56 protein-coding genes and 8 pseudogenes (1 of these 64 running past the window's edge) are annotated in these 55,939 nt (G+C 68.2%); 31 read left to right on the top strand and 33 right to left on the bottom strand.

All coding sequences use genetic code 11. The features are described from left to right. Positions 1–75, bottom strand: partial view of an IS1182 family transposase gene (locus RCR19_RS39720; protein ID WP_331269356.1) — the 5' portion only. The gene continues 1,506 nt to the left of window position 1, outside the view; the window shows 75 of its 1,581 coding nt (coding positions 1–75); the start codon lies at positions 73–75; the stop codon falls past the left edge of the window. A 117-nt stretch (positions 76–192) separates the two neighbouring features. On the opposite strand from RCR19_RS39720, the pseudogene RCR19_RS39725 reads away from it, so the two are divergent. Both RCR19_RS39725 and RCR19_RS39730 read left to right on the top strand, forming a co-directional pair. Continuing rightward, positions 193–1,022, top strand: a pseudogene (locus RCR19_RS39725) (IS5 family transposase). A gap of 765 nt (positions 1,023–1,787) precedes the next feature. Next, positions 1,788–2,720: a helix-turn-helix transcriptional regulator gene (locus RCR19_RS39730; RefSeq protein WP_331269970.1), complete on the top strand. Its 933-nt coding sequence runs from the start codon at positions 1,788–1,790 to the stop codon at positions 2,718–2,720. Between the two features lie 70 nt (positions 2,721–2,790). Here the strand turns inward: RCR19_RS39730 and RCR19_RS39735 are convergent. Beyond that, positions 2,791–3,192 (bottom strand): annotated as a pseudogene (locus RCR19_RS39735) (alpha/beta hydrolase fold domain-containing protein); the annotation flags it as partial. Between RCR19_RS39735 and RCR19_RS39740 the strand changes: the two are divergent. Then, the gene (locus tag RCR19_RS39740) at positions 3,178–3,300 is read left to right on the top strand and encodes a hypothetical protein (protein WP_331269971.1); all 123 of its coding nucleotides are present in this window, start codon (positions 3,178–3,180) and stop codon (positions 3,298–3,300) included. The pseudogene RCR19_RS39735 and the gene RCR19_RS39740 overlap by 15 nt on opposite strands. Before the next feature lie 32 nt (positions 3,301–3,332). Here RCR19_RS39740 and RCR19_RS39745 read toward each other — a convergent pair whose 3' ends face one another. Further along, positions 3,333–3,656 carry an ANTAR domain-containing protein gene (locus tag RCR19_RS39745; protein WP_331269972.1) on the bottom strand — a complete coding sequence of 108 codons (324 nt, stop codon included), beginning with the start codon at positions 3,654–3,656 and terminating at the stop codon, positions 3,333–3,335. A gap of 785 nt (positions 3,657–4,441) precedes the next feature. Between RCR19_RS39745 and RCR19_RS39750 the strand changes: the two genes are divergently transcribed. After that, on the top strand, positions 4,442–4,771 hold the full coding sequence (locus tag RCR19_RS39750; protein ID WP_331269973.1) for a hypothetical protein: 330 nt from the start codon (positions 4,442–4,444) through the stop codon (positions 4,769–4,771). Positions 4,772–4,935: 164 nt separating this feature from the next. On the opposite strand, the gene RCR19_RS39755 is transcribed toward RCR19_RS39750, so the two are convergent. Beyond that, positions 4,936–5,943, bottom strand: a complete 1,008-nt coding sequence (locus RCR19_RS39755) for an IS3 family transposase (protein ID WP_331269974.1) — start codon at positions 5,941–5,943, stop codon at positions 4,936–4,938. 17 nt (positions 5,944–5,960) lie between these two features. Then, positions 5,961–6,344 (bottom strand): hypothetical protein, encoded by a 384-nt coding sequence (locus RCR19_RS39760; RefSeq protein ID WP_331269975.1) that lies wholly within the window; start codon positions 6,342–6,344, stop codon positions 5,961–5,963. A gap of 116 nt (positions 6,345–6,460) precedes the next feature. On the opposite strand from RCR19_RS39760, the gene RCR19_RS39765 reads away from it, so the two are divergent. The 8 genes and pseudogenes from RCR19_RS39765 (at position 6,461) to RCR19_RS39800 (ending at position 11,679) form a co-directional block, all read left to right on the top strand. Further along, entirely contained in the window at positions 6,461–6,952 is a 492-nt protein-coding gene (locus RCR19_RS39765) for a hypothetical protein (RefSeq protein WP_331269976.1), read from the top strand. 348 nt (positions 6,953–7,300) lie between these two features. Continuing rightward, entirely contained in the window at positions 7,301–7,606 is a 306-nt protein-coding gene (locus tag RCR19_RS39770; RefSeq protein ID WP_331269977.1) for a transposase, read from the top strand. 5 nt (positions 7,607–7,611) lie between these two features. Then, entirely contained in the window at positions 7,612–8,514 is a 903-nt protein-coding gene (locus RCR19_RS39775) for an IS3 family transposase (protein WP_331269978.1), read from the top strand. A 22-nt stretch (positions 8,515–8,536) separates the two neighbouring features. Continuing rightward, positions 8,537–8,920 carry a hypothetical protein gene (locus RCR19_RS39780; protein WP_331269979.1) on the top strand — a complete coding sequence of 128 codons (384 nt, stop codon included), beginning with the start codon at positions 8,537–8,539 and terminating at the stop codon, positions 8,918–8,920. 945 nt (positions 8,921–9,865) lie between these two features. Further along, positions 9,866–10,223: pseudogene (locus RCR19_RS39785) on the top strand (hypothetical protein). Positions 10,224–10,448: 225 nt separating this feature from the next. Beyond that, on the top strand, positions 10,449–10,802 hold the full coding sequence (locus RCR19_RS39790) for a hypothetical protein (RefSeq protein WP_331269980.1): 354 nt from the start codon (positions 10,449–10,451) through the stop codon (positions 10,800–10,802). Beyond that, the gene (locus tag RCR19_RS39795) at positions 10,780–10,944 is read left to right on the top strand and encodes a hypothetical protein (protein WP_331269981.1); all 165 of its coding nucleotides are present in this window, start codon (positions 10,780–10,782) and stop codon (positions 10,942–10,944) included. The genes RCR19_RS39790 and RCR19_RS39795 overlap by 23 nt, the downstream gene beginning before the upstream one ends. 333 nt (positions 10,945–11,277) lie before the next feature. Beyond that, positions 11,278–11,679, top strand: coding sequence for a hypothetical protein (locus RCR19_RS39800; RefSeq protein WP_059131993.1), 402 nt, complete (start codon positions 11,278–11,280; stop codon positions 11,677–11,679). Between the two features lie 5 nt (positions 11,680–11,684). Here the strand turns inward: RCR19_RS39800 and RCR19_RS39805 are convergent. Beyond that, positions 11,685–12,493 (bottom strand): IS5 family transposase gene (locus RCR19_RS39805; protein WP_331268534.1). Its coding sequence is split into 2 segments (ribosomal slippage): positions 11,685–12,154 and positions 12,154–12,493, totalling 810 coding nucleotides; the frame shifts between segments, so codons are not numbered across the junction. 227 nt (positions 12,494–12,720) lie between these two features. On the opposite strand from RCR19_RS39805, the gene RCR19_RS39810 reads away from it, so the two are divergent. Continuing rightward, a complete protein-coding gene (locus tag RCR19_RS39810; protein ID WP_059131374.1) occupies positions 12,721–12,918 on the top strand; it encodes a hypothetical protein in 198 nt (65 codons plus the stop codon). Positions 12,919–12,971: 53 nt separating this feature from the next. Here the strand turns inward: RCR19_RS39810 and RCR19_RS39815 are convergent, their stop codons facing one another. Both RCR19_RS39815 and RCR19_RS39820 read right to left on the bottom strand, forming a co-directional pair. Beyond that, positions 12,972–13,523 (bottom strand): hypothetical protein, encoded by a 552-nt coding sequence (locus RCR19_RS39815; protein WP_331269982.1) that lies wholly within the window; start codon positions 13,521–13,523, stop codon positions 12,972–12,974. Continuing rightward, complete coding sequence (locus tag RCR19_RS39820; RefSeq protein WP_331269983.1) at positions 13,520–13,885, bottom strand: DUF6415 family natural product biosynthesis protein; 366 nt, start codon at positions 13,883–13,885, stop codon at positions 13,520–13,522. The genes RCR19_RS39815 and RCR19_RS39820 overlap by 4 nt, the downstream gene beginning before the upstream one ends. Before the next feature lie 229 nt (positions 13,886–14,114). Here RCR19_RS39820 and RCR19_RS39825 point away from each other — a divergent pair, with 229 nt between their 5' ends. From RCR19_RS39825 to RCR19_RS39835, 3 genes are read left to right on the top strand one after another with little or no spacing between them, the layout of a single operon-like run. Next, positions 14,115–14,375, top strand: a complete 261-nt coding sequence (locus tag RCR19_RS39825; protein WP_331269984.1) for a hypothetical protein — start codon at positions 14,115–14,117, stop codon at positions 14,373–14,375. Beyond that, a complete protein-coding gene (locus RCR19_RS39830) occupies positions 14,347–14,874 on the top strand; it encodes a DUF6879 family protein (RefSeq protein ID WP_331269985.1) in 528 nt (175 codons plus the stop codon). Before RCR19_RS39825 ends, RCR19_RS39830 begins: the two co-directional genes overlap by 29 nt. Positions 14,875–14,898: 24 nt before the next feature. Continuing rightward, positions 14,899–15,750 carry a helix-turn-helix transcriptional regulator gene (locus tag RCR19_RS39835; protein WP_331269986.1) on the top strand — a complete coding sequence of 284 codons (852 nt, stop codon included), beginning with the start codon at positions 14,899–14,901 and terminating at the stop codon, positions 15,748–15,750. Positions 15,751–15,975: 225 nt separating this feature from the next. Here RCR19_RS39835 and RCR19_RS39840 read toward each other — a convergent pair whose 3' ends face one another. After that, positions 15,976–17,163, bottom strand: a complete 1,188-nt coding sequence (locus tag RCR19_RS39840; RefSeq protein WP_331269987.1) for an IS4 family transposase — start codon at positions 17,161–17,163, stop codon at positions 15,976–15,978. A 185-nt stretch (positions 17,164–17,348) separates the two neighbouring features. Further along, positions 17,349–18,116, bottom strand: coding sequence for a transposase (locus tag RCR19_RS39845; RefSeq protein ID WP_331269988.1), 768 nt, complete (start codon positions 18,114–18,116; stop codon positions 17,349–17,351). A gap of 74 nt (positions 18,117–18,190) precedes the next feature. Here RCR19_RS39845 and RCR19_RS39850 point away from each other — a divergent pair, with 74 nt between their 5' ends. Then, complete coding sequence (locus tag RCR19_RS39850) at positions 18,191–18,568, top strand: hypothetical protein (RefSeq protein WP_331269989.1); 378 nt, start codon at positions 18,191–18,193, stop codon at positions 18,566–18,568. Positions 18,569–18,656: 88 nt separating this feature from the next. On the opposite strand, the pseudogene RCR19_RS39855 reads toward RCR19_RS39850, so the two are convergent. Both RCR19_RS39855 and RCR19_RS39860 read right to left on the bottom strand, forming a co-directional pair. Beyond that, positions 18,657–19,175 (bottom strand): annotated as a pseudogene (locus RCR19_RS39855) (DUF2716 domain-containing protein). 382 nt (positions 19,176–19,557) lie between these two features. After that, positions 19,558–20,358: a hypothetical protein gene (locus tag RCR19_RS39860; protein ID WP_331269990.1), complete on the bottom strand. Its 801-nt coding sequence runs from the start codon at positions 20,356–20,358 to the stop codon at positions 19,558–19,560. A 10-nt stretch (positions 20,359–20,368) separates the two neighbouring features. Between RCR19_RS39860 and RCR19_RS39865 the strand changes: the two genes are divergently transcribed. Beyond that, positions 20,369–20,692: a hypothetical protein gene (locus RCR19_RS39865; RefSeq protein ID WP_331269991.1), complete on the top strand. Its 324-nt coding sequence runs from the start codon at positions 20,369–20,371 to the stop codon at positions 20,690–20,692. A gap of 19 nt (positions 20,693–20,711) precedes the next feature. Here RCR19_RS39865 and RCR19_RS39870 read toward each other — a convergent pair whose 3' ends face one another. Both RCR19_RS39870 and RCR19_RS39875 read right to left on the bottom strand, forming a co-directional pair. Further along, entirely contained in the window at positions 20,712–21,113 is a 402-nt protein-coding gene (locus tag RCR19_RS39870) for a hypothetical protein (RefSeq protein WP_331269992.1), read from the bottom strand. A gap of 129 nt (positions 21,114–21,242) precedes the next feature. Continuing rightward, positions 21,243–21,544 (bottom strand): annotated as a pseudogene (locus RCR19_RS39875) (transposase); the annotation flags it as partial. Between the two features lie 545 nt (positions 21,545–22,089). Here RCR19_RS39875 and RCR19_RS39880 point away from each other — a divergent pair. Further along, entirely contained in the window at positions 22,090–22,788 is a 699-nt protein-coding gene (locus RCR19_RS39880) for a hypothetical protein (RefSeq protein WP_331269993.1), read from the top strand. 597 nt (positions 22,789–23,385) lie between these two features. Here the strand turns inward: RCR19_RS39880 and RCR19_RS39885 are convergent. From RCR19_RS39885 to RCR19_RS39895, 3 genes are all read right to left on the bottom strand, one after another. Next, positions 23,386–23,889 carry a hypothetical protein gene (locus RCR19_RS39885; protein ID WP_331269994.1) on the bottom strand — a complete coding sequence of 168 codons (504 nt, stop codon included), beginning with the start codon at positions 23,887–23,889 and terminating at the stop codon, positions 23,386–23,388. 971 nt (positions 23,890–24,860) lie between these two features. Then, positions 24,861–25,064, bottom strand: a complete 204-nt coding sequence (locus RCR19_RS39890; RefSeq protein ID WP_331269995.1) for a hypothetical protein — start codon at positions 25,062–25,064, stop codon at positions 24,861–24,863. A gap of 51 nt (positions 25,065–25,115) precedes the next feature. After that, complete coding sequence (locus RCR19_RS39895) at positions 25,116–25,337, bottom strand: hypothetical protein (protein ID WP_331269996.1); 222 nt, start codon at positions 25,335–25,337, stop codon at positions 25,116–25,118. 204 nt (positions 25,338–25,541) lie between these two features. Here RCR19_RS39895 and RCR19_RS39900 point away from each other — a divergent pair, with 204 nt between their 5' ends. Together RCR19_RS39900 and RCR19_RS39905 are read left to right on the top strand one after the other, a co-directional pair. Next, positions 25,542–26,558: a DNA-directed RNA polymerase subunit alpha gene (locus RCR19_RS39900; protein WP_331269997.1), complete on the top strand. Its 1,017-nt coding sequence runs from the start codon at positions 25,542–25,544 to the stop codon at positions 26,556–26,558. An 88-nt stretch (positions 26,559–26,646) separates the two neighbouring features. After that, complete coding sequence (locus RCR19_RS39905) at positions 26,647–27,081, top strand: transposase family protein (protein WP_331269998.1); 435 nt, start codon at positions 26,647–26,649, stop codon at positions 27,079–27,081. Between the two features lie 126 nt (positions 27,082–27,207). On the opposite strand, the gene RCR19_RS39910 is transcribed toward RCR19_RS39905, so the two are convergent. Genes RCR19_RS39910 through RCR19_RS39920 form a run of 3 tightly spaced genes read right to left on the bottom strand, consistent with a single transcriptional unit; the run spans position 27,208 to position 29,327 of the window. Beyond that, a complete protein-coding gene (locus tag RCR19_RS39910; RefSeq protein WP_331269999.1) occupies positions 27,208–27,501 on the bottom strand; it encodes a DUF1330 domain-containing protein in 294 nt (97 codons plus the stop codon). Positions 27,502–27,534: 33 nt separating this feature from the next. Beyond that, complete coding sequence (locus RCR19_RS39915; RefSeq protein ID WP_331270000.1) at positions 27,535–28,968, bottom strand: MFS transporter; 1,434 nt, start codon at positions 28,966–28,968, stop codon at positions 27,535–27,537. Next, the gene (locus RCR19_RS39920) at positions 28,965–29,327 is read right to left on the bottom strand and encodes a MarR family transcriptional regulator (RefSeq protein ID WP_331270330.1); all 363 of its coding nucleotides are present in this window, start codon (positions 29,325–29,327) and stop codon (positions 28,965–28,967) included. Before RCR19_RS39920 ends, RCR19_RS39915 begins: the two co-directional genes overlap by 4 nt. Before the next feature lie 118 nt (positions 29,328–29,445). Here RCR19_RS39920 and RCR19_RS39925 point away from each other — a divergent pair. From RCR19_RS39925 to RCR19_RS39945, 5 genes and pseudogenes are all read left to right on the top strand, one after another. Beyond that, positions 29,446–29,791: pseudogene (locus RCR19_RS39925) on the top strand (methyltransferase domain-containing protein); the annotation flags it as partial. A gap of 984 nt (positions 29,792–30,775) precedes the next feature. Continuing rightward, entirely contained in the window at positions 30,776–31,321 is a 546-nt protein-coding gene (locus tag RCR19_RS39930; RefSeq protein WP_331270001.1) for a GNAT family N-acetyltransferase, read from the top strand. Positions 31,322–31,520: 199 nt separating this feature from the next. After that, positions 31,521–32,117: an SMI1/KNR4 family protein gene (locus RCR19_RS39935; RefSeq protein WP_331270002.1), complete on the top strand. Its 597-nt coding sequence runs from the start codon at positions 31,521–31,523 to the stop codon at positions 32,115–32,117. A 381-nt stretch (positions 32,118–32,498) separates the two neighbouring features. Continuing rightward, the gene (locus RCR19_RS39940; protein ID WP_331270003.1) at positions 32,499–32,852 is read left to right on the top strand and encodes an STAS domain-containing protein; all 354 of its coding nucleotides are present in this window, start codon (positions 32,499–32,501) and stop codon (positions 32,850–32,852) included. Between the two features lie 84 nt (positions 32,853–32,936). Next, the gene (locus RCR19_RS39945; protein ID WP_331270004.1) at positions 32,937–34,631 is read left to right on the top strand and encodes a SpoIIE family protein phosphatase; all 1,695 of its coding nucleotides are present in this window, start codon (positions 32,937–32,939) and stop codon (positions 34,629–34,631) included. Positions 34,632–34,809: 178 nt separating this feature from the next. Here RCR19_RS39945 and RCR19_RS39950 read toward each other — a convergent pair whose 3' ends face one another. The 3 genes and pseudogenes from RCR19_RS39950 to RCR19_RS39960 all read right to left on the bottom strand — a co-directional run bounded on the left by RCR19_RS39950 (position 34,810) and on the right by RCR19_RS39960 (position 37,266). Continuing rightward, complete coding sequence (locus tag RCR19_RS39950) at positions 34,810–35,502, bottom strand: hypothetical protein (RefSeq protein WP_331270005.1); 693 nt, start codon at positions 35,500–35,502, stop codon at positions 34,810–34,812. A gap of 299 nt (positions 35,503–35,801) precedes the next feature. Continuing rightward, positions 35,802–36,311 carry a hypothetical protein gene (locus RCR19_RS39955; protein WP_331270006.1) on the bottom strand — a complete coding sequence of 170 codons (510 nt, stop codon included), beginning with the start codon at positions 36,309–36,311 and terminating at the stop codon, positions 35,802–35,804. 296 nt (positions 36,312–36,607) lie between these two features. Continuing rightward, positions 36,608–37,266 (bottom strand): annotated as a pseudogene (locus tag RCR19_RS39960) (RNA polymerase sigma factor). 714 nt (positions 37,267–37,980) lie between these two features. Here RCR19_RS39960 and RCR19_RS39965 point away from each other — a divergent pair. Next, complete coding sequence (locus tag RCR19_RS39965; protein WP_331270007.1) at positions 37,981–38,829, top strand: hypothetical protein; 849 nt, start codon at positions 37,981–37,983, stop codon at positions 38,827–38,829. 13 nt (positions 38,830–38,842) lie between these two features. Further along, on the top strand, positions 38,843–41,167 hold the full coding sequence (locus tag RCR19_RS39970; protein ID WP_331270008.1) for a glycosyltransferase: 2,325 nt from the start codon (positions 38,843–38,845) through the stop codon (positions 41,165–41,167). A gap of 138 nt (positions 41,168–41,305) precedes the next feature. On the opposite strand, the gene RCR19_RS39975 is transcribed toward RCR19_RS39970, so the two are convergent. The 6 genes from RCR19_RS39975 to RCR19_RS40000 all read right to left on the bottom strand — a co-directional run bounded on the left by RCR19_RS39975 (position 41,306) and on the right by RCR19_RS40000 (position 48,676). Then, positions 41,306–42,313: an IS3 family transposase gene (locus tag RCR19_RS39975; RefSeq protein WP_331269974.1), complete on the bottom strand. Its 1,008-nt coding sequence runs from the start codon at positions 42,311–42,313 to the stop codon at positions 41,306–41,308. Between the two features lie 17 nt (positions 42,314–42,330). Beyond that, a complete protein-coding gene (locus tag RCR19_RS39980) occupies positions 42,331–42,714 on the bottom strand; it encodes a hypothetical protein (protein WP_331269975.1) in 384 nt (127 codons plus the stop codon). Positions 42,715–43,110: 396 nt separating this feature from the next. After that, positions 43,111–44,475 carry a hypothetical protein gene (locus RCR19_RS39985; protein ID WP_331270009.1) on the bottom strand — a complete coding sequence of 455 codons (1,365 nt, stop codon included), beginning with the start codon at positions 44,473–44,475 and terminating at the stop codon, positions 43,111–43,113. 52 nt (positions 44,476–44,527) lie between these two features. Further along, the gene (locus RCR19_RS39990; protein WP_331269642.1) at positions 44,528–45,586 is read right to left on the bottom strand and encodes an IS630 family transposase; all 1,059 of its coding nucleotides are present in this window, start codon (positions 45,584–45,586) and stop codon (positions 44,528–44,530) included. Between the two features lie 97 nt (positions 45,587–45,683). Beyond that, positions 45,684–48,353, bottom strand: coding sequence for a trypsin-like peptidase domain-containing protein (locus RCR19_RS39995; RefSeq protein ID WP_331270010.1), 2,670 nt, complete (start codon positions 48,351–48,353; stop codon positions 45,684–45,686). Positions 48,354–48,364: 11 nt separating this feature from the next. After that, positions 48,365–48,676 (bottom strand): trypco2 family protein, encoded by a 312-nt coding sequence (locus RCR19_RS40000; protein ID WP_331270011.1) that lies wholly within the window; start codon positions 48,674–48,676, stop codon positions 48,365–48,367. 588 nt (positions 48,677–49,264) lie between these two features. Here RCR19_RS40000 and RCR19_RS40005 point away from each other — a divergent pair. Then, complete coding sequence (locus tag RCR19_RS40005; protein ID WP_331270012.1) at positions 49,265–49,882, top strand: DUF4240 domain-containing protein; 618 nt, start codon at positions 49,265–49,267, stop codon at positions 49,880–49,882. Positions 49,883–50,129: 247 nt separating this feature from the next. Here RCR19_RS40005 and RCR19_RS40010 read toward each other — a convergent pair whose 3' ends face one another. Then, the gene (locus RCR19_RS40010) at positions 50,130–51,095 is read right to left on the bottom strand and encodes a DUF5937 family protein (protein WP_331270331.1); all 966 of its coding nucleotides are present in this window, start codon (positions 51,093–51,095) and stop codon (positions 50,130–50,132) included. Positions 51,096–51,254: 159 nt separating this feature from the next. Between RCR19_RS40010 and RCR19_RS40015 the strand changes: the two genes are divergently transcribed. Then, a complete protein-coding gene (locus tag RCR19_RS40015) occupies positions 51,255–52,496 on the top strand; it encodes an MFS transporter (protein ID WP_331270013.1) in 1,242 nt (413 codons plus the stop codon). A 343-nt stretch (positions 52,497–52,839) separates the two neighbouring features. Here the strand turns inward: RCR19_RS40015 and RCR19_RS40020 are convergent. The 3 genes and pseudogenes from RCR19_RS40020 to RCR19_RS40030 all read right to left on the bottom strand — a co-directional run. Then, positions 52,840–52,974, bottom strand: a pseudogene (locus RCR19_RS40020) (carboxylate--amine ligase); the annotation flags it as partial. A gap of 278 nt (positions 52,975–53,252) precedes the next feature. Then, complete coding sequence (locus tag RCR19_RS40025; protein WP_331270014.1) at positions 53,253–53,999, bottom strand: DUF899 domain-containing protein; 747 nt, start codon at positions 53,997–53,999, stop codon at positions 53,253–53,255. Between the two features lie 46 nt (positions 54,000–54,045). After that, positions 54,046–54,774 carry an SDR family NAD(P)-dependent oxidoreductase gene (locus RCR19_RS40030; RefSeq protein ID WP_331270015.1) on the bottom strand — a complete coding sequence of 243 codons (729 nt, stop codon included), beginning with the start codon at positions 54,772–54,774 and terminating at the stop codon, positions 54,046–54,048. A gap of 151 nt (positions 54,775–54,925) precedes the next feature. On the opposite strand from RCR19_RS40030, the gene RCR19_RS40035 reads away from it, so the two are divergent. Beyond that, the gene (locus RCR19_RS40035; RefSeq protein ID WP_331270016.1) at positions 54,926–55,927 is read left to right on the top strand and encodes a sigma-70 family RNA polymerase sigma factor; all 1,002 of its coding nucleotides are present in this window, start codon (positions 54,926–54,928) and stop codon (positions 55,925–55,927) included. Positions 55,928–55,939 lie beyond the last annotated feature (12 nt).

The following is a 55,939-nucleotide window of genomic DNA, read 5'->3' on the forward strand; positions in this document are numbered from 1 at the left end:
ACTCCCTACCGGGATCAACTCCCGGCAGGTCTCCCACACATCCGGCCCGACCGTCTCCCCGACCCATTCCCCCATCACCACACAACGAGTCTGGCCCCACCGCTCACACGGTGGGGCCAGAACCCCAAGATCTTCATGAGTCTTCTAGGGCGTGTCGTCAAACGATCTTGCCTGGTGGATCATGGTTGGGTGATACGTCGCCATGAACTGTCGGATGCCGAGTGGGAGTTCGTGCGGCCGCTGCTGCCCCATGCTGAGTCGGGGCGGAAGCGGCTGGACGACCGGATGGTCCTGAACGGGATCGTGTGGAAGTTCCGGACTGGGTCCGCTTGGCGGGACGTGCCCGAGCGGTATGGATCCTGGGCCACCTTGCACACCCGGTTCCGCCGCTGGGCGGCGGACGGCACCTTCGAGCGGATGCTGCGGGCGGCTCAGGCGAAGGCGGATGCGGCCGGTGCTGTCGACTGGATGGTGTCGGTCGACTCCACCATCGTGCGGGCCCATCAGCATGCCGCCGGGGCTCGAAAAGGGGGCTCCGCAGCCCGGAACTCGGACGGTCGAGGGGCGGCCTGACCAGCAAAATCCACCTCGCTTGCGATGGCCTAGGCCGGCCCCTCGGCTTCACGATCACCGGCGGCAACACCAACGACTGCACCCAGTTCACCGCCGTCATGCAGGCCATCCGCGTGCCGCGGATCGGACCAGGTCGGCCCCGGATCCTGCCCTCGCACGTCATCGGCGACAAGGGCTATAGCTCCCGGGCCATCCGCACCTGGCTGCGTGAGCGGGGCATCGCGCACACCATTCCGGAGCGGGCCGATCAGATCCGCAACCGGCTCCGCCGCGGCAGGCGCGGCGGACGGCCCCCGGTCTTCGACAAGGCGGTCTACAAGCGGCGCAACGTCGTGGAACGCTGCTTCAACCGCCTCAAGCAATGGCGCGGCATCGCCACCCGCTATGACAAGACCGCCCAGTCCTTCCAGGCCGCCGTCACACTCGCAACCCTGCTGATGTGGGCCTGACGTTTGACGACAGGCTCTAGGGCGGCGGGTTCCGGCGTGCACGCACTGCTGACCGGCAAACAGCGCTGGGAGTCCTCGAATGCAGGGCCCGCCGCGACGCCCCCCGTGTGAGTGCTGGCACGGGGGGCGCTGCGTTGCGCTGGCCCAAGTCGCATCCAGCTGGGAAGGACACCCGCAGCCAGCGGGCTACGTCGGCGCAACGCGTATTTACGGCTCGGCACTTTGGCCCGCGGAGGCGCCCCAGGTGGGAGGGCTGGCCGGGCGGAGCCTCGGCCGTCCTGGGGCGCCTTCCGCTAGATCAAGCGTGTCGCGGTCGGCCCACTGGCGCATCTTGGCCTTGCGAGCGCGCCTCCCACATGCTGCGTCTGGACAGGTGGGGGGCGCGCTCCACCTCGACTCCCAGCGTGCCTGGCTGGAAGGACCCAAGGCCGCGTGGAGTCGAGCCCATTTTGACTTGGCGGCGTGTGGGTCGCGATCCGTGGTAGCCATGCGGGTGGCCCGGTAGTGAGTGGGTGCGAATCCGGTGCACGCGGACAAGGCTGGAGCTGGTGACAGCAGTGCCCTGCCTGGCACACCGACCTGACCGCCCAAGGGGCCTCGGACCCTGCGCTCCATCTTGGTGACTTACGATGAGGCCGATGGGCAAGGGCGCCGATCATTCAGCGCTTTCCCGCACCAGACTGTGCGGAACGGCTTGGTGCTTCGCGGTGCAGGACGGAATTGGCAACGATATTCGATGGCAGTCGGCTGCCGGAGAAGGACCGTATGGAGGGATTCCGGTCGGTTTTTGTCCGGGAGACCGCGCCCCACCACACCGTCTTGCTGCGCCCGCGCACCGGTCCCGTCAACGCCAAGGTCGATCTCTGGCGGCTCAACGACGACGTCCAAGTAATGCGGCTGAACAACACCGGTGTGATGCACCGGCGATCGGAGCAAGCGCTGCACGCGACGGGCCCCGAACGTGTCGCCTTCGTGGTGCATGACGGCAGCCCCGGTCGGTACGAACACGCGGGACACGCTCGGACGCTGAGCCGAGGAACCCTATACCTGACCGATATCAACGCGGCCTTCACCTACTCCCGGTCCGGCGAAGGCGCGGCGATCATCGCACAGATCGAGCGGGATCGGCTGGGCGTCGCCATTGAGCAGGTCTACCGGGCGGACAGCCGGTTGTCTGCAAGTCCCTTCTACGATCTGGTACGCCAGCACATCGCGGGAACGCCGGGGAGCGCGGCGGCGATGGGAGAGAGGGAGCGCACGCTGCTAGCCGGGATCACCGCTCAGCTGATGCGGGCGCTCATCGTGACCTCGGCCGATCCCGAAAGCGCCGCCGGACGTGAGGCGCTGCAGGATCACTTGGTGGACCGCATCCGGTCGTATATCGCCCTGCATTTCCGCGATCCCGGGCTCACCGCCGACCGCATCGCCTACGAGCACGCGATCTCCGTCCGTCATCTCTTCCGCCTGTGGACTGGCCAGGGCGCCTCATTGGGCGAGACGATCATGGCGGCCCGGCTGGAGGCGGCCCGGCAAGAGCTCGTCGCGCACCCGGCGGTTCCGGTCGGGCACATCGCCCACCGGTGCGGCTTTGTCAGTGTGTCGCACTTCAGCCGCCGTTTCCGCGCGGCGTTCGCCTGCTCCCCCACTCAGTGGAGGGTCGAGTCCGCTGGGAGCCCGGCCTCTTCACCTGAGGCGTGACGACACCGGCGGGCCGGCGCCGTGTACACCACCTGGTGTACACGGCGCCGGCCCCTCGCCCAGGAGAGGATCAGCCCTGAGGCGGCGCGCTCAGCGCGGCACGCAGGGTGTGTCCGGCCAGATCCATGGCTGCCTTCGCGGCATGGGTGTCCCGGAGCGCGTCGAGCATCACGAAGTCGTGGATGATGCCTTGGAAGCGCACGGCGGTGACGGCCACGCCGGCCAACCGCAGCTTGTTGGCGTACGCCTCGCCCTCGTCCCGCAGTACGTCGGCTTCACCCGTGATGACCAGGGCCGGAGGCAGTCCCTTGAGCTGCTCGAGGCTAGCGCGCAGCGGCGAGGCGGTCGCCTCGGCCCGCTGGGCCTCGTCGGTGGTGTACTGGTCCCAGAACCACTGCATCCCGTCGCGGCGCAGGAAGTAGCCCTCGGCGAACTGGTGGTAGGAGCCGGTGTCGGCGTGTTTCTCTGTCATGCGGGCATCGAAGGCCTGCCTGAGGTGGACCCGGCGGCCGAAGACCCGATCAAGGGTGCCCGTGAGCTGATCGAGTGGCGCGGCGGCGGTCCTGAGGTGTGGGCGTGAGCAGCCGCACGAGACGTAGGGGCCTGAACAAGTCAGCGGCTGGTGTTCAGCCTGCGCGTCAGTTCCTCGCGAATGTCTGCCACGAGGTCCCCGGTGACACCCCCGGTGACAACCATCTCGGCCACGTGCCGCAGCTTGATGTTGGTGCCCATGGAGGTCTCACGGAGTACGTCCCACGCCCTGTCTGGCGTCATGCGCCCCTGCGTGACAACGACGCCGATCGCCTGATCGATCACGGCGTGGGAGTTCACGGCTTGCTTGAGTTGGGCGATCTCGGTCTCCAACTCTTCGATCTCGCTGAGGCCGCCTGCAGGCTCCTGCGCAGCAGAGGGGAGCGACTGCGGATCGCAGTGCACATTGCCTCCCGGGTGTAGGGGTCCTGGTGGTGCGTCTGTCCGAGCTACGGCCATGTATGCCCGGCATACTCTCACGCTCGCATGGGAGGGGGAGGGGGCAACATCGGATGCCTCCGTTTGGCCAATATCAGAAGGTGATCGTGTGGAGTTTCCCGTCGCGGTCGCCCTTGCTCAGCTCGTACCGCGGCTGCCGACCGGGCCGGGCTGGTGGTACGAGATCAAGCTCGACGGCCACCGTACGATCCTGTGACGGACAACTGAGGGCGTTCGGCTCCAGGCGCGGTCGGGCCGGGACGTCACCGCGTCATGGATGGACATCGCCCTCGCAGGGATGGACCTGCCTCCCGGGGTGATCCTCGACGGTGAGGCGGTCATCGTCGTCGACGGCGTGATCTCGTTCGAGGCCGCGCAGTCCCGCGCGGCGTCGGCGCCGGCCCGGGCGCGGAAGCTGGCCGAAAGATACCCGGCGCTGCTCATCGTCTGGGACGTCAAGCGGAATCCCGCACGAACGCTTTCATCACCACCGTTGTGGGTGCCCAGGCGATCTTCATCGTCGGGGATGGCGGCCTGGGAGCACTGGCGACCGAGGTGTGGGAGCCGTGCGGCGCCGCGGGCGCCGCGCTGTACCTCCTCGCGCGCTGGCTACGTCGGAAGCGGGGGATTGAGTTGGCGTCTTCGGAGTCTGAGCCAACCGAGGACTAGAGCCTGTCCGGCGATCATGTCCGCTGCCGGAGTGGATCTATCCTGAGCGCCCAGGGGGTGTTGTGGAGCGAGATGTTCAACTGGTGCGGGAGTTGGTAGCGGCCTCGCCGGGATTCGAGGATCTGTTTGAGTCGCACGTCTTCAACGAAGACGGCGTCCTGTCCCACCTGTTCTTCTGGGATGTGGTTCAGGAAACTGTCGCATCGTTCCTGGGAGGAGATGAGACGGACTGGCGAGTCACTTTGCGGTTCCTGGAAGAACAGCTTCGACTCGATGTCCCTGAAGTGACCGAGGTGGTTGCCACCTCGTTCCTCTTCAACCTGCCGTGGCCGGGCCAGCCCGGGTACGGCCTTGTCGACCACCTTGGTCCCGTCATGAGTGCGCGGTTCGCTCTGATCCGGCCGTCCGGTTAGAACTCGCCCGGTTGATGTGACTGCGGCGCGTTCAGGCCGTTGATGCGGGCATGGGGCGGGGTGAAATGAGCGATGCCGAGTGGGAACCGCTGCGGCCGTTCTTGCCGATCAGTAACAGACTCAGGCTGGCGGAAGATTTCAAGTCCAGTGAGACGGTCGTGACGCTATGAGGTTTGTGGTGCGGGTTCCCTGCGCTTGGCCGGGTCGTTGATCCATGCCTGCTGGGGTATCCGGGGTGGTCGGGGGCGGCGGCCGAAGCGTTCGGGATGGCGGGCGTATGCCTCGGCGAGGGTGACGGCACGCTGATCACGGACCTCCTCGGCGGTGCCGAAATGCACGCTGGCCGGTGTGTGCCAGCCGATGCCCGAATGCCGGTGCTCGTGGTTGTAGTACGCGATGAACGCCTCGAACCACTCACGGGCATGGGCCAGCGAGTCGAACCGTTCGGGGTAGTCGGACATGTACTTCGTGGTCTTGAAGTGGGCCTCGCTGTAAGGGTTGTCGTTGGAGGTCTTCGGCCGCGAGTGCGACCGTGTCACCCCGAGATCGATCAGCAGCTGGGAGACCTTCTTCGAGGTCATCGAGGTGCCGCGGTCCGCGTGCACGGTCTGGGGCACGATGCCGTTGCGGGCGATGGTCTCGCGGATCAGCTCCCCGGCCCGCACCGCTGATTCGGCCCGCTCGACGGTATGGCCGACGACGTAGCGGCTGAAGATGTCGATGATGACGTAGGCGTGATACCAGACGCCCTTGACCGGTCCGGCCGCCTTGGTGATGTCCCAGGTGAACACTTGTGACGGTGCGGTGGCGACCAGCTCGGGCACTGTCTTCGCCGGGTGGGTGGCCTGGCGGCGGCGCTCGCCGGACTGCCCCTTCTCGCGCAGGATCCGGTACATCGTGGAGACGGAACAGTGGTAGCGCCCGGCATCCAGCTCGCGGGCCCAGATCTGCGCGGGCGGCAGCTCGGCGTACTCGTCGCTGTTCATCATCTCCAGGACCGCCGCCCGCTCCTCGGGTGCGAGAGATGAGGGCTGGGCCTGCGGTTTTCTGGGTTTCCGCTCGGGCGGGGGCCGCAGTCGGCGGTAGTGGGTGGCCCGGGAGCGGCCGGTCAGCCGGCACGCGGCCGTGATGCCCAGTTCGCCCTGGACGCCGGTGAACGCGTCGTCGACCACCGGTTCGGCGGCAGCGTTCAGTCCGCGCCCTCGGAGATCATTTCCAAGAGCGCGGAAGCTTTTCCCATGACTTCCAACGCGGCCTTGTTCCGGGCCAGTTCCTTCTCCAGCCGTTCCACCTGGCGGCGCAGCTTCTCGTTCTCCGCCTCGGCAGCAGGCTTCTTCGGCCTCGCCGGACTGGTCCGCTGGTCGACCAGCTTCTCCAGGGCCCCGGCATCCCGCGCGGCCCGCCATTCCTTGACGTGCGAGTGGTACAGACGCTCGCGGCGCAGGACCGCGCCCTTCTCATTCTTCGGGGCGGCGTCGTACTCGGCCACGATCCGCAGCTTGTACTCCGGACTGAAGGTGCGGCGCTTCGGCCGGGGAGCCGGGTCGGACCCGGCGGGGGCGGTGCTGGTCATGAGGGGGTGGTTCTCCTGTCGTGCCCTCTCAGGCTAACCCGACGAAGCGGGATGTCTCACCCAAGGCTGACAGACAGGGTGGCAGCACTCCACCGAATACGCCGGGAGGCGGAGGCATGCGAAACCCGGAAGGCATGGACAGCTATGAGTGGTGGTGGGTACGCACCCGCCATCCAAGAACCCAACGGTTCTTCCTCCACTACTCAGAAGCACACCCTGGAGCACACCAGAACATTCGCGTCTATGACCGGGAGGGCCTCGACTGGGCGCGCCTCGTCTGGAAGGTCTGTCACGAGTGCCAGCGCGGTGTCATCTCGAAGATCCCTCTCACCCCTGATGTGCAGCGCCAAGGGCTGGGCACGCTGCTGATCGAGCGTGCGCTCATGGATGGACACGACTACCGCTGGACCACCAGCTCCCAGTCACCCGACGGCCAAGCGTTCTTCAAAGCGATGGCTGCACGAACGGGCGCCGAGTTCACAGCCCGGGCCAGGACGTGCAGCCATATCCGAGACTCACGCCACGGTTGGTCGAAGCCAGTGCTCGACCGGCACCTGCGGAAGGCCGCCGGCTTCACGAGGACCGTGCCACTCACCGTGGGACCGTGACGCCGAGCGGGTGACAGCGTGGACGACCCCAATGCCGCGGATCCGACCTTGCCGTTGATACGCCATGGAACCGGGAGACGAGGAACTGTCGCGGCTGCTGGACGTACCGGCGAGCTACGCGCCTTCGCTCACCTGCACTGGTTCCGCCGCCTACGGATTCGCTGGGAGATACGCGACGACATCCACGAAGCATTCCTCACCTTGGGATGCGCACTCATCTGCTGGACGCGTCTCACCCCACGACGGCAGACGGCCCCTGTACCGCATGGACCGTGAACTGAAGTTCCACCCTGGGGCTGGACAGCCTGATGCTGGGACGACAGGTCCCGGAGGAAGCAGTTCCAGGTAGTGAGCAAGAAGAGCAACACGAGCAAGCGGTACTCGGCCGAGTTCAAGAGGGACGCGGTCGCGTTGGCGTTGTCGTCGGAGAAGACGGTGACGGAGGTCGCCCGGGACCTGGGCGTGAGCCCGGAGGGCCTGCGGGGCTGGGTGAAGCAGGCGAAGATCGACCGGGGTGAGGGGCCTGCGGGTGCTCTGACCAGCGACGAGCGGGAAGAGCTGCGGCGTGTGCGCCGCGAGCTGGCCGAGGTCAAGAAGGCGAACGAGATCTTGGTAAAAGCCGCGGCCTTCTTCGCGAAGGAGATCGTGAAGTAGGCGCCGTGTGCCTGTTCATCGATGCGGAGAAGGCCACCGAGGGCAACCCCGATGGCTACAGCGTCGCGCGGCTGTGCCGCGTGCTGGGCGTCAACCGTTCCACCTACTACTCGTGGCTCGCAGGCCGGGAGACGGTCGCCGAGCGGCAGCGGGCCGAGGATGAACTCACCGAGGAGATAAGGGAGATCCACGGGAAGTCCCGCGGTGCCTACGGTGCCCCGCGTGTGACGGCGGTCCTGCGGCGCCGGGGCAGGCGGATCAACCGGAAGAAGGTCGAGCGGATCATGCGGGAACGCGACATCCGCGGTATCACCCGCCGCAGGCGCCGTAGCCTGACGAGGGCCGACACCAAGGCCGCCTCGTCACCGGACCTGGTCGGCCGTGACTTCACCGCTGCGGAGCCCGGCACGAAACTGGTCTCGGACATCACCTACCTGCCCACCCTCGCCGGCTGGTGGTACCTCGCGACGGTCCTCGATCTGGCCACGCGCGAAGTGATCGGGTACGCCATGGCGGACCACCACCGGGCTGAGCTGGTCGTCGACGCCCTTCGGATGGCCGCGGGCCGCGGCGAACTGAAGGAGAACTGCATCACGCACTCCGATCGCGGTTCTGAGTACACCTCGCGTGAATACCGCACGGTGATACGGGAGTTGAATCTGAGGCAGAGCATGGGACGAACCGGCTCATGTTACGATAGCGCCGTCGCTGAAAGCTTTTTCGGTCTGCTGAAAGCGGAGATTGGCACCACGGTCTGGGGGTCCCACGAAGCCGCCCGAGCCGATCTGTTCCGCTTCATCGAGGTCGAGTACAACCGCACCCGCCTGCGCAAGCACCCCGAGTACGGCTATGTCACCCCGCTCGAAACCAGAGCTCTGGCGACGCAAGACCTCACCCCCGCAGCGTAACCACCCGCTGTCCACGAACAGGGTGGAACTTCAAGCGCTCCAGCTCATTGAACTCGCTGAACGTGCGCTGGTCTCGGCTGTGATCTATGAGCGCGAGCGGGGCTCCTCTTGGGCGGATATCGCCCGATACCCGGGAATCGATGCTTCGGAAGCTGAGGCGCGTTTCGCCGCAGACCTCACCCTCTGGGATACGGCGTTCGAGGTCCCTTACCGACTCGATGAAACGGGCCGTAAACGCGTACCCCAGCTACCCACGGCGGCCTATGACCCTGCCTGGGCCTGCACTCAGCTCGACCGCTGGGCCTACCTCCAGCGGCTGGGTATCGACGACGAGCGTGCGGTGAGCTCCGGTCTCGTCATGGCCGCGCCGGAGGAAGAGGGATGCCCAGGAGTGGAAGAAGGCTGAACGTGTCACCTCAGCCCTTGTCGAGACCGCGTGGGGCGGCTGACACCAGTGGCTGACACCAACAAGCGCGAACAACAGCGGTCGACGCCGGACCCCAGTGGACGATCGGCGGAGGCTCAGGCCCGGTTGGTCGATGTCGACGGTCCCCGTGATCGACCTGATAAGGATGAGGCCGCAGGTCCAAATCTTGCGGTCGATCAGGGGCTCACCCGGGTGGAAGAGGACCTCTGGATTGCTTGGGACTCCACCGACCTTCGCATCAGCCCGGCCGCGTGTCAGACTGCCCTTCATGACTTACAGCCGAAAGGTCCATGCCGCGTAGGCGCCCATCACGCCTGCGGGCGGACAACAGGTGCTTTGCTGCGCATCGCCGCTACTCGAAGCTCGGTCGGCTCTCTGGCCCAGCTCAGGCACAGATCATTCAGTTGGAGCGGACGCGTCTGCAACCCGGCCTGGTTAAGCAAGCTCTCACTCGGTGGAATGCCATCGCACGTGCGCCGTGGGATCAACTCCCGTCGCCGTTCAGCGATCGGTGCGGAGTTCCGGACTGCTGCCCGGAACCGGCGGACGAGCGAGATCTGCTGGAACTAGTGATCTGCGCTCTCCCCAAGAAGACCGCGCGGGAGCTCCGCAACCTCGTGCAGCCTCTCGATCTGAAGATCCTCGAACGTCCCGACGCTGTGCCGTACGGCAACCCACCTCATCGATGGTGGCAAGACGCTTTCTGATGACCGTGCGCCATCGTCAATCCGGTGCTGTACCGCAGCGAAGTACAGCAACCACAGCAACCGCCTACACCCGGCAGTGCCCATCAGCACCCGTCAGGCGGCCTGTATGACCGTCGATGCCCGATCTCTGTAGAGCTACGGATCAGAAGGGTGCCGACCCGGCGCGCTCCACCACCAGCAGTGCCCGCCTGTCAGTGCAGCGTGAGAACCTCCGGGCATGAGCTACGACTTGGCTGTGTGGGAGGGCGAGCGCCCTGTTGACGACAAAGTCGGCCGCGCGCGCGTTCACGGACCTCTATGAGCGCTACGTCGACACGGATGTTGAGCATCCGCCGACCGAGCGCATAGCGGCTTACGTCGCAGGCCTCCTGGAGCGGTGGTGTGACCTGACCGAGGACGAGGAGGACACCTCTCCTTGGTCGACGGGGCCGTTGATCGGAGTGGCACGCGGCCCGCTTGTCTACTTCCCGATGCGCTGGAGCATGGCTGAGGATGCCCCTACCTACGCGGCGGACCTTGCAGACTCGATGGGGCTGGTCTGCTTCGACCCTCAGCAGCGCCGGCTCAGGCCCTGAGGCTGGGAGTGCGCTCCCGTCTCAGTTTCCGTCTCATTCGCCGGAGTCCGGCCTCGTTCACCGCTGTCCAGCAGCAGCGGCGGCCACCAGATCAGAACGGACTCGGACGCAGGTGAACGCTCCTGCACTCACCTCGGCATCTCACCAACAGAGTTGGAAAGCGGGTTGGTCCGCACGGAACATCGGGCCCAAGACACCGCCGATCGAGGCGGCTATGTTGAGGACGTGGACCAGGAAACGATCACCATCAGGCTCACGCGCGATCAAGCGTTCGTGCTGTCGGACTGGCTCTACCAAGTCATGTTCCAGTCCGACGACCTTGAAGGCATCGTGCACGACCGAGCTATCTGGTCGCCGATCTACGCGATCTCCGGAACGCTGGACAAGACGCTGAGCGAGATCTTCATGCCCGGCTACGACCCACGCCTAGAAGCAGCCAAGGAGCGTCTCCGCGCCGATCTGTACGGCGGAGCCGGCGAGTCGACGGCACCAGGCCAGGACACGATCGACGCACCACAAGCGCACCAGATAAGGCCGGGAACAGCGCGGAACCACGGTGAAAGCCATCAAGGGCAATGAGACCTGGTGCCAGGTGAACGCCCAGGTCAGCAGCCCTACCCGTCCCAAACGCCCGCAGCTTCCCAACCTGACAGCCGGCATCTACCCTTCGCTCATGGCCGACATCGAGCTTCCGCAGGGCTCGTGTATGCAGCTCGGCTGACGCTGGTTGAGCATGTACGGGCGAACGGGCCCGTGCGGGACTGGAGCCCTGAGGCCGATGCTGAAGGAGCGGATCTGCAACACGCCTGCGAGGTGAGGGAGGCCGTTCTTCAGAAGGCGATCGATGAGAGCGGCCTGGAGCAGAAGCACGGCCGGCGGGCTCTTCGCCGAGCACTCATGGCCGGGGCCGCACCACAGATGGCAAGCCGGCCCGGAACCACGCCGGACCACACGTGAGTGTCTAACTGATCGTTTCAGAATGCCATCCTGCGGAGATGCAGGCGGCCTCATGGAACAATCCCATCAGCCACGGGCTCAGGGGGGATGACGCCGTATGGAGCGTGTTGGGGCTGCACGGGACCTTGTGCTCGGCTACGTCCACGATCTAAACGCGATCAACGAGGCCATGAGGGTGGCGATTCCCTCGCTGGAGCGACTGGCAGATTTCCTCGGCCTGGCCCGTTCGCGCCGGATCAGCCGGAGTGGCCACGTCGGCACCTACTCCTACTCGGTTCATGGGGCAGGGTGCCGCTTCGAGTGCGACAACGGCGCTGAAGTCGATGTGGACTTCGCAGCCGACGGGAGCGAAGTCTTCGACCTTTGGCGGCTGCGCTGGTACGGGCAGAGCCTGCCGGAGCCTCTTGACGTCACGGATCAGGACCTGCAGGCCGCAGTGCGGTCCCTACAACCGCTTCTGACCGAGGTGCAGCCCGGGTGGTTCAGCGTGGCCAACTGATCGCTTCAGGATGAGGTTCGCAAGCGGCGCAGGCATATGAGGCTGCAGGCCAGTTCGAGCAGGCCCTGATGGAGATCGGCCCGTCGCTCGTAGCGGGTGCGGAGCCGTTTGAACTGGTGCAGCCAGGCGAAGGCTCGCTCGACGACCCAGCGCACCTTGCCCAGCCCGGAACCGTGGCCGACGCCGCGTCGCGCGATCAACGGCTTGATGCCCCGCTTCCACAGCAGGCGGCGGTACTTGTCAAAGTCGTAGCCCCGGTCCGCATACAGGCGCCGGGGCTTGCGGCGGGGACGTCCCCGGAGACCCCGGATCGACGGAACGGCGTCCAGTAGCGGCAGGAGCTGGGTGACGTCGTGCCGATTGCCGCCGGTGAGCGTGACGGCGAGCGGGGTTCCGTGACGGTCGACAATCAGGTGGTGCTTGGATCCGGGGCGGGCACGGTCGACGGGCGAAGGGCCGACATGATCCCCCCTTTGAGAGCCCGGACGTGCGACCCGTCCACGGCGCAGTCGTCCAGGTTCAGCAGACCGGCGCGGCGCAGCTCGGTCAGCAAGGCAGCATGCAGGCGCGGCCACACGCCGGCCTCGGTCCAATCCCGCAGCCGCCGCCAGGCCGTCACACCGGAACAGCCCACCGTCTCCGCGGGAACATCACGCCACGCGATACCCGTTCGCAGCACGAACAGGACTCCGGCGAGGGCCACTCGGTCAGGAACACGCAACCGCCCGGGATAGCGACGGCGCCGCTCAGGAGCGGACGGCAGCAGCGGGGCCACCCGCTCCCACAGGTCGTCCGGAACAAGATCAGCACGCACCCCAGACACCCTGCCGACCAAGATCCTCGAGCACAAGACCCGCAGCTCAACTCATTCTGAAACGATCAGTAAGTGCGTGACAACGCCGACGAACAGCGGCGAACAACCGCGGACGCCTGCAGACCGCCGCAGCAGGTGAGGGGCATACCAGCGTGAGGTCAAGCGCCCAGCGAAGTTCGTTCGGGACGAAGCGGTCACGCCACCCGGGCCAGCCGTAGGGTGAGGGCGTGCGAAACGACCGACACGACGAACCCCTCTCCGACGAGGAACTGGAACTCTTCTTGCAGTACCTCCATCGCTTCGCCAAGCACGACGTCGATCAGTTCGTACTCATGGAGGTAGGTGACCCCGACTACCCGTGCTACCTGGACTTGTCCCGGGCGCCGGCTCCCGGAGCCGATCCTGCCGTCTACCGTCGCCCGTAGCCGAACAGGGCGGGGCATCTGACATCCACGGCTGACATCAACGGCACCGGACGTCAGCAGCTCCAGGCGGCCGTAGGCGCCAGGAAGACCTCTAAGTGGGGGCACTCGGCGCGCGCTCTGCCCACGCACGGCAGGCAGATCGGCGGGTGCGTGGTGAGTAGATCTTCCGGCCAGCCTTCGTAGTCCTCGCGGTTGTCCTCGATCAGCCACAGCACGCCGCGGTGATCCTCGGCGGCCGGGCCGCCGCACACCTGGCACAGCAGCTCCGTCATAGCGCGGCGCTGGCGGCCGGTGTGGACCTTGCCGTACATCGGGCGGCTGACGCCGGGCGAGTCGGGGCGGCGCTGCCACAGCACGCCGCGTTCGTCCTGGTCCGAGGCGACCTCACCCGCGTAGCCGATCCCGCCGAGCGGGCGGAGCAGGACGGCCGGGTCGCCGGTGAGTTCACTCGACCAGGACGTGATGAACGGGACGGTCGACGGGCGCTTGCGGCACCGCTTGTGCGTGAAGCCGGGAGGCAGTGCGCCGCCGTTACGGTCGCGGCGGGCGTGCCGCTTGAGCGGCTCCCCGTCTTCGATTGGGTCGCCGCAGATCGTGCAGTTCACGAGTCGACCCCCAGCACGCGCCGCAGCTCGATGACGCGGCGGGCGAGTTCGGCGACGTGCAGCGCGCCCGCTAGCCGGCCGGAGCCCAGCTCAAAGCGGCAGGCGTACTCGGCCGAGTCGGCGGCGCTCATGAGGGCGTACCAGGTGCGCGAGCGCTCCTCGGCCTGCGCTGTGTGTTCGCGCGCGAGGGGAACGAGCCGCTCAATCTCTTTGCGGAGGAGCTGGTCGACTTCGACGAGCCGCTCGTGCGGCGGCATGCTGTGCCCGGCGTCGAACGCTTCGACGATGAGGGCCGCGACCGGGTCGACCGCAAGCTCGCCGGGTGAGGAGTCTGGCGGCCGGTGGGCTGTCGCGTGCGTCATGTCGGCGCTCCTCGGCGTTGGGCGCGGCCTCGGGAGGCGATCGTCTCGCCGGGGCTCTTTCGTCCCGTCCGACGCTAGAAGTGTTGTGTGCAGCACAGCCAGCAATGTGCATTTCTTTGCAGCATGCGGCTCTCACCGGGAGGGCTGTCGTGTTCGCGCCCTTGACCGGGTGCGCCACGTGGGCGACGGTGGCGCAAAGAACTGCACATCACGTGGAACGGAGGCAGCCGTGTCGTTACGGTTCGTCGGAATCGACCCCAACACCAAGACGGGAGACTCGCCTACGGTGTGGGTCGACCAGGAGAAGAAAGAACTCGTCTTCCAGGGATGGCGGCCAGGGCCCGAACTCGAGGCAGAGTGCGCTGCATTCGAGGTCCCCGGCCACGCGGTAGGCATCCCGGCCGATGAGGCCGTGATCCGTATCCCCGCCAGGATGGTGCACATGATCAGGGAGGCGTGCGATGTCCTCGAACAACCAGACCATCGCTGACCTGATGGACCAGTGCACGCGCTCTGCCGTGCACCTCGAGATGCGGGACCACTACGGCGTTGCCGCCGAAGCCGAGGACTTCCGGAAGTGGTTGGAGACCGGTCACGTCGACACCGACCCGGCCTCGCCCGGATGGGCGCCCTGGGTCGACCTCGTCTCCCGTGCGGTGGCCCGCGGTGTCGCCGTGCGCCGGGCCCGCATCGTGTCCGAGCCGGTCACCGACTACATCCGCTACGAGCACGCGTCGACCGCAGTCAACGTGCACGCGGGTGAGCAAGTGCGCTGGCTGCCGCGCCGCCAGGCCAGCACGATAGCCCTACCCGGCAACGACTTCTGGCTGTTCGACGACCGCATCATCCGGTGGGGACACTTCTCCGGAGACGGCGCACTCGTCGGCCACGACATCTCCGAGGACCCAGCAGCCGTCAAGCTGTGCACGGACGCATTCGAAGCCGTCTGGGACCGCGCCACCCCACACGCCGAGTACCAGATTCACTGACCAGAAAGCACCGGCAGTCAGCTCATGCCCGCCTCACCGTCCTCCTCAGCCCAGGCCGCACGTGAAGCCGTCGCCTATCGGCTGCGTGACCTTCGCAAGGAAGCCGGCCTGACGGTCGTGCAGCTGGCTGCCGCGTGCGGCTGGCACTACTCCAAGACGAGCCGCATCGAGAATGCCCTCACCGGCCCGTCCGCCACAGACATCCGCCGCTGGTGCGCCGCCACCCACGCCGAGGATCAGGCACAGGACTTAGTCGTCCAGTCCATCAACGCCGAGTCGATGGACCGGCAGTGGCGCGACCAGGTCCGGTCCGGGCTCCGCCACGTCCAGGAGCGCCGCGGGAACGTGTTCCGGGCGACCGAAAACTTCCGGGTCTATTCCTCCGGCCTCGTGCCTGGACTCCTCCAGACAGAGGGCTATGCGCTGGCCGTTCTCCGTATGGCCGCCGGCATCCACGACATGGCGGACGACGACAGCGCCGACGCAGCGCACGCCCGCGTCGAGCGCTCCCGGATCATTCACGAGCAGGGCCACCGCTTCGTCGTGGTCATCGAGGAGCCTGTATTGCACTGCCAGGTCGCCGAATCGGATGCGATGGCCGGACAGTTGGGCTACCTGCTCACGGTCGGCGCGTTGCCTGCGGTGTCCCTCGGCATCATTCCGATGAGGGCCCGAAGGGTTCGCTGGCCCGAGGAGACGTTCCACGTCTACGACGATCGGTTGGTGTCTGTGGAGCTGGTGTCCGCCGAGGTGACCGTCACGCAACCTAGTGAAATCGGCCTGTATATGGAAGCGTTCGAGGAGCTGCGCAGCATGGCCGTCTACGGCGGTGAGGCGCGGGCGCTGATCCTGAAGGCGATCGAGACGCTGGTCTAAGGGCAATGCCGTTGCTTTTACGGGTTCGCCGGTTGGGGTCTTATGACGAGGACGGCTTGCGTGCCGGTGCGGGTCGGCTGCGGCCAGGCACGATGCTCGGCTCGTCTGAGGTGGTAGTTGGACATCTTGCGTTTCACGACGCGGGGCTGGCTGCGGAGCCGTCTGACAGGCAGGAGTCGTTCCAGGAGGTCCTGCTCGAGCATCACCAGTGCTCTGACCAGGAGGTCAGGGGGAAAAACTGCTTGGCGTGACGGTCACGCTGCGCCGGGCAGAGCGCAGGGTCTCGGTGAAGGAAACCCGATCAGGGTCCAGGCCACGGGTGGCAGCCGTTCTCAGCATGAGCTCGCGCAGTGCGTGGTGGACCAGGAGGTGTGCCCAGATCTGCTGACGGACACCCTCGGGTGTCTTGCTGCTGAGGACGACGCGTGCGCCGCGCTGGTGTGTCTTGATCTCGGCGAAGACGGACTCGATCTCCCAGCGCTCGCGGTAGAGCGCGGCCAGTTGCCGGGCCGGATACCGTCGGGCGTCCAGCAAAGTGGTGACCAGGCGGTATCCGTCACCCCCGTCCGCGCCAGCCTGTTCTTTGACCCGGTAGGCCAGGACACGCACCACGACCGGCTGATCCCGGGCGGGGCCACTGCTCGCCCGGATATGAGAGAGCCACGACCCGTCACGGAACTGCCTGATCACCGGCAGGACGCGGTTGGCGGGCACTCGCCACACCAGGTCGGCACCGGTGTCGGCAAACGCCTGCCACAACGGGACTCCGAGGAACTCACGATCGGCCAGGACGAGCTGACCCGGGCCGACCGACCGGGGCAGGCGGGCGACCAGGGTGACTTCCCCGGTGCGGCAGCCGGCGAGTTCCGCATCCAGCACCGCATGACTGCCCACCTCCACCAACGCCGCCATCCGCACCTGCGGGAACGCACTCCTGCCCGACCCACGGCCACTGCCGGGACGTCCGAAAGCGGCTTCGTTCGCCTCGCTGTCCGCGACGTCCCAGCAGGTTCCGTCGACGGCCAGCAGCCGTAAGTCCCGCCAGAACGCACCGGGAGTCGCCTCAGTGGCCATCGGCTTCGCGGTCGCGGCGAACAGCACCCGCAAAGGCTCGGATCCCAGCCGCTCCCGAGCCCTGAACAGCGAGGACTTCGCCGGAACACGCCAGGTACCCAGCAGGCCCACACCCCGCAGTCCCTCGACGAGGTGCCGCATCACTTCCAGATACGGAGCAGGCGAGAACAGGGCCAGCCCCAGCACGAAGTACACCACCAACCGGGCGGGAAGCAGCCGCTGACGCTGCTCTGAACGCCCACACGCGGCCACCACCCGATCCACCAAACCTGGCGGATACACCCAGGTCAACAAGCCAAGACCCGATAAGTCAGACACACTCGCAGCCACCCGAACCACCCCCGGGACCCACTGCCAAGCAGGCCCCGTGCAGTTGCAGCGCCTCCCGATGTCTGCCGACGAACGCCCCGAACCTTGGTACGGCCCAGACCGCGACATGTGAGAAACCAGCGCTCTCTAAGCGCTGTCCCGTAAATGATCTCTGAGCGCCCTCGGGCGTGGTGGGCTGCTGTGCGGCGAGTGGTCTATCCAGCGAGGGCGAGGTTGTGCAGCCGCGCAATGCCGAGCATGGCGTGGTGGACGCCGTCGCCTTTGAGACGGCAGTCGCGGAGGATCTTCCAGGTCTTCATGCGCGCGAAGACGTGTTCGACGCGGGCCCGCACCTGTTTGTGGGACTTGTTGTGGGCCTGCTTCCAGCCGGGCAGTTCCTCGCCCTTCCGACGTCGGTGAGGCATCACGAGGCCGGTGCCCGGGTAGCCCCCGTCGGCGATGGTCATGGTCGTGCCGACAGCGGCCTTCGCTCCAGACTCCTCCCACGCCTTGCAGTCGTTGCGGTTGCCGGGCAAGGGCCGGCCGACCACCACGACGAGGCGGGTGTCGGCGTCGATGACGACCTGGTGGTTGGTCGAGTACCGGTAGTTCTTCGACTGCTCGGCGACAGCGTGATCCCGAGTGGGCACCAGGGTGCCGTCCACGATCAGCACCGTGTCCTTCGCGAACCGCTTGCGGGGCTGGAGAGCGAGCATCGGCCCGAGGTGATCGATGATCCGGTCCGCTGCCGACTTGGACACCCCAAACAACAGGGCCAGTTGGCGCATGGTCAGGTTCGTGCGCCAGTAGACCGCGACCAGCAGCGCCCGGTCCTCCAACGGCAGACTCCACGGCCGGCCACTGCGGACCGCGTCCGCACCCTCGCGCCGCAGAATCGTCACCAGCTTCCCGAACTGCCGCGGACCCAGCCCAGTGAACGGGGCTATCCACCAGGACTCCGACGCCGTAATCACACCAGCCATACGACAGATCATTTCAGTTGCCGACACATCCCCCGCAACGGATCCTGGGCACCAGGCAGCCAAGGAGGAACAGGATGGGGCTCATGCTCGCCCCCGGAGACGACAACGTGACCGGCCCAGACGTCTCCTGGTCCTATACCGGCTTCAACATGTTCAGGGAGTGGCTGGCCCAGGCAGAGGGGCTCACCCTTGCGGAGATGAACGGATTCGGCGGAGACCGCAAGTGGGACAGCGTCTCCACCACGCTGGCACCGCTGCTCGACCATCCAGACGACGAAGGCTCTCTCACGCCCACTCAATGCGCGGCCATGCTGCCCAGGCTCGAGGCAATTACCGACCAGCAACCCAAGGATGGAGACCCCGTCCACGAGCGACGCGTCGACGACGTGCGCCAACTGGTCGCCGTCGTCAGGTACTGCTTGGAGAAGGAAGTCGAGCTCATCTTCTGCTGACCGCCGCGGACTGCCGGATGCCAGCAGTTGCGGGACAGCGCTTAGTCACAGCGACAGCCCTCGCAAGGCCATGAGCCATAACTCAAGCTCAGGTGGGATCTACTACCTTGCCGGCCCGGCGGATCGACGGCCCAAGAACTTTATCGACCTCCGTTGATACGGAGTTGAGGAGTACCTCACCGAACAGGCAGAGGGACTCTTCCCAAGGATGCCCGAAGCTGCCCATGCGGAAGTCTTCCGAAAGGTAGATGTAGTAGTCACCGTCGGGGTACGGGCTCAGTGGCCAAGCCGGTTACCCAGGGCCGCCGACCTCCTGCGGGGTAAAGCGGTACGACGTGTGCTGCCAGTCGAGCGCGAACAGCGTGCCCTGCGGGCCGATGCAGGAGGCCAGGCCCTGCTGGACCACCTTGACCAGGCGGTCCAGACGCTCGTAGTCAGGTTTGTCGGGAAGCGTCGCCAGGCTCCAGGTGACCGACGCGGCGGGCTCCTTGATGGCCGGCCATTTGAGCGAACTCATACTCGGCTGGAAGCTGAACTCCCGGTAGAAGCGGTCCCAGACTCGTCGGCACTCAGCCTCTGGCAGCGCGGCCACGGATCCTTCCATCATCGGTCGATCCTATCGACTCGCCTGGAGGGAGATCACTGCTGGATCGGTCACGAAAGCGCGGACAGAACCGACTTCAGAGATTCCCGTCAGCAGCGCTCCGCACCTCCGTCGATTGGGCTGCAAGGGCGTGCAGAAGAACACGCTGATTCCGGTTCTGGGGCCGATCGTTGTGGTAGGCATCCGCGACCAGGAAGGATGCGGCGCCAGCCGTCACTGTAGAGAATGGCGTCCATGACGGCGGTCAGGCAGATCCTGCAGCTCAGCGAGCCGCATACCACATGACGGCGCACGCGAATCGGACATCAGCGTGTTGTTCTTCTGCACGCCCTAAGAACTCTGCACCAAGCTTTATGAGCCTTCCTCTCGTTGGCCCGCAGCCTCATCACCTGGAGATGTCTCTAGAAGGTCCGCGGGTGATTCTTTTACGCGACGCTTGGAAGGCTACGACCTGGTCCGGCACCGAAAAGTCTGAAGCGCAGTCCGGGCACGTCGTGCGGCCGAACAGGCGGGTCAGATGCTCCGCCGCGGCGGGCTGCCCGGCGTGGTTGGCCATCTGGTACAGCCGCGCTGCCAGCGGCGGCAGGTCCGCGGAGGCCGCCCTGCGGATGCCGGTCAGCACGGGGCCCTCGCGGCCCACACGCACCAAGCCGGATGGGTGTGGGCGACGGGTGCCCGAAGGTGTCCTCGACAGATCGATCAGCAACTGCTGCGCGCAGGACGGACACACCACGGCGTACGTCTTACAGGCCAGGCATCCGCGCCACAGGGGCTCTCCCTCGAAGGCGAGAAGGTGCTCCAGCCAGTACAGAAACTCGTCTTCACCGCCCTTGAAGGGCTCTGTCATCACGTGGTTCTGCGTCAGCTCACGCAGCTCCTTGATAGCAGCTGGGAAGCGCGCCTGTACGTAACCGGGCTCGTGAAGCTGCTGTTCCTCGACAACGATGCGACCGGCCAGCGCAAGTGCCTGCCAGCGACTACCCGCCCTGCGGCCGGTGGCGATGTCTGTCAGAACAGGCAGGGCGGCAAAGCTAGCTGTGTACACCGTCCTCTGATGGCAGAGAGATTCCCACAGCTCCTCCCACGCCTGATCAGCCAGCTCGGGATCACCGATCTCGTCAAAGAGCCGAGGTAGGTCGGACGCCGAGCCATAGGCGTGCTCCAGACCGGACCAGTCCAGTGTCATGCCGGCAATCATGTCAGCCGCTTCCGACCGGCCCCCCCTGCCTCATCAATCTCACCTACAAGATCGTGTTACGAGCTCTAAGGGATACGACTCCAACCTCAACCGCGAGGAGCTGCGCAAGCGCCGGATCCTGCCGGTGATCTCCCGCAAGGGCGCCCCGAACATCAAGGGCCTGGGCAAGCTCCGATACGTCGTGGAGCAGACCTTCGCCCTGCTCCACCAGTTCAAGCGCCTCGCCGTCCGCTGGGAACGCCGAACCGAACTCCACGACGCCTTCGTCTCATTGGCCTGCGGCCTCATCTGCTGGAGGCGACTGAAGAGGCACCGGCCATGATCGTGGCACGAGCTGTTGGCTACAACTCACACCACTCGCCCAGAGGGCTAGCCCGCCACGTCTGCGTGAAGTCGTGCACCAGCTCCCACGCCCGATCGATGTCCAGGACAAAGTCGCCCGTGAACACTGCGAGGTCGTCCATGATCGGGATTTCGACCTCGGCACCCGAGGGCACAGTGCCGTCTCCTACGTGCAGAGACATCCGCTCGGTGTCACTCATCAGGTGGATGACCGCGTGATTATCTCGGAAGGCCAGGATCAGCACCGGGAACTCCCTGTTCGGCGAGCGAACTTCGAGGTACCCCTGGCCACGGGAACGCAGGTTGCTGAAGCGATCTGACAGATCCTTCACCTCTAAACGTCTCTCATCCGGATGGAACAGTCCAGATTCCGGCGACGTCGCCGCCCACATCACGCTCATCCAGCCCCTCTTCCCATACAAGCCGTCGCCCATGATCCAGGGCCACGCTCCCACGCTCCACCACGACAGGACGACTGAGACTGGGCCGCATGATCGTGTTACGAGTTCTTATCCCCAAGCAGCGAATCACAGCAGACCGGCGCGGCGCGGCTCGGTCAGCAAGGCAGCATGCAGGCGCGGCCACACGCCGCCTCGGTCCAGTCCCGCAGCCGCCGCCAGGCCGTCACACCGGAACAGCCCACCGTCTCCGCGGGAACATCACGCCACGCGACACCCGTTCGCAGCACGAACAGGACTCCGGCGAGGGCCACTCGGTCAGGAACACGCAACCGCCCGGGATAGCGGCGGCGCCGCTCAGGAGCGGACGGCAGCAGCGGGGCCACCCGCTCCCACAGGTCGTCCGGAACAAGATCAGCACGTCCCTCAGACACCCTGCCGACCAAGATCCTCGAGCACAAGACTCGCAGCTCAACTCATTCTGAAACGATCAGTTAGACGCATCGGCGGCGCGATGACCGGCCTCAGCCTCGTCCGGCTCGTGCACAGCAGCACCGGCAGCTTGCTCGCGGCCGGCCAGTTCAGCGCAGCGTTCGCGGTCGCCGAAGCGCTCGGGGCGCCGCAACTGGCCCGGCTCACAGACCGGTTCGGGGCTCACGGACCGGTTCGGGCAGAGCCGCGTCCTGCCACCCGCACTGCTCGCCCACGCTCTCACCGTCGCCCTCCTCGTGTGCCTGGTCACCGCCGGCGCCTTCGACGTGCTGCCGGCCCCGGGGCGGTGCGCTGGCCGGGGCCGGCGTCCCCCAGCTTGGCGCGATGTCCGCCGCGCGCTGGGCAACGCTGCTGCGCCCCGGCCGGGCGGCCCAACTGCCCACCGCTTTCGCGCTTAAGTCCCTCAGCAACACGGGCGCCTACCTCGTGGGACCCGCGTCGGTCAGCGCGCTCGCCGCGGCCGGACATCCCGTGGCCAGCCGCGGCGGTGGGCGTCTCCTTGTCGGTGGCCGGCGGCCTTCTCCTCGCCGCGCAGCGCGGCAGCGCGCCCGCACCGGCCGCCCGCAGCACCCCGCACACCAGGAGCCGCCCGCTGCTGCACGGCGGCGTCCTCCCGCTGATCGGCCTTCATCTCGCCATCGGGGTCTTCTTCGCTGCCCTGCAGGTGTCGGTGACCGCGTTCGTGGTCGAGCACCGCCAAGCGGGCGCCGCGACCCCGATCTTCGCCGTCTCCAATTGCAGCGGCCTGCCGGCCGGATGGCTGTACGGGCTGCGCCGGTGGCGCGCCGCACCGCCGGTGCAACTGCTGCTCACCACCGGCATCCTGATGCTCGCCACCTGGCTGCTGCTCACCGCCGGCTCACCGCTTCAACTCGGATGCGTGGTGGTCCTGACCGGCGCCACGATCCCACCCCTTGTGGCGCTCTTCTCCCAGCTCACCGAGTCGACCGTCCACCCCTGCGTCCTGACCCAGGCGTTCTCCCGGCTCGGCTCCGCCAGCGCGGCGGGCTCCGCCGGGGCGGCGGCCCTCTCCGGATGGGCGATCGACGCACTCGGGCTACGCGGCGGCTTCACGGTCACCGCCACGGCCGCCACCGCGATGACCCCCCAAAACCTCGCCGGTCTACGCCTCTTTCCGCACCCGCCGACGAGCGGTGTCGACACCAACAAAGCCGGCACCACATGACCGACGATCACCCCGGGCAGGCAACCGGAGCCGGTGACCAGCCCGCACGCCCGACCCGGGCGTGCGACGGCTTCTGGACCCGCAGAACGCCGCACCGCCGCAGTACCGCGCACCGGCCCGTATCCGGCCGCCCTACCCGCCGCCGCGCGTGGGGAAAAGGACTCAGGCCGCCTCGGGCCGCCCCGTGTGCAGGCCCACTGCGCCCCCGTCCACGTCCTCGAACAAGAAGGCCTCGTCCTCTTCGTAGTCCGGGGCTTGGAAAGGGTTCGTCGCCGCGGGCGGCGGACTCGCGGTGGAGCAGCGGGGCTGCTCTTCCACAGCGGAGAACAACGACGTCACGTCGATGAGCGGTCTCTCTTTCCTCAACAGGACCCCCGAAAAGGGGGCCCGGCGTGCCGTGCCCCCCTTCAGGGGGCCTGGCGTGCCGTGACCGGGCACCGCTCGCCCCGGCGGCGAGAGTCGCCGTCACCGCACGGCACCCTGTTCAGGTCGGGCCGGTGGCGCGAGTGGCGCACCACCAGCCGACTCCTGACCGGCTCATTCATGGACTCCGACGCTTGATCGGTGTCGGACGTGTGGCCGGTTGTGACGGGCCTGCTAGTCGCAGTACTTGGCGATCGCCGCGGCCGCGCCTGCGTTGAAGCCCCTCTCGTAGTTGGGGTCCACAGCGGTGACGCCCTGCGGTGCCTGTGCCTTGCAGGTGGCCTTGGCGAGCTTGAAGCCGTCCTGGTAGCCCTTGGCGTACTGGTCCCGGGTCTGCTTCTCCTCGGCCTGCTTGACCGTGCCGCAGGTGAGCCTGGGGCCGCCTTCCTCCTGCATCGTCACAGCTCCGCCGGTGCTGCCGACTCGCAGGGTGCCTGCGAGCCTTCCGTCAGCCCCAGCCACCATGCCGACGGTGAGGTTGGCCTGCCGGATCCTCACCTTCGCGCCCGGCGTCAGGCCTTGGCCGATGACGTTGAACGAAGGGGAGTTGGCGCTCTGGGTCACGTGGCACGTGGCTGCGGGTGCCACAGCCTGGGCGGAACCGGCCATGAGCGGCACCGAGCCGAGTGCCAGCGAGGAGAGCGCGAGGGGTGCCAGGAGACGAAAACGTCCGTTCACTGTTCTGCCTTCCCTTCAGGGGCATACGGAACCACATACGGGACGGGAAGTTCGAACACGCGGTGGTGGGGCGGCGCATCTATGCCGCGGCCCACACCCGGACGGTGAATTCACCGCCCGGAGCCGTAGGGCCGGGAGAACAACTCCCGTACGGCTGCCGCCACGTGGGCTCCGTATCCGACGACGGCCACGCCCCAACAGGGGCGGCCTTTCGGTGCCCGTTCATACTCGCTCAGCTGTACCAAACTGTCGACCTGAGCGAACACGGACCGCGACAATCCGCTGGTCAGAGCCCTCTGCGTAGCCTTCTGCCCGCGCAGGCGGCGACTTGTCGCTGTACCGGAACACACAAGGCAAGGGATCCTGCCTCGCGCGCCTGCCGATGGCGGCCTCACGCTCCATGGTGGTGGGCCAGGTCTCCTGAACGCACAAGACGACGGCGTCATGGACGCAGTTTCCGCCGAGTTCTACAGTGGCCCCGTCGGCGGCTGGTGCGACGCCGCGCCGGGACAGACGAGCGCGCACCGCACGGACTGCGGGCGTTACGGGCGCAGGGTGCCGTAGCGGCCTGACCGGTACAGAAGAACCGGTGCCGGTGCCGTGCCACACCATGGGGTACCGGCGCGGGGGCCCGGCCGCCGCAGCCGCCCTCTATGGGCGGGCGATCGATGCACTCGGGCCACGCGGCGGTTGCACGGTCACCGCCACGGCCGCCACCGCGATGACCCCCCACAGCCTCACCGGCCTACGCCTGCTGCACCCGCCGACGGGCCGGCCGGCGCGAAAGAAGGCCGACACCGCACGACCGACGATCACCCCGGACACGCAACCGGAGCCGGTGACCGGCCTGCACGCCCGACCCGGGCGTGCGACGGCTTCTGGACCCGCAGAACGCCGCACCGCCGCAGTACTGCGCAACGGCCCGCACTCACCCGGCCGTCGAACCCGCCGCCGCGCGCGGGGAAAAAGGCTCAGGCCGCCTCGGGCCGCCCGGCGTGCAGGCCCGCGGCCATCCCGTCCACGTCCTCGAACAAGAAGGCCTCGTCCTCTTCGTAGTCCGGGGCCTGGAAAGGGTTCGTCGCCGCGGGCGGCGGACTCGCGGTGGAGCAGCGGGGCTGCTCTTCCACGGCGGAGAACAACGACGTCACGTCGATGAGCGGTCTCTCTTTCCTCAACAGACCCCCCGAGAAGGGGGGCCTGGCGTGCCGTGACCGGGCACAGCGGTCCTACAACTTGGTCATCTTGGCGTACGGGCTCACGATCCGCACATGCTCCGAACCGAAATTCACGAGCACCGCCGATCCGTCCTCGATGCCGATCACCCGGCCCAGACCGTACACGTCGTGCGTGACCTGGTCACCCACGGCGAAGTGCTTGGGAGCCGGTACGACCGGGGCCTTGAAGGGGCTGGTAGGCAAATGACGCTTAGAGGCAGCAGGCTTTGTCATCGCCCCTAGTATGCACCCGTGCGAAGTACCCGTGTTGACGCCGGAGGCGGCAGCAGCCGCTGATCGGGCCCCACTGCGGCAGAAGCCGGGGCCGACGGACGCGCGAGTCGGGCGGTTCTGCCGCATCCAAGGCCGAACCCCCCGTACCCTTCATGGTGTCTACGGCGTCACATAGCGGGCGCCAAACACTGGAGGCAATACCCCGTGCTGATTGCTCAGCGTCCCTCGTTGACCGAAGAAGTCGTCGACGAATTCCGCTCCCGGTTCGTGATCGAGCCACTGGAGCCGGGCTTCGGCTACACCCTCGGCAACTCCCTGCGCCGCACCCTGCTGTCATCGATCCCCGGTGCCGCCGTCACCAGCGTCCGCATCGACGGCGTCCTGCACGAGTTCACCACCGTCCCCGGCGTCAAGCAGGACGTCACCGACCTCATCCTCAACATCAAACAACTCGTCGTCTCCTCCGAACACGACGAACCGGTCGTGATGTACCTGCGCAAGCAGGGCCCCGGCCTGGTCACCGCCGCCGACATCGCACCCCCCGCCGGTGTCGAGGTGCACAACCCCGACCTCGTCCTCGCCACCCTCAACGGCAAGGGCAAACTCGAGATGGAACTGACCGTCGAGCGCGGCCGCGGCTACGTCTCCGCCGTACAGAACAAACAAGCCGGCCAGGAGATCGGCCGTATCCCGGTCGACTCCATCTACAGCCCCGTCCTCAAAGTCACCTACAAGGTCGAGGCGACCCGTGTCGAGCAGCGCACCGACTTCGACAAGCTGATCGTCGACGTCGAGACCAAGCAGGCCATGCGCCCGCGCGACGCCATGGCGTCAGCCGGTAAGACGCTGGTCGAGCTGTTCGGCCTGGCGCGTGAGCTCAACATCGAGGCCGAAGGCATCGACATGGGCCCCTCCCCCACGGACGCCGCGCTCGCCGCCGATCTGGCGCTTCCGATCGAGGAACTGGAGCTCACCGTCCGCTCCTACAACTGCCTCAAGCGTGAGGGCGTCCACTCCGTCGGTGAGCTCGTGGCACGGTCCGAGGCGGACCTGCTGGACATCCGCAACTTCGGTGCCAAGTCCATCGACGAAGTCAAGGCGAAGCTGACCGGCCTCGGCCTGGCCCTGAAGGACAGCCCGCCCGGATTCGACCCCATCGCCGCCGCGTTCGACGCCGACCACGACACAAACAACGGATTCGTCGAAACCGAACAATACTGACCAACGGGCGCAGGTGCCGGGACGCGGAAAAGTCCGGCACAGCGCCGGCCGACCGCACCCGGCCCCACAGACTTGACCGGCCACAGGCATGCGCCGGAGAGTCCCTGGAGCCGGGGCGGGACAGGGCGGGGGCGGGGGCCGGAGAGAACATCTCTCCACACACGCGCATGCCATCCCCCACAACCCAGCACAGACAACACCCACACCGCCCACACCCACACCCAGCAACAGCAATAAAGCCGCCGGCCCCGGCGCCCTGTCCGACCTGGGCTTCCTCGGCCTCGACAAGGACTGCCACGACCAAGTCGTCGTCACCGGCTACAAGGCCACCCGCGCCCGCAACCTCACCACCGGCCAGAACACCGCCAACCGGATCATCGCCGCTGGCTGCGCCCCCGTCGAGCACGGCTTCGCGCACCTGAAGACCTGGCGCATCCTCACCAAACTCCGCACGGGCCCCGCCCGCGCCACCAACCTGCTCCGCGCCTCGCTCGTCCTGACGAACCTCGAACTCGTCCGCTGACAGACGATCAGGCCGAAGACAGCCGCCCACGACCAGCACGAGCACCCACGAACCCCGCTACACCAGCAGCCGCACCAGCGAAAACCAAGATGGTGGATCTTCAGTGAAGATCCGACTGGACCTCGGTCAGTCGATGCCTTCGACGATGCGGAAGTCGCGCTCGACGCCGTCGGAGAGGGCGACCAGCGCCTCCTGGTAGGCCGCACTCTCGTGCGCCGCGACGGCCTGCTCGAAGCTGTCGAACTCGATCAGGACGGTGCGTTCGGCGATTCCGGCGTCATGCGCCACGACCCGACTGCCACGGGCGAGGATCCGACCACCCCCGGCCTCGACGGCCGGACCGGCCAGCTTGTTGTAAGCAGCCAGCTTCTCAGGGTCTGAAATGGTGCGGTAGGCGCTGACCCAGTAGCTTTTGGGCATGGAACCTCCAGTGTTGGGATGAGTGCATCTGACTCACGGGTTGGTCTCGGACGAGCGTCGGCGGGCGAGAGCGAGGCTTGTCAGCGTCGTGATCGCCATGGCGCCGATGCCGACCAGCGCCGCGGTGGTGTAGGCGCTGTCGTCGGGGAAGAGGTGGCCGGGGCCGGGGCCCGCGGCGAGGATCAGGCCGCCGATGGCGCTGCCCAGGGAGTACCCGACGCTGCGGACGACGTAGTTGAAGCTCATGGCGCTCGACGTCTGGCTCTTGGGGGTGACGGCCAGGATGACGCCGGGCATCGCGGCCGAGAAGCCGCCGACGCCGAAACCGAGCACGCCCATCGCCGCGAACAGTTCGGCCAGGTCTGACCGGGCCGCCGCGAACAGGGCGAACCCGCCGCCGACCACGACGGCGCTGCCAGCCAGGAGCAGGGGGTCGGCGATCCGAGTCCGGGCCCGCGGCGTGAGTTTGCCGGCGACGAACCCCAGCACCGAGAACGGGATGAGGACCAGCCCGGCGACGAAGGTTGTCAGCCCGAAGCCGTAGCCGGCGCCGTGCGGCGTCTGCGCGTACCGGGTGATGAGCGTGAGCAGGAGGTACATGCCGATCCCGCCGACGAACATGGCGAGGTTCGCCCCGGCGACCGCCGGGTGCCGCGCCGCCCGCACATCGACCAGGGGCGTCGTGCTGCGCAGCTCGATGACGGCCCAGACGCAGAGCAGCACCACCGCGACGACGGCGAGGCCCGCCGCCACGGCGAGGTGCCGGCTCCACAGATTCCGTTCGCCGGCGAGGAACAGCACCAGGAGCAGCGCAGCGGCCAGGACGGCCGCGCCTGCCACGTCCACGTGGGCGGAGCGGCCTTCGGGGGCTTCGGGCATGCGGCGCCACGCGGTCAGGAGGGCGGCGGCGGTGACGACCATGCCGAGGCCGTAGGCGGCCCGTACCCCGCCGAGCTCGGCGAGCAGTGCGGCCAGCGGGTAGCCGACGCCGGCCCCGATGATCGAGACCACCGAGATCAGGGCGATCACGGCCGTGCTGCGCTCCTCGGGGAGGTGGTCCCGGGCCACGCCCATCATCAGCGCCGTCAGCCCCAGCCCGACGCCCTGGACCGCCCTGCCGGCCAGCAGCCACGCGAACGGCAGCGGCAGCACGGTGAGCGCGCTGCCGGCGACGACGACCGCCAGCGTGACGAGGATCGTGGCCCGCCGGTGCGGGCCGGCTCCGAGCCGGCCCAGGAGCGGCGTGGCGACGGCGCCGCTGAGCAGCGCGACGGTCAGCGTCCACTGCGCGCTGCCGAGCGAGACGTGGAACGAGGTCGCCACGCTGGTGATGAGCGGCGTACCGAGGCTGGCGACCGCCGCCACGACCAGAGCGATGAACATCAGGGCGGGGACCAGCAGCCGCGCCTCGGAACGCGCCACCGGGAACGCCTTCACCGCGACCCCGTCGACCGGCTGCCCGCTCACCGCTTCGGCCCTTCGCGGTCCTGGCTTTCGAGCTCTGCCAGATGCTTCAGCGCCGGAAGGGCCGCCATCAGCGCCTCGACCTCGTCGCCGGTGAGCTCGCCGATCAACCGCTCGAACGCGTGGACGCCCGCCTGGCGCCGCGTCCGGACATAGGAGGCGCCGGTCTCGGTCAGGCACACCAGCGTGACCCGCTTGTCGGACGCGTCGCCCCGCCGCTCGACCAGGCCGGACTCCTCCATCACCCGGACCAGGGCGGTCATCGCGGGCTGGGTGACGCCCTCGACCGAGGCCAGATCGGTGATGCGCCGCGGGCCGCTCCGGTCCAGGGTGGCCAGGGTGGCGGCGGACGTCAGGCTCATGTCCCGGGGCAGGCGTCTCGCGGCCCTGGTGGCCAGGCCGTAGAGGGCTGCCCCGATGGCGGCGGACGCGCCACGAGCGGTGTCTTGACGACTCATGCTCGAAGCATAGCAATTTTATATTCATAGTTTATGGAAATGGTCGACTGGCGCGGACGGCACCGCCTGTTGCGGACCCGAGGCCATCGAGATCGACGACAAACTTCGGCTCCGCCCCGTACGCCGAAGACGAGCGCGACACCCTGCCCGCTGAGGCCTTCGCCACCTCCCTCGGCTGCGGCAACCCGACCGCAGTGGCCGACCTCCACGAAAGCGAACGCGTCCTGGACCTCGGCGCCGGCGGCGGCATCGACGTACTGCTTTCCGCTCGCCGCGTCGGCCCCACCAGCAAGGCGTACGGGCTCGACATGACCGAGGAGATGCTCGCCCTCGCGCTCGAGAATCAGCAGAAGGCCGGCGCTACCAACGCGGATCCCCCTGCACGTAGTCCAGGACGCCTACCCCTTCGGCGACTCCCACTGACATCCCCGCCTGGTCACCCCGTCCTGTTCACCGGCCCTGTGCCGCAAGCAACGTTCGCCTTCCGGGACGCCGACTGATGATCGGCCAAAGGCGTACACCCGTCGTAGGCAAGGACCTGTGGCGGGCCGTACCCGCCTAGGGTGCCGGGGTGCTCAATCGGCTGAGGACTGCGTTGCCGCGGGCCCCCGCCGAGGCGGCTGCGGGACCGGCCGACGCCACAGGCGCTTGGCCTTGTCCTCGGCCCGTCATCACGGCCGTCGCCCGGCTCGTCGTCCTGGTACAGAACTAGGCGGTTTCGTTCGGATCATGAACAATTGGCTGTCGGTAGGCCAGGCCGATCGGGACGAAGGCATAAATGAGCAGGGGGTCGGATGGCGCTTGTCATCGAGCTTCGGCGCGGGGTCTCGGCCTCGCGGACTGGACGAAAGGCAGGGCCGAGTCTCACGACAGGCATGCTGGAACGGATAGTCGTGGATGACGAGTTCTGGACGGCCCTCGAGAGCCTGGGGCGGCACCGGCTCCCCACCCTGACTGACGTCGATCCCTACGGGGACACACGCTGCGCAGTGAGGCAGTGGACCGGATGGCGCGAGAGTTGGAAGGTTCACATCTTGCTCGGCTGAGGGGGGCCGAGCACGAGGCCATCGCAACGCTACTGGCCTGGGGCCTGCGCTGCCGCGCGGACAGAGACCTGCAGATTGCGTTCTCGGGCGATTAGCCCGCCATCACCTGGTCCTCTGATCGTTGGTCCGAGTGGGTTGTTGACTGACGTGCAGTGGGCGCGGATTGAGCCGCTGCTCCGGACCGCACATCGAAACGGGGTGGCCGCTGAGTAATTGTCAATCCTGTGGATCATTGTCTGCGCCAGCGATGTTCGGGTGGGTGCCCCGCGTGTCGACGAGCGCGGCTCGTTTGTGACACTCGTCCTCATGACCAGCAGCAACGCCCTTGGCTTCACACAGATCCTCGACCCTGACGAGATCACTGACGAGCTGAAGCAGACCCTCGTGGACTGCTGGACCGAGGTGAGCAATGCGGGCGGGGCGGCCGGATTCCCCTTTCCGCCGGTGGACGCCGCCGAGGTCACCGCCGCCTTTGACCGCATCATCGAGAACCTGGCTCCACCGACCAGCCGCCTTCTGATCGCCCTGACAGACGACACCGTCGCGGGCTGGCTGAACATCCGCCGCGATCCCCACCCACCCGTCTCGCACTGGGGCACGATTCACCACGTGCAGACCCGGCTCGGCGTCCGGGGCCAGGGGATCGGCACGGCATTGATGCGCCGGGTCCGTGAGGTCGCCCGCGATGAGATGGGCCTGGAGCAACTGCACCTTGCCGCACGCGGTGGTGTCGGTCTCGAAGAGTTCTATGGTCGGCTCGGCTGGAAGGAGATCGGCCGGTGGCCCGGCGCTTTGCGGCTGGCCACCGATGGCGATCGCGACGAGGTCCTCATGATTTTGTCACCTTTGTGACACCAGCACCCTCGGGTGACATCGTGCGGCAGGTCTTTCGGTCAGGCCGACAGTCGAAGACGGCGGAAGCCAAACGGGAGTGATGATCGCTGATCGCGCCGCTGGAGGAGGTCGAACGCAGGGGCCAGGAGCAAAGCGCAGCAGCTCCGTTCGTGACCCCCAGGACGTTAATCGGGGTGCGTTGTGACAGTCTGCTCGCGTGGACGACTTTGCTGGTACCCAGGCCCCGCGCCGTCGTTTGATCGACCCGGCCGAGTCGGTCGCGGAACTCGAACGAGTGCTGCCCGGCCTGGTGGCCCACCGTCTGCCGACACCGGTGCACATCGACTGGCTGCGTCTGGAGGGCCTGTTGGGGACGGCCCTGCCCGCCGACTACAAGCTCCTGTGCGAGCGGTACCCGGCGTGCGAGCTGAGTGACTTCATGCTTGTTGGCGGCCCGCGGCCAGGCGCTGAGGCGGGATGGGTCCAAGACGCCCACGAAGAATTGGAGATCGTCGCCGAGTGGTGCGAGGACGCCGACGTGGCCGTCCCGATGCATCCGTATCCCGCGCCGGGCGGCCTGCTTCCCTGGTCCACCTCCAGCCAGGGGGACTTCTTCTTGTGGACCACCCGTCCCAGCGGGCCACAGGAATGGACGGTCACCGTCGCCTCGCGCAACGGTGCATGGTGGCAGTACACCGGTGGAGCGGTTCAGTTCCTGGCTGATCTGGTAAGCGGTGTTCTGGAGCCCTGGGCACTGCCGACGGTCCGCCCGGAGATCACCTGGGTCGATCAACCGGGCGGCGGTAGCAGATAAGGACCGCCAGCGATGCCGGAAGGAGACCAGGCGTCGCACCGCTGCAGCCGGGCCTCTCTCCCCCCACCGCACTGCCTTGATCCGCCTGGCGGCGTGGTACCGGCCGGCAGGCATCATCACCGAGCGTCTTTACAGCCCTTGGACGGCTCAAAAGGCCGCTCGGATTGCCGTGGCCTGCGCGGCACGCGACAGCCGTCGTTGTGGGCTCTGACGCTGTCCTCGTGCCCGCCTGGCTGCGGCCGGCGTCGGCCGGCTGCGTCCGGCAGCGCGCGGCACTTGCACGGGACTGTTTACGACGGCAGTCGGTGGTTACAGGCCCGAGCAGGGCTGCGGCCGTCAGGCGCCCGGCCGGGGTATTTCCCCAATGCGGAGGGAGCTCCCATGACTGCAGCGCCCAGCGTGCGACGCGGCGACGACTGCGGCGCGTGGGCGGTGGTGGTCCTGCGTGGCGAGGTGGACCTGGCGCTGGCTCCGGCGCTGCGGGGAATCATCGACACGCTCATAGCCGACCGTCGCGCACGCATGGTGCTGGACCTGGAAGGCGTGTCGTTCATGGATTCGTCCGCTCTGGGCGTGCTGGTGTACGCCCTGCGGCAGGTTGATGCACAGGGCGGAGCGCTGCGCCTGGCGGCCCCGTGCGAGCCGGTGCGCCGCATGCTGGAGGTGACGGGGCTGGACACCGTGATCCAGGTCTTCGCCGGCGTTGCGGCAGCGTGCGATCACCCACGTCTGTGAAGGCTGGTGAGAAAGCTTGCTGGAACACAGCATGATGCGGGCACAATGCACAAAGTGAAGAGCGGGCCGAAAGAAGACGACCCTATGGGCGTCGGCGTGGACGAGGCGTTGATGTCGGTGTTGTTCGCCGCGGCGGACGCCGGCCTGTATGCCGTCGACGACGAGGGCACCGTGATCGCCTGCAACCCGGGAGCCGAACGGCTGCTGGGCTACGCGCCGGGCACCCTGATCGGAGTCAACGCCCACCGCACCTTGCACCCGTCGAACGAAGAGTCGGCGGCCGTGCCCGTCCAGCGCCCGATCCTCCAGGACGTGACAGGGGGCAAACGGACCGGTGGCGAGCGCGCCGTACTGCGGCGCGCCGATGGCACGCCGCTCGCGGTGTGGTGGACCACGGCCCCGCTGCCCACGGGGGCGGGACGCGGCCGTGGTGCGGTGGTCGTGTTCCAGGACGCAACCGCCCAGCGTGAGCGGGAAGGACGCCGCGACGAGCGGTACGCGCTCAGCGAGACGATGCGCGAGCAGGCCGAATACGACCTGGCGGAGACCACCTGGCTCGGCGAGCTCACGCTGGCCATGACCACCACCCTGGACGCGGACGAGGCACTGCACCGCTTGGTGCGTCAACTCGTGCCCCGCCTCGCCGACACCGCCGTGGTCAGTCTGGCCGGCGGGCCCACCCATCGCCTCGCGGCCGCCGCCCACCACACGCCCGGCGTACTGCCCAGCGGGCCCTCCCCCGGCGGCGAGCCGGTGCCGGAGCACCCCGCCCACCACGCGGCCGTCACCCGCATCCTGGAGGGCGGGGGCACCCAGCACCTGACCGACCTCGCGCCCGCACCCGGCAGTGAAAGCGACCTGCTCACGCGCGTGGGAGCAGAAGAGGCGCTTGTTCTTGCGCTGCGGCTGCACGCCAGGACCTTCGGCGCGCTGACCCTGGCCCGCGCATCCGCGAGCCCGCCCTTCAACGAAGCCGACCGTGTCCTGGCGGACGAGGTGGCCCGTCGCATCAGCCTGGGCCTGGACAACGCCCGCCTGCACGCCGCGCAGGCCGACATCGCCGCGGCCCTGCAACGCGCCCTGCTCACCGACCTGCCCGACGTTGCGGGTATCGAACTGGCCGCCCACTACGAGCCGGCCCAGCACACAGCCGAGGTCGGCGGGGACTGGTACGACGCCTTCCTCCTCGACGACGGTGACCTCGCTCTGGTCATCGGTGATGTCACCGGCCACGACATCCAGGCCGCCTCACGCATGAGCGAACTGCGCAACATGCTCCGTGCCTTGGCCGTCGACCGCCCCCACGAACTACCCGGGCAGATCCTGCGCCGCCTGGACACCGCCCAGGCGCGCCTGACCCTCGCCGACTCCGCCACGGCAATCCTCACCCGCCTGCACCGCACCACCAGCGGGGCGTGGCAGGCGTCATGGTCCGTGGCAGGCCATCCGCCGCCCCTGCTGATCACCGCCGACGCAGACGCCCACTACCTCACCGGGGCACACAGCATGCTCCTGGGCCTGCGCCCCACCATCGAACGCCCCACCACCCACACACCCCTGCCCGACGGCGCCACACTCCTGCTCTACACCGACGGCCTGGTCGAATCCCGCACCCGTTCCCTCGACGACGGCATGACACGCCTGCGCCAACACGCCACCACCCACCGCCACCTGCCACTGCACGAGTTGTGCGCCACACTCGCCCGCGACCTCGGTGACCCCCGCGACGACATCACCCTCATCGCCGCCCGCACCCCCAGCGGGCCACACACCAACTGACCCCCCGAGGGCCGGTGCGACTGACGGCCTTTCATTTCGTCAGGCTGCGTCCTGGCGGCACGTGCCGGTTTCGCGCACCGCCAGTGGCGGTGCACCACCGGCTGGCTCCTCCCCGTCACAGGACAGGCCCCGTATCCGTCACTCGGACGAGTACGGGGCCTGTCATGCCCAGCAGACATCAGCCCCGGGATGTCCTACGAAGCCGCAGCACCAGGTAGCCACCCGCGGCCAACAGCGCCGCCGCGACGCCCGACAGCAGGCCCACCGGCATGCCGCTACCGGTGGCGGCCAGATCACCGCTGCCCTGCGCGGACGGGGAGGCGGCGGCCGCGGGGCCCGCCCCGCCCTCACCAGCGGAGGCACTCGATGCAGCGGTCGCACCGGCCGACCCAGACGGCAAGGACGACGCCGACGAGGGTGACACCGAGCCGGACGGTGCCGTGCCGCCACCACCGCTCTCGGAGCCCTTGCAGTGCGTCCAAAACACCTTCTGCTTCGCGGCTCCCTTCTCGCCGTAGAAGTTCCAGAACAGCTTGTAGTGCCCGTCGGGCAGCGACAGGTCCGCCGTACGGCCGTGGCCCTTGGTATCCAGAGCGATGGCCCCGGATTTCACGGTCTTGCCCTTGGTGGCGGCTTTCGGTGCCCACGCCTCGATGTGCCAGTCCACCTTCTGGACCGCGTCGAAACCGAAGGCATCCAGGTAGAACGTGCACACGTGCGGCTCGTTGCGACGCAACTCCTCGCCGGTCCTGGCGTCATGGATTTTCACCGTCCCGTTGTCACCGGGAGCGGTGGCGTGCGCGGCCGGTGCGAGGAGCAGCACGGTCGAAACGCCGGCGGCCAGCGCGCCGACGCGGATGAGATTAGGCATGGATGGGTCCATCTTCGATATGCGAACGGGAAGACGTGGAGGGGGCGGCTCAGCCTCCTGCCCGTCCTGACGAAAGGTCAAGCACGATCCGGCAACGACAGGGGCCTGCTGTCGACACAGAAGCCACCTCAAGACGCCGCAGGCGTCCTTGCGCTGCGGGGGCTGTCATGACGGCGGCAGCGGTGACCGGCTTGGATTGCGGTGGCTGCTGCATTCCTCCGCGATACAGCAGCCACCGCAGCTTGTGCGCAGAGAAGATCCGGAGGTGCCGGGGCATCCCCCCGCCGCCGGATCTCCCTCTACTTGTCTTTCTCTTCGGCCTTGCCCCCGCCCCCTTCGACGTTTTCGGATGCACTGCCCGTCCCACCAGGATGGGTGGCGGAGGCCCCGGCGCTTTTCTGCTGGTTGCCCCGGACGGAGTCCGCAGCACCCACGCCTTGTTTGCCTTGATCACCCTGCTTGCCCGGTTCGACCGTCGCCCGGGCCAGCCGCTCGGAGCAGTACGAGGCGACCTTCTCCCTGCCGCCCGCAGCCGCGACGAGCCGCTGCCAGGCGGTTGCTTCGAGCGCCTTGCCGCGGTTGCCGGACTGCTCGTAGGCGCGGCAGTGGGCCTCGGTGTCCTTGGCTGTGCCCGGTTGCTGCGTCGGTCCGTGACTGTGGGGGGACGCCGGCGCCGTCCCACCGGCCGACCGGTCGGGAGCGACAGGCGAGGGGTGCGCGGACTTGGGGCTGTCACCCTCTGCCGAAGGGCCGACCGAACCGATGGCCGCGACCGCTGCGCCGCCCAGGGCGATACTGGCGCAGACCACACCCAACGCCGTTTTCACAGGGCGCCGGGCACGCCCTGGCGCGGGCGGCCGCCCAACGTATCGACGCCCGGTACGCGCCCGCTGCGTTCGGGCCTCGTAGGCGGTGCGGAAGGCGGCTACCGCGTGCTGCTCGGCTGCCGGGTCGAGAACACTTCCGCGTAGGGCGGCGGCCAGCGCTGTCTCCAACGCACTGCCGTCGGGGTGCACGCCTGCACGGCCCAAAACTCCGTGGCCGCTTGGTCGTTCCCCCATGCCTGTTTCCGCTCCCGTTCGATCTGTCCGCAGCCGTCGTTGGTTCATGTCGACTTCCCCAGCGTCTGGGAGGCCTCATTCGTCACACCCTCCCCTGCTCACGGCCGACGCCGAGTTGCCGGCCGAGGCGTTTCAGGCCCCGGTGGGCGGCGGTTCGCACTGCTCCCGGACGCTTGCCCAGGACACGGGCGGCGGCGGGACCATCCAGGCCGACAACGACCCGCAGGAGCACGGCCTCGGCCTGGTCGCTCGGCAGTCCAAGGACCAGTTCCAGGGCCTGCTCGGTGGACAAAGCCTCCAAAGCCTGCTCATCGGTGACATGCACACCTGGCATCTCCAGCACGTGGTCTTCGATCCTGCCGGGCCGGGGCCGCGCGCGCCGGCGGCGCAGATGGTCCAGCGCCCGGTGCCGTGCGATGACTGCCGTCCATCCGCGGAAACCCGCCCCGTCACCCTTGAACCGGCCGAGGTCGCGGGCAATCTCCAGCCAGGTATCGGACGCCACATCCTCGGCCTCGTCGCCGACAAGGCCGCGCAGATAGCCGAGCAGGCCCGGTTGCACCATCCGGTAGGCGACCGCGAAAGCGGTCTCGTCCCCGTCCTGGGCCCGTGCGACCGCATCGCCCAGTTCCCCGTCGCTCGCCTGTTCACGCCGGGGGCGCCGTACCTGGCCCAAGACTGTCCTCGTTTGCACCGGATCCATTCCGAGTCCGCCGTCACACACGCTCCGCTCGCATCAGCGGCCTCATGGTGACCAGCGCGGGGGCACACGGAAGTGTCACAACCCCTCAAGAGCCCTTCACGCGGGCGCTGCTCCCGCTTGCGCGCACCCGGCGCGCGCCCCGGGGCGGGCACTTGGAGGGGGTACCGGTTCACCGATGCCCGCCACCCCAGCACCGCCCCGCCCGGGTGACGTTTCACGCCGACTGTGCGCTGTGTGAATGCCGAATGCGCGCGGAGGAGACCACGGAACCAGCACCTGCCCAGAGGTCGAACCGCGTACTCCCAACCGCTCTCCGCGCCGCTATTGACTCCCCCCGAGGACGGCGTGGAGAGGGACGGGGGCGGCCGGAACCCCGCCCACTGCACGGGGATCCGGCCGCCCCGTACACCTGTCGGATCGACGTCGGCGCGGTCAGGCTCGATCCGCACACCGCACTTCGGCGTCCGACCCGGGGTGCTGTGCGCAGCCCAGCACGGCATATGGTCGTCGGCCGGCATCGAGTCACCGCGAACCGTGCCGCCCGAGCCGACCTGCGGCCGCATGCCGTCTTCCTGCCGGCGCCACGGCCGGCCAAATTCGCCCTGTCTGGTCGATTCGTTCTGCGTTGCAGGGCTCAGGTGTAACACTTCCGGCCTCGTCCGCTCTCTCCAAGCGGACGGCTGTGTCGGTCGGCCAGGGCAAGGAGGCACGACCGTGCAGTGGACGAACGAAAGCGACGCACCGTACGGCGCGGATCCGTACGGCGCCGATCCGTACCGCGGCGCCGGGTACGCGTACGGGTACGGGTACGGGTACGGGTACGGCGACGAGTACGGCGGCAGCACCGTCGATACCGCCCCGGCGGCCAGCGGGCCGGTGGAGTGGGCGCATGCGGCCCAGCCGGCGGGCTATGCCGATACGGCGGGACCGAACCCCTACACCGCCTGGCCACATCTCTACGTCCTCACCCCGGATGCCCCCGCCGCCGAGCCGGGCCCCGACACTGCGGGGTGGGACACGGGCCACGGCGACGTGCTCACCGTGCCGCCGCCCCCGGACAACGACACACCGGATCTTCCCGCGCCAGGACCGGACACAGCGAAGGACGACTCGACCCGGCCCGTCTTCGTCGATTCCTCGGGGCGACGCCAGCGCCGCGTGCTGCGCGCCGCCCGCCTGCTGGTGATTCCCGCCGGCGGCTACGTGGCACTGCTGATCAGCACGGTGCTTGGCGGCCCCACCCTCAACGCCCCCTTCGTCCCGCAACAGGACTCCACCCATCCGCGCACACCCCCGGCGACCACGCCCGACACTCCCGCCGGCGCCGGCCACACCGCGAGAAGTGCGACCTCCGCAGCACAGCAGGCGAACTCCCGCCCCACGCCGACGCGGAAGACGTCCGGCTCCGCCGACCGCCCGGCCACCTCCGCGGCCACCCCCGCCCCCACCACATCCACGCCCGCGGCCCTCGAGGCCTCGAGCTCGGCCCCGACCGCAGCCCCCATCCCCACCCGGACGTCCAAGGGTCGCGCGATCGGCTCGTCCCACAAGCCCGTGAAGTGATCCAAGACCCCTGATGAGCAACTGCACACGCTCCACCGCTCCTCGCCGGCGCAGCCGCACCCGCCAGATCACACCGCGCACTCACTGGCTGCTGCTCAGCGTGCTGGCGGTGACCTTGGCTACGGCCCTCTTGCTGCAGGGCTACACCCATCACATGTTCGGTATCACCTCGGACAGCGTGACCGGCGTCCGTGGCAGCACCGACATGGTTCCCAGCCAGGTGCTGCGCGGTGGCCCCGTGATCGCGAACGCCGCCACCACCGCGCACACCGCCCAGGTGAAGCCCCGCACCATCGCCCTGACCTTCGACGACGGCCCGGACCCCGTCTGGACGCCCCGCATCCTGGACGTGCTGCGCCGCAACCATGTGCACGCGACCTTCTTCATCGTCGGAACCCAGGCCGTGGCCCACCCCGAACTGGTACGCCGGATCGTCGCAGAGGGCCACCAGATCGGCATCCACACCTTCACCCATCCCGACCTGGCTCGCCTTGCCCCCTGGCAGCGCTCCCTGGAACTGCGCGAGACACAGCTCGCAGTGGCCGGCGCCGCAGGGGTCACCACCGCACTGCTGAGGCCGCCGTACTCCTCGCGCAACGACGCACTGGACAACACCGACTGGTCCGTCCTTCAGCAGGCCGACACGGCCGGGTATGTCACGGTGCTCGCCACACAGGACGCCGAGGACTGGCAGCGCCCGGGTGTGGGCCGGATCCTCACCCAGGCCACACCGCACGGCCGCACCGGGCAGATCGTGCTGATGCACGATGCGGGCGGCGACCGGTCCCAGACCGTCGCCGCCCTGAGCATCCTGCTCCCGCGGCTCAAGGCACAGGGCTACACGCTCGCGACGGTCTCCGATGCGGTCGGTATGACCGTGCCCGTCCACCCCGCCGGGTTCACCGAGCACCTGCAAGGGCTGGCCCTCATCACGGTGCTGCAGGGCGGCGACTGGGTCGTGTGGCTGCTGGGCCTGCTGATGTACGCCGCCGGAGCGATCAGCGTGCTGCGCGCGGTGGTCGTGCTGATCGCCGCCCGACGGCACCGGCGCCTGCGCAGGCCACGCCGGGGACGGTCCTGGGGAGGCCCGGTCACCGAGCCCGTCAGCATCATCGTCCCCGCATACAACGAGAGCGCCGGGATCGAGGCAGCCGTACGCTCACTGCTCGCCTCCACCCATCCGGTCGAGATCATCGTGGTGGACGACGGTTCGACCGACGGCACCGCCGAGCTGGTGGAGTCGCTTCACCTTCCGGTACGAGTGATCCGCCAGCACAACGCGGGCAAGCCCGCCGCCCTCAACACCGGCCTTGCAGCCGCCTCCTGCGACCTGGTGGTCATGGTCGACGGTGACACGGTCTTCGAACCCGACACCGTCCGCATGATCGTGCAACCCTTCGCCGACGTCCGCGTAGGTGCCGTCTCGGGCAACGCGAAGGTCGTCAACCGCGGCGGCCTACTCGGCCGCTGGCAGCACATCGAGTACGTGGTCGGCTTCAACCTCGACCGCCGCCTGTTCGACCTCGCCGAATGCATGCCGACCGTGCCCGGAGCCGTCGGCGCGTTCCGCCGCAGGGCACTGCTGGACCTCGGCGGCGTCAGCGACGACACCCTCGCCGAGGACACCGACCTGACCATGGCACTGTGCCGAAACGGCTGGCGCGTGGTGTACGAGGAGAAAGCCAAGGCCTGGACCGAAGCGCCCGCCTCACTCGACGCTCTGTGGCGACAGCGATACCGCTGGTGCTACGGCACCCTGCAGGCAATGTGGAAACACCGCGGCGCCCTGGTACAGCGTGGCCCCGCCGGAAAACTGGGCCGCCGGGGCCTGCTCTACCTACTGCTCTTCCAGGTCCTGCTGCCCCTGCTCGCACCCGTCGTCGACATCTTCGCCCTGTACGGGCTCATCTTCCTCGACCCGGTCAGGATCACCGGGCTCTGGCTCGCCTTCCTGCTGCTGCAGTTCATGATGGGCCTGTACGCGTTCCGCCTGGACGGGGAGCGCGCGGGACCGCTGTGGAGTCTGCCGCTGCAGCAGTTCGTCTACCGGCAGTTGATGTACCTGGTCGTGATCCAATCCGTCTTCACCGCAATATCAGGCACCCGACTGCGGTGGCAGCGTATGGAGCGATACGGCAGCCTCCAAGCCCCCACGACCACCACAACCGGAACAGCCGGAACAACACCACACGAACACACCCCGCCAGAGCCGGACTTCCGGCCGCAGGCAGCCTACGGCGCCTTCCAACATCCGACACCCGACGACGGGCACCCGCAGCCCCCATACCCCGACGGATTCCGGCAACCCACCCCGCAGGAAACACCGCAGCCGTACTGAGAGACCACGTAGCGCCTGCCGCCGGACGAGAGAACGCCGACCGACCCATTCATGAAACACCCCGGTTCACCCCTCCCCCGACACACATGTCGAACAAGCCGAGCGGAAGATTTCAAGTCCAGTGAGACGGTCGTGACGCTATGAGGTTTGTGGTGCGGGTTCCCTGCGCTTGGCCGGGTCGTTGATCCATGCCTGCTGGGGTATCCGGGGTGGTCGGGGGCGGCGGCCGAAGCGTTCGGGATGGCGGGCGTATGCCTCGGCGAGGGTGACGGCACGCTGATCACGGACCTCCTCGGCGGTGCCGAAATGCACGCTGGCCGGTGTGTGCCAGCCGATGCCCGAATGCCGGTGCTCGTGGTTGTAGTACGCGATGAACGCCTCGAACCACTCACGGGCATGGGCCAGCGAGTCGAACCGTTCGGGGTAGTCGGACATGTACTTCGTGGTCTTGAAGTGGGCCTCGCTGTAAGGGTTGTCGTTGGAGGTCTTCGGCCGCGAGTGCGACCGTGTCACCCCGAGATCGATCAGCAGCTGGGAGACCTTCTTCGAGGTCATCGAGGTGCCGCGGTCCGCGTGCACGGTCTGGGGCACGATGCCGTTGCGGGCGATGGTCTCGCGGATCAGCTCCCCGGCCCGCACCGCTGATTCGGCCCGCTCGACGGTATGGCCGACGACGTAGCGGCTGAAGATGTCGATGATGACGTAGGCGTGATACCAGACGCCCTTGACCGGTCCGGCCGCCTTGGTGATGTCCCAGGTGAACACTTGTGACGGTGCGGTGGCGACCAGCTCGGGCACTGTCTTCGCCGGGTGGGTGGCCTGGCGGCGGCGCTCGCCGGACTGCCCCTTCTCGCGCAGGATCCGGTACATCGTGGAGACGGAACAGTGGTAGCGCCCGGCATCCAGCTCGCGGGCCCAGATCTGCGCGGGCGGCAGCTCGGCGTACTCGTCGCTGTTCATCATCTCCAGGACCGCCGCCCGCTCCTCGGGTGCGAGAGATGAGGGCTGGGCCTGCGGTTTTCTGGGTTTCCGCTCGGGCGGGGGCCGCAGCCGACGGTAGTGGGTGGCCCGGGAGCGGCCGGTCAGCCGGCACGCGGCCGTGATGCCCAGTTCGCCCTGGACGCCGGTGAACGCGTCGTCGACCACCGGTTCGGCGGCAGCGTTCAGTCCGCGCCCTCGGAGATCATTTCCAAGAGCGCGGAAGCTTTTCCCATGACTTCCAACGCGGCCTTGTTCCGGGCCAGTTCCTTCTCCAGCCGTTCCACCTGGCGGCGCAGCTTCTCGTTCTCCGCCTCGGCAGCAGGCTTCTTCGGCCTCGCCGGACTGGTCCGCTGGTCGACCAGCTTCTCCAGGGCCCCGGCGTCCCGCGCGGCCCGCCATTCCTTGACGTGCGAGTGGTACAGACGCTCGCGGCGCAGGACCGCGCCCTTCTCATTCTTCGGGGCGGCGTCGTACTCGGCCACGATCCGCAGCTTGTACTCCGGACTGAAGGTGCGGCGCTTCGGCCGGGGAGCCGGGTCGGACCCGGCGGGGGCGGTGCTGGTCATGAGGGGGTGGTTCTCCTGTCGTGCCCTCTCAGGCTAACCCGACGAAGCGGGATGTCTCACCCAAGGCTGACAGACAGGGGAGCGCCAGGGAAAGGGAGGGGTGCTACGGGGGCATCGCTGAGTAGAACCACGCTGGCGAGGCCGTCCGGGAGCACAGCGCACATCGAACGACCATAGGCACCGGTGGCACGGTTCGGTGAACTACTGACGATGGTTACTATGAGTAACTAACACCGATCCGTCGTGCTTGAAGCGTTGCAGCGGTGCGACTGGCTGGCGATGCCCTGGAGACGGTGGTGTCAGCTGCCAATTGAGTCCTCGCCGACACCCGCTTACCCGCTGCCCACCTTGACATGAGTGACTGAGCCACCACCGACTACTCGAGCGAGTGGACGGTCAGACGTCCCCAGGAGCCCGAAGCGTCACTTGTTCGGCGGGCGGCTGGATCACCCTGAGCTGGACTGCGATCTCTTGCAGGCACGCCGGTTCCAGGGCAGCCAGTGGGGCAATGACGTCGTCGGCGAAGCCGTGGGCCAGGGAGCGCTTGACCAGGTCGACGGGCGGTGGGGAGGTAACGGCCGCGGCGAGAGCCAGGCAGTCGGCGCGGTCGTCCTGGAGGTCGTCGATGAGAGGGAGGGCCTCGGTCAGGAAGCCTGCGTCAAGCATCGCTTTGACCAGGTCGGTGAGGACAGCCTCGGCCAGAACCCCGTTCAGCCGACGGGCTTCGGCGTGGTAGCGATCCCAGAGGCGCAGGCGGACGACTGCTTCCAGCGGCACCGTGTTCGTAGCATAGTGGGCGCCCGTGACCAGGACGGTGTGCCGCAGCGTCTCCAGAAGGCGGGTGAAGTCCTCGGTGAGGCCGGTGGCCCGGCAGGCTGCGGTGAGCCAGGGGCGGGCCCACAGGCCGCTGTCCAGCGTTACGTCTGGGTCTGCGGTTCCGGCGAGTTGAGCCGTGACGTCGCGGCACAGGGGCTGGTGGCCGGAGTCGCACATCTCGACGATCATCGCTGCTGCCTGTTCCTGCCTGCGGGCGATGTCCTGCGGGGAACTCGCCGGCATGGCCAGGGCCGTTTCGCGGATCAGGGAGACCGCCGAAGGGATGTCGTCCGACAGCAGGTGCGCGCGGAACTCGAGTGCGCAGCGGTGGAGATCGGTCTTGTCAAGCCGGCGTGCCAGATCGAGGGCCGCGTCTGCGTGCCCGGCGCGGAGGTGGAGGGCGATGAGTTCGTGAGTGACGCGGGTACGCCAGCCGGACATGCTCGGGTCCGTCGACTTTTCGATGCCTTCGGCCACCTGGGCGATGAGCAGCTCGAGATCGGCTGAGCTGTGATCGCCCTGGGCTTCGACGGCCCTCGCGGCATCCAGGAAAGTGTCGATACGGTGGACCTGGTCAGCCGCGAACCTGTCCGCGATCCTCAGGGCGTGGTCGAGGTTGCCCAGCCCAGTGGCTGCGCTTGCCACAGCCCGCGCCTCCCACGTGGCACGGGTGTCGTCGCCTGCCTGCAGCACCGTATGAAGGGCCAGTGCCAGGGCCGGTGTGCCCAGGTCCGTTCGTCCGGCGATGCCGGCGGCCCGGGCGAAGGCCGCAAGGATGGTGGGAGGCGGCGTGTTCCTGGTCTTGTCGAGGGCCGCCTCCGCCTCGAGTACCACGGGAGCGGCGTCCTGGGGTGTGTCGGAGTCGAGCAGCGCCAGGGCAATCTCTGTGAGGTGGTCCGCACGGATGCCCGGGTTGGCGATGTCGTGGGCCAGGGAGACCGCCAATGAGAGGTGGTCATTGGCCCGGGCAGACGTCGTAGCGTCGGCTAGTGGCTCGTCACGCAGCCTTGGCCGGGTATTGGGTCCACTGTCGGATCGGTGAGTCGGGGGCGAAGTTGGTCTTCGGTTCCGCGTGAGTGTTGCGCCAGCGCACGTAGGCGGCGATGGCGGCGTTCTGCTCGTCGTGGCTGCGGTGGTCGGTGCCGTTGAGTGCGAAGTAGCGCAGGGCCGCGAACTCGGCCTCGATCCAGTTCAGCCAGGATCCGTAGGTCGGCAGGAAGACCAGCTCGACCTCGTGGTCGGCCGCCCAGGTACGGACCTTGGCGTGCTTGTGCGGGGAGAAGTTGTCCAGCACCACATACAGCTTCTGGCCGGGCCAGCGGGCCCGCAGGGCCTTGAGCAGGCCGAGGAACTCCCGCCAGCGCTTGCGTGGGCGGATGCGGTAGTACAGCTTGCCGGTGGCCAGATCGAGGGCGGCGAGCATGTGCCTCACACCGCCGTAACGGTTGTAGGTGGCCCGTAACCGGCGCGGACGCCTCACCGGACCCCAGGCCTTGCCCTTGCGCGGCATCAGGTTGAGCGGGCCGAACTCGTCGACGCATATCACCCGCCCGTCCGCCGGTGGGGTGTCGTAGAGGGCCAGGATGCGGTGCATCTTGGCGATGAACTCCGGGTCCGTGGACGCCTTCCACGTGGTGGTGGTCTTCCAGGAGACCTTGCCACCGCGCAGGATCCGGCGCAGGGTCTCCCGGCTGATGGCCGCGGTCACCTTCTGCCTGACCAGATGGTCGGCGAGCTTGCTCAGGCTCCAGGTGGAGAACGCGGTGATCTTCCAGTCGGCGGGGGACGTCCGGGCGATCAGGCAGATGTGCTCGCGCACCTCGTCATTGATCGTCTTAGGGCGTCCCCCGCTCCAATTTGGGTCCAGCGCGTCGAACCCCCGCTCGTTGAAGGCGTGGATGACCTCACGGACGTAGTCCTCGCCGACCTGCATCAGCGTGGTGATGTCCTTGACCGTCTGGCCCTGCGCGGACATCAGCACCACGATCGCCCGGCGGAGTTTCACCGGGTCCTTCGCGGTGCGGCTGATCCGCTGCAGCCGGCGGCCCTCCTCCATACTCACCGGCCGGACGAACACACTCGGCGGGCGTCCCACAACCACCTCCAAGATCAGGTCTTGGAGACAGTCTGCTGGCTCACGAGCAGCGGGTCGATTACCCGGCCAAGGCTGCGTGACGAGCCACTAGCAGTTCATCCGTGGCCCCGGGCTGTCGGGGATCGAGGCCGTGGGCGGCGAGGGCGGTGTAGGCGAGTTCCACGAGATCGAGATCGGGAGAGTCCGAGGCGGGCAGGGCGAGTAGATGGCGGGCCCGGTCCTCGTCCTGGTAGATGGCCGATTCCACGAGCTCGGATGCGGGGAACTCATCGTTCAGGGCCGTGAGGAGTGGCTCTGGAACGTTTCGGCGGCCTCCCTTGGCGACGTGCTCACTGCATGCGGTGAGGAGGGCTCGTTTCCTCCCGTCCAGGTCCAGGTCGGCGAGATGCTGGAGGAGGGGGTCGAGGTCGCCGAGAACTGCGAACGCTGGCGCGAGGAGGCCGCAGAAGTCGGGGCGATCCTCCGTATCGGCGCCTTCGATGGCCTCCTCAATGAGGGTCCGTGTCAGCTCGGGATCGATCTCGGCCAGTGCGTCAGCGACGGTGGTGAGGAACCAACCTCTCTCGTCGCCGCTCTCGGTGACGGCTCGGCAAGCAATGTCGGCTGCGCCTGGTTCGCCGTGCCTTGCGAGCGCGAGGGCTGCGCGCACCGTATGTGCCGTCTGCTCCAGGGGCAACCTGCCTGGCACGGCCATGGCTTCGTGGATGAGGTTCCGCGCCTCGGTCCGCCGGCTGTCCAGCAGGTACTCGCCAATCGTCAGCAGTGCGTCGGCCTGCACGTAGGTGTTCTGCAGGGCGCGGGCCAACTGGATGCCCTCCTCGGCTCGGCCGAGGCGTACCAGCAACAGCGGATACGTCGAGGGCATGGTGAAGTTGTCGTCCTCGATGCGCTCGCGGAGCAGCGACACTCGCGTCAGCAGGGTGAGGTCACAGTCGGGGGCTGCCTCAAGAAGCCTTGCCGCGTTCGACAGTTCGGACAGCGCGGCCAGCTCGCCGTTGCTCCGGCGGCGGAGCAGGGCGCGGCGCTCGGGGGAGGCCAGGGCAGCCAGCGTCCGGCCTGCGCCTTCGGTGAGCAGGAGCGTCGGGTACGCCTCGGTCAGGTAGTCCGGGGTGTCGTCGGGCCAGCCGGCCGCGGCGAAGCCGAGGGCCCAGCCGTCGATAGCGGTGCGGGTATGGGCGAACTCCTCGGGTTCCAGGTCCTCCTGGACGGCGACGGCCAGGGTGTCATGGGCGAGGGTGTACCGGGTCGGCGTACCGGGGCGCGGCTCCACGACCCGGGAGAGCCCCCGTTCCAGGGTCCGGCGGATCGACAGCGCGGAGTCGTTGACGATCGAGGCAATGTCACTGCTGCTCAGCGCGCCGCTGGCGACCGTCAAAGTGGTCAGGACGGTACGCGGGACGGGTTCGGCGAGTACCTGATCCAGCTCTTGGCGGGCGCGCAGGAGCAAGCTCGTCGCCGCGGGGAACGGTGTCAGCACCTGGCGGCGGCAGGTGCGCAGTGGGTGGCTGCCGTCTACGTCGAGCGGCACGTCAGAATGACGGCTCGTCACCAGGACGTGTGCCGCCGGACCGAGAGCAGTCGGAAGCTGCGCGGCGATACTGGGCTCGGCCAGCTCGCGGTAGTCGTTCTCGTCCAGGCCGTCGACGAGCAGCAGCAGGGAACGTCCGGGGATCCGCATCGCGCGTTCCCATAGGCTGAGGAAGGCGGCAGCGTCCGGTTCGGCGGGCGGGAACTCGCCCAGCAGGGTGGCGAGCTGGTCACACATGGCCCGGTGGAACTGCTGGACGCGCATCTGCCCATCGCGCCGGGAGATGACGAACGACACCACGTCCAGCCCGGGGTGGGACCCTGTGGCGAAGCGGGTCACCAGCGAGGTCTTTCCGGCCCACGGACCGGCGACGAGCACTAGGTAGGGGTCCGGCCCGGTCGCGAACGCGAGGAGGTCGGCAAGCTCCCGGTCGCGGCCGGTCAGTTCGGCGCACCGGGCTGCGTACTGGCGCAACATCGCCTCGTAGGCCGGGCGGCGCCGCTCCTGCCCGCGCAGGGGTTCCGGCACAACGCCATGCGAGGCCAGCAGCTCACGTGCGGCAGTGGCACTGGGCCCGGGCTCGCGCTCACCTTCCGCGCGTGGCTCGTACGCGCCGATCACAGCAGCCAGCCGCACAGCCTCCAGCCCGCCCGAGTGGGCCGACTCCACGACGACGCCGACAGCCAACCCCTCGCAGATGACGCCCGCGCCCGAGAAACCGCTCCAGTCGCGCGCTTCCAGGCGGCGGCCATCCGCCCGATGCAGCAGCAGGCGGCCCCGCTTCACACTCGACCCGAGCGGGATCAGCCCGTCGATCTGGTCGCTGTCGCGCCAGGTCGCCGTGTCCGTGTCCGTCCAGCTCTGATGGCGCGGAAAGCCGATCGCGGTGAACGGAAGCCGTCCGTCAGCCTCGTCCGGTACAACTCCGATGGCCATCGGAGCGACCACGTCGAGGTGGACGTCCGGAGCAAGTTCGACAAGCGCGACGTCCAGTCGGGCACCTCGCCACACCGTCCGGCCGGTGACGATGATCTCGTCGGCGCCGCCGCCGGACAGCCGCACCCTGGCCGACCCACTGCCCTCGACCACATGCCCGGCCGTCACCACCAAAGACGTCGCCAGCCGCAGCCCCGAGCCATACCCGGTGCCGCCGTCCTGCTCGACCAGGACCTCGGCGCACCGCCCGGCTAGCGAGTCCACCGCCACAGGCCTCAGCGCGGGAACCCGGGCAGCCGATCGGTGACCGACAGCGGCCGGCCGGCGTCGTCGGTGGGCGTCAGGGTCATCCGCACACGCTGTGTCCGGCCGCCGCTGCGCTTGCCGTCGGCACCCGCCTCAACCACCCACAGCTTCATCCCGCCGCGCCCGCCTGCCTCCCGCGTCATCGTGACCTCGAACTCCAGCTCCACGGCCCCGACGCCGAACTTGACACCGCGGCCTGCCCCTTCCTGTTGTGCCGTCTCCAACTGATCGCGGAGTACGCGGATGTAGTCGGCCAGGAGCACGCCCTCGGGGTCACTCATCAGATGCTGCCTCCACGTACGTTGATATCCATGAGTCTGACAGGCGGATACTTTGTTCGCATGCGAACCGGATCCGTTTGTCCTTGACGCGCCCGTGCACCTCCTTCCGTCTCGAGCGGACCCAACCCATCGAGACGAGGGGAAGAGACCGCCCGGCCCACCGCCGAGGCGACGGAGGCGTTCCAGGAGGTCTACAGCGTCATCGGCGCGGCCGCACCGTGCTCGGGCGCGCGTCTCTGACGCGTACGCCGTTTCGCTCGGTGGTGCGGTGCTGGAAGTGGACGGCGTCCTCGACCTCCGCCCAGTGGGTGTGGACGGGCCTATGGCCGGGGTCCGCTCTCCCGGCCAGATGGAGTGGACACGCCCTCGAGCGGGGCGGCCGAGAAGGTCTTGCCCACGCGTCGCCCACATCGGGGCCCGCCACGAACTGGCGGCGATGCGGTCGTTGTCGGGCAGCCCACACGTACAGCACGGGCCGGCTGTGCCCCGCGCCGATGTGGAGCCGGTCCGCCGCGTCCAGGCCCGCGGTGACGAGCATTCTTGAAATTGGCTCTGTCCGCAATGCCGTGAAAAGGCCAGGTGCGGGAGGTGGCCAAGATCGATCGTCATAGGGTCGTGGCAGAGTGCGCGGTCATGGAGATCAACACGTTCTGGCACGTCATCGAAGCCGCGCAAGCCGGGGCTGCCGCAACGGGCGAGCCATTTGACGAGGTTCTCGTCAAGCAGCTCGCGGACAGGCCGCGGCAGGAGACCCTGGAGTATGCGGAACGCTTCGATGAGCTGCACGACTCCCTGTATCGCTGGGATGTGTGGGCGGCTGCTTACCTCATCGGAGGCGGGTGCTCCGACGATAGTTTCATGGACTTCCGTGCCGGTGTGATCGCCTTGGGTTGTCAGTGGTACGAGCGCGTGGCCGATGCCCCGGACAGCCTCGCTGCGCACCCTGATGTCGTTCAGGCTGCGAGCGTCCGGGACCGTTCCGAGGTGCTGTTCTACGAGGACATGAACTATGCAGCCGGCGGGGCGTTCGAACGGATCACGGGTAATGCGGATGCCTTCTACGAAGCCTGGCGCAGTTTCCGCGGGGCTGATTCAGCGAGCGACAAGGCGGTTGATATGGGCGAGGATTTCGACTTCGACGACGACAGGGAGATGAGCCGTCGGCTTCCTCGTCTGGCCGCCCTGTTCCTTGGCACAAGCCCCTGAAAGAGGGTCCCGCAGTTCGGTGATGTTCATGGCCGGGTGGGCATGCGGCCTCGGAGGAGTTCGAACAAGGCCCTGCTGTGCGTGACTTGTTTGAGTATTTTCACCCAGTTCACGTGTCCTTCGATCACGCCGGAACTCCACGGAAGGCTGCGCCCGGCGGTAACGGCGTCGAGGTCCTGGCGGAGGAAGCCGGGTGAAGCCCTTCAACGGCTTCGGCCTGTCCTGCTCGGTCTGCAGGACCCACTCCCTACCCCTCCACCAGCGCGATTCCCAGCGGCGTCCGCTCATACAGCACCTTGTGCTTCTCCCGCCGGGAAGTGAGCAGCCTGGCGTCGCGCAGCGCGTGAAGGTGTGCTGATACGGACGACGGCGTCAGGCCCAGCCGGGCTGCCAGCGCCGAGGTCGAAGCCGGTTCCGCGAGCGCGGCAAGCACCGACGCCCGGCCCGCTCCCAGCAGCCGCCGCAGCGCGGCGGAGGGCTGGGGGCCGCCCACTGCCCACAAACCTCCGATACCCCGGGCCGGGTAGACGAGAGTGGGCTGCCACGGGGGGTCGAAACCGCTGATCACCTCCGGCCAGGCGAAGACGCTCGGCATGAGCAGCAGGCCCTCGCCGTGCAGTGTGCGCACGTGGGTGCGGTGGCGCCGCACCGTCAGAGTGCCGTCCGACCAGGACACCTCGGGGTGCAAGTCGGCGAAGAGCGAGGCCAGTCCGCCCTCGGCCAACCGCCTTGCGTGGAAGGCGATGTCCGCCTCGAGCAGGGTGCGCAGCCGCGGCCAGTGCGGCGCTACCAGGGCTTGCCAGGCCTGCTCCAGGAGGGCCGCCAGGTCCTGCACTGCCCGAGCCGGATCCGCGAGCAGCTTCTGCCCGGTGCTCGTGTGCAGTGCCCCGCCGTCGGCCAGCGCCCGGTGGATCTCGTACCGGGCCACCTCGAGGTCCGTCGCCCGCACCGCCGAGATCTCGTCCTCGAACGTCGTGTCGAGGCCCAGCGGCGGCGGGCATACGAAGTCCGGGGTGTAGCCCGGCTCGGGCATGAGCAGCCAGAGCGGCAGGAGGTCGAGCGCGCGGGCGGCCTCGGCGCTGCGGCGCAGCCACGGAAGGTGGTAGGGCAGCGATTTGGCGGGGCGGTCCAGCGTGCGCACAGCTTGGTGAGTTTCCCAGAGCGGGGACAGCGCGAAGCGGCAGTGCAGCAGGTCGTCGGCACCGAGGCGCATGATGTGTGGCACGCTGTGCGGCTTTCTCACCTATTTTGTTCGCTTCTTCGGCCGCCTGCTGCCCACACGTTCCGCAGATGCGGGATGCGGCGTCACGTCCAACATTCGGCCAGGGACGAAAGTCTAGGCCACATCCCCTCGGGGCCTCAGGCTGCGACCGTGACCGCACCCACTCCAACGACCAAAACCCCGCCCCGCCGCACCGGCTACCGCGACGTCTTCGCCGTCCGCGAGTTCCGCGCCGTCTTCGCCGCCCACGTGCTGTCGCTCTCCGGCACCGTGGTCGCTGTCATGGCCCTCGCCGTGCTGGTCTACCGCAACACTGGCTCCGCGCTCCTCACCGCGGTGTCCTTCGCCCTCTCGTTCCTTCCCTACGTTCTCGGTGGCGCTCTTCTCGCACCGCTTGCCGGCCGCTATCCCGCCCGGCGGGTCCTCGTCGCCTGCGATCTGGTCTGCGCCACAGCCACCGCCCTCATGGTGCTGCCGGACACGCCCGTCCCCGCGCTCCTCGCCCTGCAGGCCCTCGCATCGTTCGTGGCACCCCTCTTCAGCGGCGTACGGGCGGCGAGCCTCGGCGACATACTGCACGGCGACGCCTTCGTACTCGCCCGTTCACTGATGCGCATCGTGGCGCAGAGCGCGCAGATCGGCGGGAACGCCGGCGTCGGCCTGCTGCTGGTCGTCATGCCGCCGCGCGGTGCACTGCTGATAACCGTTGTCGGCTTCCTCGGCTCGGCGCTGATCCTGCGCTGCGGTACCCCGCAGCGCCCGCCCACGGCGCGGGAACGCGCCACCGGAGGCACCTGGACACTGCTGCGCGACAGGCGGGTCCGCCGGCTGCTCGCGCTGTTCTGGCTGCCGCCTGCCTTCATGGTGGTGCCGGAGGCGCTGGCCGCGCCGTACGCCACGGAACTCGGTGTCGGTACCGCAGCCGTCGGGCTGCTGCTCGCCGCGAACCCCGTCGGGTCCGTGACCGGCGAGCTGCTGGCCGGCGGACTGCTGCAGCCTGCGGCACGCGAGCGGCTTGTACTGCCTCTGGCCCTGGCCGGGCTGCCCCTGTTCCTGCTCTTCGCCGCTCGGCCCGGGCTCACGTCGGCCCTGCTGATCCTGTGTGCAGCGGGGATGACCAGCGCGTACAGCCTGGGCCTGGATCGTTGGTTCTTCGATGCGCTGCCCGAGGAACTACGGGCACGCGGGATGACCCTGCTGACGGCGGGGCTCATGACCGTCCAGGGGCTGGGGATGACGCTTGGCGGGCTGGTGGCGGAGTACGTGCCAACGCACGCGGTGTTGGCAGGCGCGGGTGGGATCGGGGCGTTGTGTGTGCTCGCCGTCGCACGCTCCGTACGCCGAGCGGAGGCCAGGGGACCGGGGTCTGAGACAGGGCCGACCGCCATGTGATCGGCTTGTACTCCCACGCGCCCGGCCCCGACCGGGCCGGGCGCCCCCTCAGAGCCAGTCCGGGCTCGGGCGAGAAATTCCACGTGCTCTGACCGCTCTATCGTGAATGATCTCGGGCTGTCTCCCTTGTATCGGTGCCGTACGGGTGGGCAATGTGGGGAGGTCGCTCTGTCGTCTGGGGCCGGGCGGGTCAGGGCCCAACCGCGGTGCAGGCCCTGCGGGTCGACCACCAGGGACGAAGCCGGGATCGGTGGGTGAGTGGAGGCCGGTGACCATGGCAGCGAGCTGCACCAACAGCCGTTCCCGGGAGATGAGTTCGGTGCAGGCCACGCGAGTGCCCGAACAGCTCCTTTTCAAGGAAGTCCTGGCCGGGATCGTCCTGCGCGGCATGGGCCAGAACGGCGGCCGGCAGCGCCTTCGGATCACCGCTGTCAGGATCCACGAGGAGGACTTCCTCCTCCACTCCGACGGTGCACACCCGATTGCCGCCTTCCTGCCTGCCTGCGCCGCGCAGGGCTTGTCCCGTGCCCCGAGGCTGTCGCTCTCGTATGCGCCCGACTGCCCACAGCAGAGTTGTCGACACCTGCGAAGATCGCCCCCCGGCGTCATTCCGGGCCTCTGGGAGCAGATGCAGCCCGACGATCACCAGCAATGCGCCCACCGCCGTCCCGAGCCGCGCTTCCTGCCGCCCCAGATGCCGCTGAGCCAAAGCGGCCCCGGCTGCTGCGGCCACCGTGACCACTCCCACCTGAGCGATCACGTGTCCTCTGCCGAGGCGCGCGCGTGCGCCCGAAGCGCGGCGACCCTCTCGTCGAGGGTGCCCTCCCACGGGTCGCTGTCGGACACGTACTCGTCGTGCCGCCTCCACCATTCATACGCCCGGGTCTGCGGGTAGCCCTCGGGCGAGTCCTCCCAGTCCTCCTGTCGGCCGAGGGCGGTGAGGTCAAGGTAGCTCCACGTGCTGCCCAGCGCCTCATCGCCGCGGTGGTTGACGAAGTAGGTCCGGAACACCCGCTCACCCTCGCGCAGGAACGCGTTGGTGCCATGCCACTGGTCCACGCCGAAGTCGGCGTCGAAGCCGTCGGTGAGGGTGTACCAGGGAACGTCCCAGCCCATCCGGGCCTTCAGGCGCTCGATGTCGGGCTGCGGCGCGCGCGAGACGCGCGCGTAGGTGGTGTCGCGGGCGTTCAGATGCGCGAGGTGGGCGACCTGGTCGGCCATCAGCGAGCAGCCTGGGCAGCCGCGCTCCGGCCAGCCTGTCACGCCCGGCTCGAAGAAGAAGCGGTAGACGATCAGCTGACGACGTCCCTCGAACAACTCGACCAGGCTCACCGGCCCGTCCGGACCCTCGAAGCGGTAGGCCTTCTCCACCTCCGTCCTCGGCATCCGACGGCGCTGGCCTGCCAGCGCGTCGTGCGCGCGGGTCACCTCCTTCTCCTTGACCCGCAGTTCCTGGCGCGCAGCCTCCCACTCCTGGGCTGACACGATCGGTGGCAGTTTCATGGCGCGGCTCCCTTTCGCTATCGGATCGGTATCGGGGATTCGGTGTCTACCGCGGTCCTGCCAGCAGCGCGGTGTTCTCACGTTCGAGGCTCTTCACCGGGCCGGTCGGCCAGTCGGCGGCGAGGATCGCCGAAACCGGGTCGGGGAAGATCTCCTCTTGTCCGACGGTGACGCCGTCGAGGATCGCCTGCGCGACGGAGGCCGGGCTGGCCTTGGGGATGTTGAGGTCGCGGGACATGTCGGTGTCCACCGGTCCCGCCAGGACGGCGTGCACCCGAACCCCTCGCTCGGCCAGCAGCGCCCGCAGCGCCTGGGTGAGGGAGAACGCCGCCGCCTTGGAGATCGAGTACGCCGGCATCACCGGTACTGAAGTGATCGACGCCGTGGACAGCAGGTTGACCACCGTCCCGCGCGAGGCCGTCAGTTGCGGCAGGACCGCCTGGGTGACGGCGTAGGTACCGAAGAGGTTGACGGCCAGGTGCCGCTTGAGCATCGCGGGATCGGTCAGGTCGTCGAAGATGGCCAGTCCGGCATTGTTGACCAGGACGTCGAGGCTGTCGAGGCTGTCGGCGGCCGCCTGGATCTGCGCGTGGTCGGTCACATCCAGGGACAGTGCCGTGACCCGGTTGTCGGGATGGGTGAAGGGCTGGCGCATTCCCGCGTAGACGCGCCCTGCGTCCCTGCGCAGCGCCTCGTCAACGAGCGCGCGTCCGATGCCGCGGTTGGCGCCAGTCACCAGGACGGTCCGGCCGGTGATGGAATCTTGTGTCGCCACGGTGTCATGCTCCGCATCTGATTGGTCTGTTGAGGACTCGCACAGGGAACAGACGTGCTTGCCGACCGGAAATGGGCGGCCGGGCAGCGCCCAGTTCCGCCGCTGGCCGGTGTCGATACCTGTATCAGCTACCTGATGACGGAGGTGACCCATGTCGGGCGATTTGCTGCAGCGAGCCCGCTCCGGCGACCGTGACGCATTCGCGGAGTTGGTCGAGCCGTACCGTGGCGAACTCCAGCTGCTGTGTTATCGCATGCTGGGATCCCTTCAGGACGCCGAGGACACCCTCCAGGAGGTCCTGCTAGCGGCTTGGCTGGGCCTGGATGGCTTCGAGGGCCGGTCCTCGGTGCGTACTTGGTTGCACCGCATCGCCACCAACCGCAGCCTCAACGCGCTACGATCCGCCACCCGCAAACCTGTGCCCGCGCCCACCCCGGCGGTGCCCGCTCCGGAGCCGTCGCGTCTGGGCGAGGTCACCTGGCTGCAGCCCTACCCCGACCTGCTCCTGGACAACCTCCCCGACCAGACCCCCGGTCCTGAGGCCCGCTACGAATCGCGCGAGGCGGTCTCGCTGGCCTTCATCACTGCCGTCCAACTGCTGCCGCCCAACCAGCGTGCGGTGCTGCTGATGCGTGACGTGCTCGGCTACCACGCCGCCGAGGCCGCCGACCTGCTGGGCCTCACCGAAAGCGCCGTCACCAGCGCCCTCAAACGAGCCCGGGCCACGCTGCAGGCCACCCGTAAGGGCGACCGCCCCGCACTCCCTCCGGACAGCCCGGCCGAACGTGCCCTCACCGACCGGTTCGTCGCCGCCTTCACTGACCACGACGTCGCCGCCTTGATCGCGCTGATGACCGATGACGTCTGGGTCCGGATGCCGCCCTTGCCGTTCGAGTACCGCGGCGCCCAGGCCGTCCGCCGCTTCTTCACCACGGTCTTTGCCCAAGACTGCACCATCGGCCGCATGATCCCGACCCGGGCCAACGGCCAGCCCGCATGGGGCGAATACAGTCGCGATCCGCTGACCGGCCTGCTGCGCTGCACGGGAATCGTGGTAGCCGCCTATACCCCTGCTGGCATCAGCGAACTCACCCACTTCGAAACCACCATGGCCCCCCACTTCGGCCTCCCCCGAACCCTCGCATCGGCCTGATGGGCGCGAGAG

The organism is Streptomyces sp. WAC07094, from assembly GCF_036320405.1.
GTDB classification, from domain to species: domain Bacteria; phylum Actinomycetota; class Actinomycetes; order Streptomycetales; family Streptomycetaceae; genus Streptomyces; species Streptomyces lannensis.

What these genes read in the sequence shown, in the direction of transcription:
- RCR19_RS39930 (WP_331270001.1), top strand. Translation starts at nt 30,776, where the DNA reads ATGACCAGCAGCAACGCCCTTGGCTTCACACAGATCCTCGACCCTGAC.
- RCR19_RS39760 (WP_331269975.1), bottom strand. Translation starts at nt 6,344, where the DNA reads ATGACCAGCACCGCCCCCGCCGGGTCCGACCCGGCTCCCCGGCCGAAG.
- RCR19_RS40010 (WP_331270331.1), bottom strand. Translation starts at nt 51,095, where the DNA reads ATGCGCCTCGGTGCCGACGACCTGCTGCACTGCCGCTTCGCGCTGTCC.
- RCR19_RS39870 (WP_331269992.1), bottom strand. Translation starts at nt 21,113, where the DNA reads ATGAGCGTGATGTGGGCGGCGACGTCGCCGGAATCTGGACTGTTCCAT.
- RCR19_RS39865 (WP_331269991.1), top strand. Translation starts at nt 20,369, where the DNA reads ATGTCAGCCGCTTCCGACCGGCCCCCCCTGCCTCATCAATCTCACCTA.
- RCR19_RS39850 (WP_331269989.1), top strand. Translation starts at nt 18,191, where the DNA reads ATGGGGCTCATGCTCGCCCCCGGAGACGACAACGTGACCGGCCCAGAC.
- RCR19_RS39970 (WP_331270008.1), top strand. Translation starts at nt 38,843, where the DNA reads ATGAGCAACTGCACACGCTCCACCGCTCCTCGCCGGCGCAGCCGCACC.
- RCR19_RS39920 (WP_331270330.1), bottom strand. Translation starts at nt 29,327, where the DNA reads ATGAGCCTGACGTCCGCCGCCACCCTGGCCACCCTGGACCGGAGCGGC.
- RCR19_RS39830 (WP_331269985.1), top strand. Translation starts at nt 14,347, where the DNA reads ATGTCCTCGAACAACCAGACCATCGCTGACCTGATGGACCAGTGCACG.
- RCR19_RS39800 (WP_059131993.1), top strand. Translation starts at nt 11,278, where the DNA reads ATGGAGCGTGTTGGGGCTGCACGGGACCTTGTGCTCGGCTACGTCCAC.
- RCR19_RS39910 (WP_331269999.1), bottom strand. Translation starts at nt 27,501, where the DNA reads ATGCCCAAAAGCTACTGGGTCAGCGCCTACCGCACCATTTCAGACCCT.
- RCR19_RS39845 (WP_331269988.1), bottom strand. Translation starts at nt 18,116, where the DNA reads ATGGCTGGTGTGATTACGGCGTCGGAGTCCTGGTGGATAGCCCCGTTC.
- RCR19_RS40000 (WP_331270011.1), bottom strand. Translation starts at nt 48,676, where the DNA reads ATGAGTGACCCCGAGGGCGTGCTCCTGGCCGACTACATCCGCGTACTC.
- RCR19_RS39820 (WP_331269983.1), bottom strand. Translation starts at nt 13,885, where the DNA reads ATGACGCACGCGACAGCCCACCGGCCGCCAGACTCCTCACCCGGCGAG.
- RCR19_RS40035 (WP_331270016.1), top strand. Translation starts at nt 54,926, where the DNA reads ATGTCGGGCGATTTGCTGCAGCGAGCCCGCTCCGGCGACCGTGACGCA.
- RCR19_RS39905 (WP_331269998.1), top strand. Translation starts at nt 26,647, where the DNA reads ATGCGCCGGAGAGTCCCTGGAGCCGGGGCGGGACAGGGCGGGGGCGGG.
- RCR19_RS40025 (WP_331270014.1), bottom strand. Translation starts at nt 53,999, where the DNA reads ATGAAACTGCCACCGATCGTGTCAGCCCAGGAGTGGGAGGCTGCGCGC.
- RCR19_RS39765 (WP_331269976.1), top strand. Translation starts at nt 6,461, where the DNA reads ATGCGAAACCCGGAAGGCATGGACAGCTATGAGTGGTGGTGGGTACGC.
- RCR19_RS39895 (WP_331269996.1), bottom strand. Translation starts at nt 25,337, where the DNA reads ATGACAAAGCCTGCTGCCTCTAAGCGTCATTTGCCTACCAGCCCCTTC.
- RCR19_RS39945 (WP_331270004.1), top strand. Translation starts at nt 32,937, where the DNA reads ATGGGCGTCGGCGTGGACGAGGCGTTGATGTCGGTGTTGTTCGCCGCG.
- RCR19_RS39940 (WP_331270003.1), top strand. Translation starts at nt 32,499, where the DNA reads ATGACTGCAGCGCCCAGCGTGCGACGCGGCGACGACTGCGGCGCGTGG.
- RCR19_RS39990 (WP_331269642.1), bottom strand. Translation starts at nt 45,586, where the DNA reads ATGGAGGAGGGCCGCCGGCTGCAGCGGATCAGCCGCACCGCGAAGGAC.
- RCR19_RS39730 (WP_331269970.1), top strand. Translation starts at nt 1,788, where the DNA reads ATGGAGGGATTCCGGTCGGTTTTTGTCCGGGAGACCGCGCCCCACCAC.
- RCR19_RS39950 (WP_331270005.1), bottom strand. Translation starts at nt 35,502, where the DNA reads ATGCCTAATCTCATCCGCGTCGGCGCGCTGGCCGCCGGCGTTTCGACC.
- RCR19_RS39835 (WP_331269986.1), top strand. Translation starts at nt 14,899, where the DNA reads ATGCCCGCCTCACCGTCCTCCTCAGCCCAGGCCGCACGTGAAGCCGTC.
- RCR19_RS39860 (WP_331269990.1), bottom strand. Translation starts at nt 20,358, where the DNA reads ATGACACTGGACTGGTCCGGTCTGGAGCACGCCTATGGCTCGGCGTCC.
- RCR19_RS39980 (WP_331269975.1), bottom strand. Translation starts at nt 42,714, where the DNA reads ATGACCAGCACCGCCCCCGCCGGGTCCGACCCGGCTCCCCGGCCGAAG.